Source organism: Enhygromyxa salina (assembly GCF_002994635.1).
Lineage (GTDB): Bacteria > Myxococcota_A > Polyangia > Nannocystales > Nannocystaceae > Plesiocystis > Plesiocystis salina_B.
The window spans coordinates 173015-230685 of sequence record NZ_PVNL01000135.1 but is presented as its reverse complement, the minus strand read 5'-3'; the positions used below and the strand labels follow the sequence as shown (position 1 = coordinate 230685).

Below are 57671 nucleotides of genomic sequence, written 5' to 3'. Positions count from 1 at the left end.
GGCTGGGCGAATGAGCGTCCCAACGAGCAGGTTGAGCAAGCCGCGCCCGCGCGAGATCCCGACGACGGCCTGCTGCGCGAGCGCTGGATCTCGTACGTTGCGATCGGCGTGACGGGTCTGCTCGGCCTCGGCCTCGAGGTCATCGGCGTGCGGGTGCTGGCGCAGGTGTTCTCGGGCACGATCTACAGCTTCGCGGATCTGCTGGCGGTGTGGCTGCTGGGCACGGGTCTGGGCGCAGGGTGTCACGCGCGGCTGTCTGCGCGCGCGCTCGGTCGGCGACCGGCGACGGTGTTGGTCGCGCTGGTGTGGGCGCTGGCGCTGAGCGTCGCGCTCACGGCGATGCTGGCCAAGGCCGCGCCGGAGCTGCTCGAGTGGCTGGCCCCGCCGTCGAGCGCGTGGGGTCGCCGACAGCTGGCCGAGCTGGCGACCGCGGGGATCGTGCTGGGTCCGACGACGATCCTGATGGGCGCCTGCTTTGCCCACTTGCTCGCGCTGATCGCCGCGCCCGATCCCAACGTCACCCCAGCTCGCCCGCGATCGATCGGCCTCGCGCTGGCGATCAACGGGCTGGCCGCCGCCGCCGCGCCGGTCGTGTTTGGCCTGTGGGCGATCGGCTCGCTCACCTACGCCGAGGTATGGGCCGCGATTGCGTGGGGCTACCTGCTGCTCGCGGTCGGAATTGCATGGCTGCGCCGGTTCCCGCCGCGCGTGATCGCGTTTGGATCGATCGTCGGTGGCCTCACCCTGCTGAGCGCGGGCGCGGGCGCGGGCTCACTGGTGCTGGTCGAGGACGAGGGCGACGCGTGGACGATCGTCGAGCGCCGCGAAGGCTCGCTCGGGGTCGTCGGGGTCAGCCGCACCACGCAGGCCCCAGGTAGCATTGAGCGGCCGCTGCTGCGCCTGCGTGTCGATCGGCACTTTCGCATGGGCGGCGCGCTGAGCATCGGGGAGCGCCGCATGGGCCACGTGTCGATGTTGCTCGCCGGCCCCGAAGCTCGCGCGGCGCTGTTTCTCGGGCTCGGCACCGGGGCGACCGCGGGCGCGGGGTTGAGCTACCCGCTCACGCAGCTGACCGGCGTCGAGCTGGTACCCGACGTGATCGAGATGCTGCCCCACTTCGAGGCCGTCAACGCAGGCCTGACCACAGATCCACGTGTACGGCTACTACCCGTCGACGCCCGCCGGTTCTTGCGGGCCGACAACGGCGCCCACGATCTGATCGTCGCCGATCTGTTTCACCCCGCCCGCGACGGGGCCGGCAGCCTCTACGCCCGCGAGCAATTCACCGCCGCGCGCGAGCGCCTGAGCCCAGGTGGGTTGTTCGTCCAGTGGCTCCCGCTCTACCAGCTCGACTGGCGCTCACTGCAGATGATCGCGCGGACCTTCGTGGACGTGTTCCCGCATGCTCACGCGATGCTGGCGCTGTACAACGTCGAGACCCCGGCGCTCGGCTTGATCGGCAGCGCGTCCGAGATCCAGATCAGCCTCGCGCAGCTCGAGCGGGCGCTCGCTGACCCCGAGCGCTCGGCCCTGTATCGCGAGCTCGCGCTCACCGATCCCCGCGACTTCTTGGCCGGCTACATGCTCGACCGAGCCGGCCTGATCGAGCTCGCTGGCGACGCGCCGATCAACGACGACCTGCACCCGCGCGTGGAGCTGTTGGCACCGCGGGCCGAGCTGGGACCGCTGACCGGCGCCGACAACCTCGAGCGCCTGCTCACCCAGCGCCGGGCCTGGCCAGACGGCTTCGTGACCGACCCAGATCCGGCGGCGCTCGCCCGCTATCGAGCCGCCACCGCGGGCTTCGCTGACGCGCTGGCGCACTATCTTCAAGGTGAGCTCGCGCTGCGTCGGCGGCTTGCGAGTGCGCCCTCGACCGCGCCCGTGTTCACCCGTGAGCTGCTCGCGCCCTACCTCGCCGCGTACCTGCGCGAGCCCGCGTTCTTGCCCGCGCGGCCGCGCTTGTTCGCCGCCGCCGAAGCCGATCCGATCCTCGCGGAGTGGTTGTTGCCCGCGATGCTCGAGCGCACCCCCAACCACCGCCGCGCTCACCAGGCGTGGCTGGCCCACCTGGCTCGCATCCATGATCAGCCCCGCCTCGACGTCGCGCTGGCGGCGTGGCGCGAGCTCGGTGGGGACTGAGACCCGATTGGGGTATGAAGCTGCGTGGCAATCAGCGCAGCTCCACCCCGCGAGCGTCTGCTCGACGCCCTCGAACAGCTCGCAGCCAGCCGCGCTCGGGAGGCGCGCCTGGTCCTTCAGGCTGGCCCGATCTACCTGGTCTGGATCGCCCGTGCTGGCGACGACCAGCTCGAGCAAGAGAGCGTCTCGAGCACGGTCTTACCGCCGGCTTACAAGCTCACCACCGAGCGCGGGATGCTGCTGCGCGAGCTCGGCTTCGCCAAGCCCAGCGGTCGCCGCAATTGGAAGCGACGGCACCCGCGGACCCGGGCCAGCCTGGAGGAGGTCGTCGACCAGACCCTGGACATCCTCGCGCGGGTGTACGCAGTCGACCAGCCGATCCTGCTCGCGCTCCACGAAGATCCCAGGGACCACCCGCAAAACCCGGGACTGATCGCGGCCATGCGCGAGGTCGCCAAGGGCTGGGACGAGGCCAAGCGCCGAGCCATGTACAGCAACATGCTCAACGCGACCTTCCTGGTGCCGATCAATCTCGAGCCCGACCCCGACGCCGAGGGCAGCGAGGCGTTCCACGTGTTCGAGACCCACCCGAGCGGTCGCCCGACCCTGGGCGTGTTCACCGACTGGGCCTCGCTGCGGCTGTGGGAGCCACGGGGTCACGACTACTGGTCGATCCACGCCAGCCGCCTGTTCGTGATGGCGCTCGAGCGTCACCCCGTGACCCTTCAGATCAACCCCAACGGTGACATTGGCGGCGAGCTGTATTGTCACGAGGTCGAGATGCTGGTTCGCGCCGTGAAGAGCGTGCAGTCGTAGTCACCGGTATTGGCGCGGGCGCACGCGGTGCGGCTGCGAGCACTGCACGCGGCAACGCTCGCGCTTGTGGGCCGACACCCGCAAGAGCGACACGAGTGTATGAACAGCGAGACGAGCACGGTTGGCGATCACATGACCTCGAACCCGGTCACGATCCCCGCGGATCTGAGCCTGGCCGACGCCGCCCAGCGCATGCACGACCACGGCATTCGCCATCTCCCGGTCATCGATCAGGGCCACGTCGTGGGCATCGTCAGCGAGCGAGACCTGGCGCTGGTCATGGGGATCCCAGGTGTCGACAAAGAGCGCGTCGAGGTGACCGAGGCCATGCGGGCGCATCCCTACATTGTGGAGCCGAGCACGCCGCTCGTGCAGGTGGTCACGCTGATGCACGAGCGCAAGCTGGGGACCGCGGTGGTGATGGAGAAGGGCGAGCTGCGGGGGATCTTCAGCGTGATCGATGCTCTCGAGGCGCTGTTGATCATGCTTCAAGGTCGGTGAGACTCGAGGCTGCTCGAGTTTTCAACGCGGTGAGCGGATCTCATGCGTCAGACCGGGCAAGTCAGAAGCTGCGGAAGGGACGTGGGCCCAGCGCAGGGCGTGGTCTCCCAGAATAGCGCGGGATACGGCGTCGCCGCGAGGGCATCCACGAACACCGCCGCGAGCTCGAGATCCGTGACCCAGCCGTGCGCGACCTCGGCCCAGCTCATCGGCGCGCCCGCGCGAGTCAGCGTGAGCTCGACCCCGCGCTCGGGCGCGACGTCGGCGAGGGGTGTAGGTTCGATACAATAGGGGCCGAGGCGCATACCTGATTCTACCCCTTCGACGTCGAGTTCGAGGGCCAGGGCGCCTGTCGGCTTGGGGACCCGTTATTTCACAATGACAAGAATACGGTCAAATAGCGTGAACCGCCGAGCTTCGGGCGAGATCGTGGCCCAGGACAAGACGGCCTACGGTCACGTGCGCCTCGCAGCGAGCACGAGTCGTGAACTTTACGCCAGGGACACGCCATGCCAACCTGCGCCGAATGCCTCGCACGAACTTACCGCTCATCCTCGGTCTTCCGCTCATGCTCTCGACCACGCTGGCGACCGGTTGCGGGTGGATCGACAAGGCCGCCGCCAAAGACACGAAGGTCGTCGTCTACTCGGCCGGGCCCGCCACGAGCGTGGCGATCGACGGCGGCGAGGCCGTCGAGCTCGGGGCCGGAAAGTTTCAGTCGTTCGCCGTGGGCCCTGGCACACACGAGCTCGTGTTCGACGGCAGCCGCAAGGTCTCGGTCACGCTCGAGGCGTTCGATCGCTGGGTCGTGCCCGCGGCCGCCGACCAGTGCTTCTTCTCGATCGACGTGTCGAGCAGCCACTACAGCGCGGACGGCAAGAACCGCTTGGGCGGGCCCGACATCACCAAGCGACAGCAGCAGTCCGAGCCGTTCAAGTTCCCGCCGCAGCACTACTTGACCGAGAAAGAGCTGCCCGCCGAGGTCTCCAGCGGCACGCTGCTCTACATGCTGCGCAGCTTGCCCTGCGACGAGCTCGATCGGCTCGAGGCAGGCCTCGATGGCAGCCCGACCTCCGAGCCCGCGCCGCCGGCCGATCCGACGCTCGCGCGCTTGGTCGAGTTCAGCGCCGCGATCGGTTGCGATGCGCCCGAGGGCGTGGCCAAGGCGTGGTGTGTGGCCGCGGGCGCGTGGACCCACGTCGACGACGCCAAGCTGCCGCTACCGGATACGGGCAAGAGCTACGTCGGTCTTCGGGTCGAGATCCCGGCCGACGGGGAGCTCGCGTCGGTGCTCGATGGGGCCAAGCTCTCGCTGCTCGCGATTCGGCCGGAAGCCGCCGCCGGCTTCGGTACGCTCAGCGGAGTCAACCCCGAGAACGACGACGAGCGCCAGGAGCTCGATGCCGCGATGGCCTCGGTCCGCGCCGTGTTCACCGGCGACGCCAAGGCGGTCGAGCTCCGCGACGGAATTGGGGCCTACGTCGATACGCTACCGGCGAGCGCCGCGACCTCGCTGACGGCGACCGAGCGTGGTTGGACGATCGGCGATGGCGAGGCCGAGCTGCGCGCGGCTGGGCCCTTGGTCGTCGCGCTCGAGCACGACGGCGCCGGCAACCTGGCGCTCTCGTTCCACCTGCCGCGCTGAACAACCGGAGCGGGCCAAGGTTCGTCCGCACTCGATCGACGACGACCCAAACGCAGCGTTGTTTGCTGACGACCTGTGGCTGCGGGCCGAGACACCGGCGCGTCGCTGAGTGAGCACTCGAGATGCAAACACTTGCGCGATACACGGCATGCATGGACAATCAATCTCGATGCCGAAAGAAAGCGTCAAACATCTGCCTGTGCTGGGACGACAGGGAGACCGGCTCAAGGCGAAGCTCGCGGCGCGCCAGAGCTCTGACCTCGTGTTCGCCGTGGTGGGATACCTGGGATCGGGCGCATCGCTTGTGGCTCGGTTGCTCTCCGAGCAAGCGAACGTGCTCGGTTTTACCCCTCTGAAAATCGAGCTGTCCCGCAAAATCGCCGAGCGAAGCGGAATTCCTCTTCACGAACCCGCTAGCATCGCTCGGACCAGGAGTTTGCAAGACGGGGGAGACGAGCTTCGTAAAAAATATGGTGCGAGCTTCGTCGCGGGACTCGGAATCAATCAAATCTATGAAATACGGCAGCAGGTCGACGAGGCCAGGCCTCGGCTCTTCATCATCGATTCACTCAAACACCAAGCCGAGGTCGAGATTCTGCGTGAAATATATGGCAGCAGCTTCTATCTCATCGCGGTCGTTTGTAACGAGTCCACGCGCAAAGGCCGTTTGAGGAAGAAATTCAAGCACGAACCTCCCGGGCAGGACTCCGAGGTCTTGAATGCCTTGATGAAGGACGATCGCAAGGGCGCAGAAGACTTTGGTCAACAGGTCCGCAAGACCTCACAACTCGCGGATTTTTTCATCGCCAACGAAGATCAGGACGAGGAGGGGCTGGCCACCCAACTGGATCGTTTCTTGCTCGCGGTAACTGGACGCGAAGTGGTACGCCCAACCCGTGACGAGCGCGGCATGCATGCAGCCTGGAGCGCTTCGTTGCGCTCTTCATGCATGTCCCGGCAGGTCGGTGCGGCCATCGTTGGTCCAAATGGCGAGCTGCTCGCAACCGGCACCAATGATCCTCCCGCACCTGGTGGTGGCGTCTACCAAGTAGGGAGCGAACCGGACCACCGGTGCTTCAAGTGGCCGGGCGATCAGCAGCGAAGTTATTGCCGCAACGACCGCGCGAAACAGGACATCTACAAAGAGGTCTATACAGTGATGAACGAGGCGGGTTTACTCAGCGCGACGAACCCCGAAGCGATCGCTAGGGCGCTGGGCTCGACGCGAATTGGTGCGCTCATCGAGTTTTCTCGTGCCATTCACGCCGAGATGGACGCGCTGCTGCAGATCGCCCGTCACGGTGGAGGAATTCCCAAGCAGACCAGTTTGTTTGGCCGAGTTTATCCCTGCCACAGCTGCGCACGCCACATCGTGGCGGCGGGCATTGCTGAAGTGGTGTACATCGAGCCGTACGACAAGAGCATGGCCATCGAGCTGCACGCGGACGCGATCCGTGAGGTCTCGGTTCCCAAGACCACCGCCGACGACGACACGCGCGTAATTTTCAGGCTCTTCAGCGGGGTCGCGCCCCGCCGCTACGCGGCCTTGTTCGAGAAGCGCCGAGATCTAAAGGATGCGCGGGGGGCGCTGATCCAGGTCGAGCAGGCTCCGGGGCACACGGATCCAGTGCTCACCGGGAGCTTCCTCGATCTCGAGAAAGAGCTGGCGGCGGACGTTCAGGCTGCGCTAGATTCCTGACCGTGGCCCTCGATGAGCAGCGACCGCGTCTGCGCGCGCTCGACGGCGGAGGCGAGCCTTCTCTCGCGAGGAGGGGCAGCATGCTGATCGCCGCAGGCAAACGAGCTCGGGGCGCCGGGACACAGCTCGCGCTGCCGAACACGGATCTCAACCCGAGGTCGGTGGTGATCGCTAGCGTGGCAGTGCTCGGACATCTCGGTCTGAGCTGGGCGCTGCGGACCCATGGCGTGCGGCATCTCGTCGACCTTCGACTCGGACCGCTCTACCGACCCTTTGGGCTCGACGGTGAGGGCTTTTTTGATCTCGTTGCTGAGCTTGGCGTCCGCTACGAGCACCGTAGGTCCCTGGCTGATCCCTACATTGGCGACGCTTGGCACGAGGAGCGCTATCGGCAGCTGCTGGAGGAGCACTACCGTGAACAGGCCCAGTCCGTGCGGGCGCTCAGGAGCCTGATCGACGAGGGCCCGGTGATGCTGCTCTTGCCGAGCTACACTGGCTTGGTGCAGCAGATCTTGCTGCGGGCACTCGGGGCTGTGGAATCTGGCTTCGAGTATTTTCAGCTCGAGCGGTGAGCTCGACCACAAGTCACGCTGCCGGCGAGAATTCGCCGTCGAACCCTGACGACCTCCAAGCGCGCGGCGGTTAGAATGCGCCATGCCTCGCGCCCTCAGCTTGCCGCTCGCCGTGATCCTCACCAGCAGCGTCGCGTGCTTCTCCGATCCGCTCGCCGATGACGGCCGGGTCAGCAGCTCGACCAGCTCGACCAGCGACAGCGGCTCGACGACCGACGATCCGACGACGAGTGACTCGGACACGAGTGACTCAACCACGAGCGACACGGACACGAGCGACACGGACACGAGCGACGACACCACCGACCCGGGCTGTCAGGATCCGGTCTGCTACGAGCCGGGGGTCGACTTCGGCGCGGGGTTTGGACCCGAGGCCGTGATCGTCGCGGACATCGACGGCGACGGCGTGAGCGACATCGTCACCGCCAACGCCGAGGGCGACAACATCGCGGTGCTGCGGGGGCTGGGCGGGGGTGACTTCGCGGCGCCGAGCTTCTACGCGGCCGGCGACGACCCCGTGACGCTCGCGGCCGTGAACCTCGATCCGCAGGCGCCGGGTGACGGTGGCATCGACATCGTCGTGGGCAATCGGGCTGGCCAGTCGATGAGCGTGCTGATCAACACGGGCAACAACGTCGCGTTTGGGCCGCCCGAGATCGAGCCGATCGGGGTCGGGCTCGTCGATCTCGACACCGGTAATTTCACCCTCGACAGCGACTTCGAGAGCGTCGTCGGGGCGATCGGTGATCAGGGCATGCTGATCACACATGGGACCGGGCTCGGCATCGCCGGCGATCTCGACGCCGCGCCCACGACCGAGCCATCGGTGGCCGTGACCGCCGGCTTCCTGACTCAGGACGCCTACTCCGACTTCATCTCGCTGTCCAACGTCGCCCCCGCCCTGACCGTCGTTCACTTCATCGCGGAGGAGCCCTACCTGGACATCTTCGATCTGTTGATCGCCGACGCCGGTGACGATCTGGCGCTCGCCAGCCTCAACGCGGATCCCAACTTGGATCTGGTCATTGCCTCGCGCGCGCTCGAGATCATCACGGTGTTCCCCGGTGACGGCAACGGCATGTTTGGCGCAGCGACGGCGATCTCGATCGACGCTGGGGCCGACTCGCTGGCGGTCGGCGACGTCGACGATGACGGCAAGGTCGACGTGGTGTTCAGCGCGTCGGCGGTCGACGAGGTCGGCCTGATGTTTGGCAACGGCGACACGAGCTTGGCCCTGCCGGTGTACTTCGACGTCGGCATGCGGCCGATGGCCGTGGCGCTCGCCGACTTCAACGCCGACGGCCAGCTCGACATCGTCACCGCCAACGCCGACGCCAACAACGTCACGGTGCTGCTGTCCGCTATCCCCTGATCTGTGTGATCCCAGGCTCGAGGTTCAGCTCTGGATGGCGACCCCGCGTCACCTCGTGCCACGATATTCGGGTTTGATCGGGAGGCGGACTCGGAGCAGTGAACGCCGTTCCTGGGTCGCTGGGGCCGGTTGTGAGCCGTATCGACTTCATCGATGGCAATCATGTGACCAGCCTATTTGTCCGAGCGCCGTCGTCACGAATACTGGCTTGCGTCCGTCGAGACAGCGGATGTCGCTCGACGTCGTGAGTGAACCACAATCATCGCATGGGAAAACTGCGATATCCCCTATCAGGAGCACCCGTGACCCGCTTTATCAGTCGCCTTCGCCATCACATCGTCAATTTCTACTGCCAGAACACTGCGGCGGCAGGTCTGCTGGCATCACGCGCAGCTGAGGCGCCGGTGCTGGACGAGGTGCTCGCGTTGTTCGCCGCCCCTGGCACGCGCAGTGCGCCCAATGTCTCGTCACCACGCCCGCGCTCGTTGACTCAACGCGGGGTCGAGGGCGAGCTGGCTCGACTGGAGCGGCACGCGGCCGTGCTCGATGGCTGGCTCGCGGGGCGCCCCGATGCCCTCCGCGGATACGCGCGCGATGCCGAGGCCGCCGAAGCGCGGTGGTCGGGGCTCGAGACGCTCGAGCGGCAAGCTGGCGAGGCGGGGCGACGCCTCATTCTCGACTCCGGGGGCTCCGAGCGCGTGCCCCTGTTGTGCCGGCTGATGATCGTCCATCTCGCGACGCAGGTCGAGATGACGCACGCCGTTCACGGGGCGCGGCGAGGCAGCTGGGCGGCCGCGGACGAGCGCCTCGCGGCCACGTTTCGCATGTACGCCGAGGCGCTCCGGGAGGCGGCGGACGCCGCCGTGACGGAGCGCCTGAGGTCGATCGCTCAGGACTGTGACGGTAATATCACCGACCCGTGGGCCGACGACGAGTACACCGCGGACTGGACGGCCTGGTACGAGAAGGTGCTTGTCAACGAGCCCAACGGATCGCAGCTGCAGCACTACCTCGCCCACGTGACCCGAGACGTCACCCTCGAGCTGCGGGACGGGATCGCGGGCGTGGTGCGCTGCTGCGCTACCGCGGTCGGGGTGCCGCCAGAGGGCTGGTACGCGGAATCTAGCCCGCTGCAGCTTGGCGACCGGGTCATGCTCTGTGGCGGCAGCGCCTGGCCGATCGGCAGCGGCGGCCTGCTCGGCGCGGCGGGGACCCTCCACGAGGACGAGGGGCCAGCGGTGTGGACGTTGCTGGGCGCGCACAACCAGCAGCCCGGCGACACGCTGTTGACTGAAGACGTGTTCCATCTTCAGTCGACAGCGGACCAGCGCTACCTCCACGACTGCACGTCCGAAGCGGGCCCGATCCTGGCAGACTGCCCGCAGCCGGGCGGCAGCTTCTTCGTGCGCGCCATGGAGATCCCGCGCGGGGAGCCGGCGACGACCCGCGCGACCTATTTCCTGGTCGGCGCGCACTCGGGCGCCTATCTCCAGATCGGCGACGACGGGGCGCTGGGTCTGCGACCCTGGACCAAGACGGATCATGCCGGCCCCGTGTTTCCGACGTGGTCCTTCGTCGAGGCCCCAACCCCGCCGCCTACGCTCAGGGCCGCGACGGCCCCCAGTGAGAAGGACCTGACCGTGGCCTTCCTCAACACCTTGGGGCACCTGTCGGGGATCCCGGGCTTCCAGATCGTGGGTACCGTGATCGGGCTGGTGTGGCCGAAGGAGCCGGTGCCGACGTGGGCACAGATCCGGGCCGAGTTTACCCGGATGATCGGCGAGGCGCTCGCGACCTTCGAGCTCGGTCAACTGTCGAATTACATCGATGGGATCGAGCGGAAAATGGAGACGTATCATCACAACGCCATCACGTTCGGGCCGAACGCCAATCCGCTCCAGCTAGACAACCTGGCTGACGAGTTGAAGGCGATCAACGGGGACCTGCTGCTGAATCTCAGCAATGTGCTCTACTCGGCGAACGCCGGCCTGCTTCAGACGTTGCCCTACTTCTGGAAAGTGGCGCGCTACAAGGCGGTCCTGATGAAGGAATTGGAGCTGTACGAGAACACCGCGTTCGATACCCAGTTCCAGATCAACGCGTTCGTGGATGAATCCCGGTCGCCGATGGTCGCCGTGCTGGACCAGCTGATGTCGAATCGCATGGGCGAGATCAGCTCGTCCCCCGAGCGCTACAATGAAGGGTTCGGCGCCTATCTCCTGCGCTACCGGGACAGGCGCACCGGGCAGGTGTTCAACGTCTCGAACAGCGCGTTCATGACGACGAGTAACTGTCACGCGTCCGTGGACTACCCGGGGTACAATAATTATGCGCGCAACCAGCTCAAAGCGTATCGTCGCAACATCCGCGACAGCTTTCTGCAAGACGTGATCGAGACGGAGGTCGTGCCCTTCAACGCGCTGGTGGAGCTCACCGAGGACCTGGCCGATCCCGACGCGCCAGGGCGATCTGCTCCGATCACCATGGTGGCCAGCGGGGACGACTCCTGGACAGTGTCGTGATCGCGCGCGCGCACCCGCTGGTCCGCGCGGACGGGGGCGTCGATCCGCTGCGGATCATGGTGGACCTCACCCGACGATGCAACCTGCGCTGTGGGTTCTGTGCATCGCGCTCCGATGACCCTCACCCGGAGCTGTCGGGGCCGGCGCTGCTCGACATCCTGCGCGCCGCCGACGAGCGCGGGGTGTTCGAGGTGACGCTCACGGGCGGCGAGCCGCTGCAATGGCCGGGGCTCGAGGAGGTGGCGGCGGCGGTGGGGCTCCGGGATCTTGCGAGGTTTCGGGACGCAGGGATCGGGGCTCGGAGGCGTGCTCTGGGTCGTGAGGGGTTGCATCACGGGCTCCTGGGATTCACTTCGCTGCAGATCGCCACCAACGCCACACTGATCGACGCGCGCGGCCTCGAGCTCGTCACGGCGCTCGCGCCTCGTCGCGTTCGTATCAGCCTGGATGGCCCCGCGGAGGTGCACGACCAGGTCAGGGGACCGGGAACGTTTGCGCGCGCCCTGGCGGGGCTCCGCCGGCTCCGCAGCCGCGTCGACCAGGTCGAGGTGGTCACCGTGGTGCACATGGGGAACCTCGGCCGCTGGCGGGAGCTGACGCAGATGCTGGTGGCCGAGGGCGTGGCCGCACACGATCTCTCGCCGCTGCATGCGACACCCGGCTGTGGAATGATGCCGTTGACACCCGCGGCGCTGCGCGAACTGGAGATGGAGATCGCAGACACGCGCGACGACCTGCCGGCGGCGTTTGATCTGCGCGTCTCCAGTATGGCAGCGGGCACGCGCTCGCTGTCGGCTCCGATCTCCGAGCTGACAGGGGTCCATCTGCGCGGCCTGTACGTCCTGGTCCAGCCCGATGGAACGCTGCTGCGAGGCGCGCCCGCGAAGCCGGGCTTTCCCAGTGGCCACGACCAGCTCGGTCGTCTTGGCGACACACTATTGGATCACTGTCTCGATCGCCATCCAATGCACTTCAGCGAGCCACCACCCGATGCGCTCGACCTCAGCTGGGCGCACCCCGCCGCGCTCTTCGGCCGAACGCCGCGGCCGCTGGACAGCGCGCTGTTGCAGCACATACAAGACAGCCCTGGTCGGTTTCGAATTCGACGTGACGAGCGCGCCGTGCTCTTGTTCGATACCGGGACATTTCGTGTCCATGTGGTGTCTCCAGACTTGCTCGATACAATACATTGCGGGTCATCGACTCCAGATCGACCGCCGCGTTTGTAACAGCGTGGGCGCCGAGCAAAACCGTCCTGGCGGTGCGGGCCGCCAGATCGTGTCATGGGCAAACTCGAGCTCGAGGCTGGTGATCTGGACCATCGACGCCTGCCCCAGATCTTCGCCACGCAGCACCGTTCCCCGGGGCCCGGCGACGCAGCCGAACTCGGCGAGGACCGGTCAACGGCCGCACCCAGACCCGGTGACGATCGGTGACGCCCGCTCCGCCTCACCCCCAAACCCCGCCAAACGACGTGCCGCGCGACCCAGACGCACGTTTGATTCGGAGACCATTGGTGACGCTGCGGTCCCTGACGGTTCGCCCCCGCCCCGCGCATGGTGCCGCGCGAGCCAAGCCGCCATGACCACGGATCCCGCCATCTCCCCGCGTCTCTCTCTTCGTCCCCCGCCGGCCGCCGAGGACCACCGCGTCGCACGGATCAACGAGGTGCTCGAGCTCCTCGTCGCCGGCCTGCGCGACGCGTTCGGCCTGTCCGAGCGGGAGCAGGCCGTCGCGCACGCGCTGCTGTTCGGCCGCAACAGCTACGCGATCGCGGGCCGGCTCGGGATCGACGAGCGCCGGGTGCTGCAGGCGATCCAGGATCTATTCGCCAAGACCAATACCGACTGCCGCGAGAGCCTCATGCGGCTCGCGCTGCGACTCGCGGGCGAGCGCGAGCTCGCTGACGCACCAATCGACCGCGCGCCCGCGCCGATGCACACCCACGCGAGCCCGGGCCCCGACGCACCCGCCTCGTGCGCGACGGCGTCCCAGTCCCGCTACGCGGGCGCGTGGCCAGCCGCAAAGAAGCGGACCTAGCTCTCGGACTTCCAGCGCAGCTGAAACTCCAGCTCTTCGCCGCCGCCCGCGGCCTCGTGCTCGATCGAGAGCTCGGCCTTGGCGGGGACGGTGAAGCGCTTGCCAGCGACTTGGATCCGAAACGACTCCCCAGCCTCGATCGCATCAGCGAGCCGACGGAGCGACTCGACAAAGGCCTGAGGTGTGCAGTCTCGCTCAACGTCTCGATCGGACATGGCGGGACTCTACTTCGAACCTTGGCCCCCACGCGAGCGCCCGACCAACCGTGACTGCCGGTTGATCACTCCGCCGCGTTGGTCTCGATCCAGCGCAGCAGCTCCCGCTTCAGCTGCTTGGCGTTGGGCCCCTCGGCGTCGGCGAGCAGCGCGACCCCGGCTCGCGCCAGCTCCAGCGCCTGACCCCGCTGACCGCTGGCGACCAGCACCCGCGCGAGATCCAGGCGGACCTGCGCGCGCTCGAACACCGCGGGCGCGGCCGCCTCTTCCATGGCCCGAAACCGATCGAGCAGCTGCTTGGCGGCCGCGAACTCGCGACTGGCGACCAGCGCGTGGGCGTACGCGGCCAAGCTGGTGGCGATGTCCCGATGATCCGGCGCGAGGATCCGCTCGCGGGTCGCCAACGACTTGCGCAGCAGCGCCTGGGCCGGTCGCAGCTGACCGATCCCGACCAGCGCGACGCCGAGATCATGCTCGAGCTCGGCGATCGTGGGGTGATCATCGCCCAGCACGCGCCGCTGGGTCTCGAGCACGATCTCGAAGCTGGCCAGACCCTGGTCGCGCTCGCCCAGATCGATCTGCGTGAGCGCGAGCCCGGCGAGCGAGGTCATGGTGTCGCTGTGCTCGGGCCCCAGCGCCTTGGTCCGGCGCTCATAGGCGCGCGCGTAGTAGTCGGCCGCGCCCTCGAAGTCGTGCAGCTGTCGCAGCACCCGCCCGAGGTTGCTCCACGAGTTGGCGAGCTCCGGGTGCTCGGGCCCGAGCGTGCGCTCGTGGATGCCCAGCACGCGCATGTGTGTGTCGCGGGCCTGCTCGAGCTTGCCGCGCTTGGTGTAGACGACCGCGAGGTTGTTGAGCGTGTTGGCGAGGCTGGGGTGATCGATGATCTCGGTCCCGTCCGCCGCCACGGTCTTGTAGCTGAGCTCGTAGACCCCGATCGTACGCAGGAATTCCTGCTCGGCGAGGTCGAGCTTGCCCTGGCTGAAGTGCGCGCTCGCGAGGTTGTTGAGGGCCGAGCCGACCTCGGGGTGGCCCGGGCCGAGCTCGTGCACGAGGGTGTCGACGACCAGCTGAAATTGCTCGGCCGCCTCGTCGTGCTTGCCGAGGGCCCACAGCGTCGAGCCCAAGCCCTTGTGGACCCGCGCCTCGAGCAGCCACTCATCGTCGCCCAGCGCCAACGCCAGCTCCAGCGCGGCCTGGAGCTCGGTCCGCGAGCGCTCGAGCTCGCCCTGCCGCCAATGCACGACCCCAACCAGGTACTGCAGCTCGACGCGCGCGCGGGAGCGCTGATCGTCGTGGCGATCCAGGATCGCGTCGGCGATCCCCGCCCAGTTGTGCGCGGCCACGAAGTCTTGGCGGCGATCCCCGGTGACCTGGACCAGGGCGGTGGCCGCGTCGGCCGAGGCCTCGTCGTCGCCGACCGAGAGCGCCCGATAGAAGCCCTCGCGGAGGGTGGCCTCGGCCTCTTCGTAGCTGCCAGCGTCGATCAAGCACTTGCCGACCTCGATCCGCGCGGCCGCCTGGATCGGCGTGTACTCGGTCAGCGCGGCGCCCGACTGGGCCTCGCGGGCGATTGTGAGGGCGCGCTCGTGATCGCCTGCGTCACGCCGAGCCCGCGCGCGCGAGAGCTCGCGCCCGATGTGCTCGACGCGCTCGACCGCGGCCGGGCCCTGCGGCGGCGGGACCCGGGCACGCAGCACCTCGTGGTCGGCGCAGATCTCGAGCGGGCGCAGCTTCGTGACCGCGATGTAGCTGTTCTCGATCACGGTCGCGTCGGGCTCGAGCAGGACCTCGACGAGCGCGTCGAGGCCAAGCTTGCGATCCTCGAGGCAGGCCATGCGAAGGTCGAGCAGGGCCGCCGACTGCTCGCCGCGGACGTGGGTCGCCTGACACGCGTCGGTGTACATCGCCTGCCACTGCGCCGCGTAGTCGTCGAGGCTGGTGAGCACGGCGGGCAGGGCCTGGCCCGCGAGCGGGACCCCGGAGCTGGTGAACGCCTGCTCGAGCGCCGCGCGCCGCGACGGGTCCCACGCGCCGGCCAGGCGCTGCTCGGCGCCCGCGCAGACCGGCTCGGCCGCTGGCTCTGGCTTGTCGACGAACCCCCACACGGCCAGGCTCAGCGCGCCAACGGTGAGCGCCGCGAGGGCGATGCGATTGCGGATCGCCGCCGGGTCGCGCTCGAGGATCGCCAGCAAGCCCCGCATGTCGGCGAAGCGGTGCTCGGGCTCGACCGACAGACCCCGGTTGAGCGCGCGCTGAATGCCGCCGGGGATCCGCGTGGTCGAGGGCGCGCGCAGGCCCGCGTTGCGCATCGACTGCCACAGCGCCAGCGGCGACTCACCCGAGAACGGACGCTGGCCGTGGATCGCCTGCCACAGCGCCACACAAAACGAGAACTGATCGCTGCGCTCGTCGGTGGCGCGGCCCTCGAGCTGCTCGGGCGCCATGTAGGCCGGGGTCCCGATCAACGCGCCGACCCGCGTGACCTCGGCGTCGAGCGCCCGCGTGATCCCACCGCCACCTTTCGTGCGGGCCGAATTGTCACCGGCGCTGCTGAGCTGGCTGTCGAGGCCGCCGAAGCCGTCGAGCGACGAGCCGTCCCTGGACAGCCCGTCTTTCGTGAGCGAGGCCAGGCTGAACGCCGCCGAGTGCTCAGCGACGCGGCTGCGGATCATCGGATCTCGATCTTCGTCGCGCTCGACCCGGGCGACCGCGTGGGCGATGCCAAAGTCGACGACGACCACCCGACCGTCACGGGCCACGAGCACGTTGTCGGGCTTGAAGTCGCGGTGGACCAGGCCCTTGTCGTGGGCGGCCGCGAGCCCGTGCCCGGCCTTGACGAAGGTCGAGACGATGGTCTCGAGCGAGCGCTTCTCGACGCTCAGCCAGTCGCCCAGCGAGACGCCGTCGACGAACTCCATGGCGATGTAGACGCGCTCCTCGAAGGTGCCGACGTCGTAGACCTGGATGACGTTGGGGTGGGAGACCCGCGCGAGCGCCTGGGCCTCGCGCAGCAGCCGAATCGTGCGATCGCCCGAGTGCTCGTCGTCGTGGAGCAGCTTGAGCGCGAGCTTGCGATCCAGGTCGGGATCGTAGGCGGCATACACGACGCCCATCGCCCCGGCGCCAAGCTCATGGAGCACCAGGTAACGACCAATCCGCTCGGGGATCTCATCGTCGGGGTGCTCACCGTCGAAGCTCGCGCCGTCCGAGGTGGCCGCGATCGTCTCGTCGTCGAGCGAGAGCAGCGACAAGTTGGCGTGCGGCGCTCGCTCGCTCCCGTCGCTCGTGCCCGCCCCGCCAGTGCCCGCCACAGGGTCTGGCTACACCCATCCCACGGTTTAGACAAGCGCGAGCCGCTGGGTGTGGCGAAACTCCGCGGCGCGCGAGTCAGCTCAGCCGAGTAGGTGTGCGAGCGTACCGAGCAATTGCCGACGGTAGTCAATGGGTATCTCGTGCTCCGCCATCCCGATTCGATAGTGCTCAATGTAGTCAGCGCGCGGCTCGAGGGCCTCAACGATGTTCAGCGCGACGAAGCTCGAGGCGCTGACCGACATCCCAGACGCAGCGAGCTCGACGACGAGGACCGTGTGTCGATATCCGGACTCGAACTCGGTCAGGCGCGCGAACTGATCGTCGTCGAGCTCATAGGCGACGCCCCACACCGACGCGTCGGCGTGCGGCTCGATGTTGCCCTTGCCGCTGCCGTCGTTGCCGAGCTTCGAGAAGCGGTGACGGTGTTCGCTCAGGCGAGCGCGGCCGAGCGACTGCACGACGCCCACGCGGTGCTCGAGCCGCACCCGCGACATGTTGGACCCGTAGGCGAAGTAGGTCGGCACGCCCGGAGTCTACGGGAGCGCAGGCGCTCCGTACGTGCGGGTCGATTTCGCGCTTCGCGCGTGCGCCAGGCACGGATCAGGGCCGAGAACAGGCAAATAGGGCCGATCCAAGCGCGGTCCGTAAATTTTGTTGTCACACATCGGAGTACATCCCTATCCTGGGCGCATGGCGTCGGTGCAGATCAAACACCTCATGCTCTTGTTGATCGCGCCGCTGTCGATCGCCGCGGTGACGGGTCTCGCGGCTGGGCCCAGGAGCATCGACGTCCATGTCGATGCGAGCGAGCCGCACGACGACCACGCCCGCCCCGATCCATACAACCTACCGACGCTGCCCGAGGCGCTCACGCCGATCCCTTCGGAGGGGCCGGCCGAGTATCCGCTGGCTGTGGCGTTCATCCCAGCCGATCCGTCGAACTACACGGCGGGCGGGATCGTGTCCTACGACTACATCGTCGTGCACACCATGCAGGGCTACTACCCCGGGTCGATCAGCTGGTTCCAGAATCCCGCCGCCAACGTCTCGGCGCACTTTTGCATGCAGAGCGACGACGGCGAGATCACGCAGATGGTGAACCTCTCGGATCGCGCCTGGCACGTGGGCAACTCGAACAGCGTCTCAATTGGCATCGAGCACGAGGGCTTCATCGACGACCCCGCCTGGTACACGTGGGAGACCTATCGCAGCTCCGCGCAGCTCGCCCGGTGGATCGCCGACGAGTATCAGATCCCGCTGACCCGCGAGCACATCGTCGCTCACTCGGAGCTGCCCAGCCAGACGCACACCGACCCCGGCGACAACTGGGACTGGGATCTGTACATGGCGCTGATCACCGACCTGGTCAGCGAGGGCGAACTCGAGGGTTGGGTCGTCGATCGCAGCCAGACCTGCACCCTGACCGCGACCGGCGACACCTGGATCAAGAAGACCCTCGAGCCCTCGGGCGAGCTCAGCGACACCGACAAGTGCTTCGTCGCCGCGGGCACGCAGTTCGAGTACCTGCACGCCTCGGGTGAGCTGGTCGGGCACCGACGCCTCGACTATGACCCGAGCGATGGTCCGTGCGCGGGGTTCATCGATCTCGACGTTCAGGGCTACATGTTCGCCGAGCACTTCAGCGCGACCTGTGAGGACGCGAGCATGGGCGCGGCTGGGGTCACCGTCGTGCTCGATGGCGGCGCGCAGGTCGTGACCGACGCGACCGGCTACTTCAGCTTCGCGGAGGTCGGGCCGGGGGCGCACAGCGTCGATGTGCTGGGTGGGGCGAGCTACTTCGACACCCTCGAGCCCGTCGACGTCGACGTGCACCCGGGGGCGCGCGTGGTAATCGGCGTGGATCCGCAGGCGGGTCCCGGCGATGGTGATGGTGATGGTGATGCCGATGGCGGAGAGTGCTGGGTCGGCGGTGAGAATTGCCCGTGCACCGACGGTGGTGGGTGCGACCCGGGGCTGGTCTGCGACCCGACCCATACCTGCGTGCCCGAAGGTGAAGGCGACGCGGGAGGCGAGACCAACGGGGGCGCGGGTGGTGGTGATGACAGCGTGGATTATCTCGAGGCCGACAGCTGCTCGGTAACTGGTGAGGGTGGGGTTGGCGGTGTGCTCGGGCTGTTGGTGTTTGGACTGGGCGGTCTGGCGCTGCGCCGCAAAATTGCTTGAACCCCCGACTTTGTAGTCATACGATGATCGCCGACAGGCGTTCAGAGTATGCTGAGTAGTCGCCGTTGTGCATGTCTGCGGCATATTCCCGCTAGGCGAGGCATGCATGAAACACGCAGGACATTTTGGACCCATCGTTCTATTGGCAGTGCTCACGCTCATGGCCTGTTCCCAAGACGAGGTCATTCCGCCGTTGGGGGAGTCTGGCGGCACCGATGGTGGGGACTCGGGCCCGCCGCTGCCGGGTGGCGACGACTGTGACGAGAACTGGTACGCGATTGACGGCGCCCCTGTCCCGCAGGAGCTGAATGGACCCGAGGCGTTCGGCGGCTCGTTGGCCAACCATCAAAGTCGGATCGAGTTTACGGGTCCAGCCAGGCAGCCCGACCCCGTCGTGCCTACACCGATCAACGCAGCGTTCGGTCAGATGACCTTCGAAGAGTTCGCCGCGAGGTACGCCGAACGCGTCGGCAACTACTGGTTTGTCGAAGGCGACCAGGCCATGACAGACGCCGACCTGCACGCGCTCTACGACAGACTGCACGAGCAGGCGAGCAAAGGCGCCCAACCGCCCGTCCCAACCGCGGCCGCCTACGATGAAGGGGGCTTCGACGCCGCGTGGAGCTCGGGCCGCAAGCTCACGCTCACGTGGTGCGTCGGCTGGGTTCTGCCGTCATTGTCCGCCAACGAAGAGCTTCACGCCGAACACGTCGCGCTGCTGATCGAGACGATGGAGTGGGCCACGCGGGCGTGGGAGCGGGCCGGCGACGTCAACTTCGTTCACCTGGCGCAGTATGACAGCCCGGAGGCGCAGGCTTCCGGTCAATGTCAGCCCGGCGAGAATGGCATACACTTTCGTGTGCGCACCGGACCAGAGTGTACGGGGGCTTGCGGGGGTCGGGTCTTAATCGAGGCGCTCCCTCAGTACGAGTTTGAAGATCCGGCCAACATCGACGGGGACGCCGAGATCGTGTTTGGACTGCAGCGCTTCTTCGACAACGAGAACGAGGCCCGCATCAACGCGCTGCACGAGCTGGGCCACGTGCTGGGCTTCACCCACGAGCACCTGCGCTGGCCTGAGGAGCAGGACCCCGACAGCGGCTGCAACGGCCTCGGCGAGATCCCCTGGCGGGGCCTGACCCCACCCGACAGGAGCTCGGTGATGGCCAACGACTTCTGTGCGGGGGTCAACCCCAACGTGCCGTGGCTCTCGGCTTGGGATCGACTGGGCGCGTACTATCAATACACGTGGGGTCGGCGGCGTGCGTCGATGATGGGCCTGGTGAGTCAGGTCGATGACTATGCGTATGATGGGCTCGGGCAGACGGGGATCCTGTGGCAGACCAGCCGCAGCGCCCGGATGCAGCGCTGGTCGTCGACCGGGGCGCCAGGGCAGCCGATCCAGTTCGCGGTGGAGGAGCTGTGTGCGGACGGGAGCGCGCCTCCGTGCATGGGGGCGTTCGACAGTGAGGGTAGGGTGCGGCCGAGCCCAGCGCTGCTGAGCGGCGGGGTGTTCGATCTCGACATACTGTTTCACGGGCCGGGGTCAGTGCTGGCGGACTCGTTGCTGCTCAACGACGGCGCGGGGGTCGACGCGGTGAACCTGGATCTGGATTGGTTCTCGGTGCCGGTCGTCGGCAGCTTTGAGAGTGGGAACGCAGATCAGATCCTGTTGTACCGACCTGGGCCCGAGGAGGACGCACTGCTCGTGCTCGAGGATGGCGACGTGGTCACGTACCCGATGAACTTTGGCGGGTATGCGTACCCGCTCGCGGGGCGGTTCCGCGGGTTTGCGGGCGGGCGGAACGACATCATTTGGTATGATCCGCAGAAGAACCAGATCTCGGCCTGGCAGTGGGACAGTCAGCAGGTCTACACTTTTGTTGCAAATAGCCCGTTCGACGCTGGAACTCTGGGTCTCGACGACGGCGCTGAGTACACACCGCTGGTTGGTGACTTCAACGGAGATGCGAGGTCTGATATATTCTGGTATTCGGCTGGTGCAGGGGCGGACATCATGTGGTGGTCGCAGAGCGACGAGGGCACAATATCGTTCGCCGCAGCGAGTGCACAGGTCGTTCATGACTACCGCCCATTTGTCGGTGATTTTGACGGCAACGGGATCGACGATCTCCTCTGGTTTGCTCCCTTCGCGGAGATGGTGCACGTGACATCAAAACTCTGGTACTTTGCCGAGAACGAGACCTACACGTCCCGTGTCCTGTCCACCAATCGAGATTACAGCCCCTACATCGCCGACTTCGACGACGACGGCTGCTCCGACATTCTGTGGTACAAGCCGGATGATCCCAGCCTCCACAGTCCGCTGTGGCGATGTCTGCCCAACGACGTCGACTTCGCTTGCGAGCCATCGGTCACCATACCGGCTGGCGCCTACCCGGTGGGTTTCGGAGGATCGTACTGATGCGACCTCGAGTGCTGTTCGTGCTGACGCTGCTCGCCGGGTGCGGCTCACGGCCTCTCGACTCTAACTGCGACGGCATGTGTCAGCCCGCCGGCGCAAACTATCCTGGCGTCGGCGAATGCAACGCCGGCGTTTGCACCCCAACCTATCTCGAATGCGCGGTGCAGAGTGAAGTCTCGACCTGCGACGAGGCATGTGCTGCGCAAGGGAGCGTGTGTGTTGCCGGCGGATGCGGCGGCAATACCTATGCGCTCTTTGCGTCTTTGTCGTGGTGTCAGAATCCCGAGATCAAGGGGCCTGAGCGCGAACGCGAATGCAACGAGCCAATCGAGTGGCAGTTCAGCAGCGCGGTCAAGTGCTGCTGCGAGCAGGAGTAGCGCGTTCAAAGTGATCCGCGCACCGCGAGACGCCGAGAGCCCCGGCAGCTTCCGCTGTCGGGGCCCGTCGTTCTCAGCTCGAGCCCAGCTCGAGCCCGAGTCAAACCACCCTAGGGCAGCTTATCGCCAACGTCGCACATGATGCGATCGCTGTTATACCCGTCGCCAGAGATGTCGTTGTGCCACTGAATGGTGCCATCCTGGTTGAACGCGTAGTACATTGATCCGGTCACCGAGTTGTCGCCGTTGGGCTCGGTGATGTCGTCGCGCTCGTGGACCCACCAGGCCTCGCCGTCGCTGGCGCTCCAGCCACAGTTTTGGTTGTTGGAGTTCATCGGCTGCTGCGAACACGTCGCGCCCTGCTGGTTCGGGTAGATGCCCAGGATCCGCATGAAGTTCGCGTTGGCTTCGCCGATCATGCCGTCGTTGCTGATCGACCAGCCCGACAGCAGGTGCTGCTCGCTGCGGGGGATCCACAGCTGCATGCCGAGGCCAGCGCAGTGGGCCTCGGCCGCGACGGCGAACACGGGGCCGCCTGGATCGACCTTCAAGAAGGTGTAGCCGCCGCCGTCGGTCACCATGTCGCAGTGGACGTCGAACGCGTCGCCGTCGTAGCCGTCGGGCGCGATCATGTAGGTGCCGTCGACGAGCTGATCGTCGTAGTTGTAGATGTCGAGGCAGCTGTTGGGGATGATGCAGCTGGCCAGGCAGCCGTCGGCGGAGTCGTCGTTGAGGTCGTCACACGTCTCGGGGCCGTTGATCTCGCCGTCGCCACAGTTGGGGCCGAGCGCGAGGCAGTCGTTGGTGCAGCCGTCGTAGGAGCCGTCGTTGATGCCGTCATCGCAGACCTCGTCGCCGGTCACCATGCCGTCGCCGCACACGTCGCCGTCGCCGTCGCCGTCACCGTCGCCATCACCGTCGCCATCACCATCGCCATCGCCATCGCCGTCGCCGTCGCCGTCGCCGTCGCCGTCACCATCGCCGTCACCCGGGTCGCCATCGCCGTCGCCGGGGTCGCCATCGCCATCGCCATCGCCATCCCCGTCGCCATCGCCGGTGTTGGAGTCGCTGGTCTCGTTGGTGTCGCCGTCGCCGTCGCCGTCGCCGGTCTCAGTCTCCGTCTCGGCAGCCGTCGCACCGTCGGCCTGGGGGTCATCGCTGCACGCCAAGGTGAGACAGGCGCTCAAGCCCAAGGCGAGCGCGGAAGACAGTGGAATTTTGTTCGTCATGCTCACGATGATTTCTGTTCCCCACGCCGCTGTCTATGTGCACTTTCGTGAGTCATGAGTGGATACCCGGGCGTTGGGTATGGCCATTGCGCCGTGGTTGGTCACGGGTGACAATCTTCGGCACTGGGTCGTCTGGCCTCAAAGTTCGGTGAATTCGATCGCATCGTCGTTCGCGGACAGATCACGCCAGAGCGAATGTGCGCATACGATCGCGGCTCCACGAATCGTTAGGTATGCATCCCAACCTGGGGCAACTCGAACATGGAGTAACTCGTGAGGATTGATCCACCGGATCGTCGTCGCCGTCGGTCAATGCTCCCGGCGGAGCCCTCCGGTTTCGGTTGGGAAACAAGCCGGGTCAGCGACCGAGGTTGATGACCCTCGGGCGCAACACCAGCTCGGCCGGCTCGCTGAGCCTGCGACGCGCCAGGCCGTCAGGCTCGATCGTGAAGGTCCAGCCGCCGAGCTCGAGCTGGCGGGCGGCGGGGGTCGGCGCGATCGCGTGATTGGGGTCGAGCGGCGCCCAGCGCTGGCCACCGTCGATGCTGCGCACGCGTAGCGCACCCTCTACCGTGTTCACGAGCGCGTCGAGCTCGAGCAGCTCGGGCCCGACGCGCAGCGCCTCGACCGGGCCGTAGAAGTGCGGGTCACCTGGCGGCGAGCCGTTCACGCCGGGCGAGACCCGAGCCCAGCTGGCGCCACCATCCTCGCTCCGCAGCAGCTTGCCGCCCGAGCAAAAGTCGGCGGCCTCGACGTAGCAGCACTCCGAGCGCAGCAGCAACCGTTCGGGCGCGCTCGCGGCCGCCCACACGGCGTCGACCCCAGCACCATCGAGCTCCGGGATCTCGACGAGATCCCAGCGCGCGCCGTCGTCGGTCGAGCGCCACACCCCAGCCGCGCCCCGCGACTTCATGGTCTGTGCCTTCGTGCACAGGCCACCGCTGGACACCCACAGTCGCCCGCTGGGATCGGCGGCGATGCTGCTGACGTGCACGGCCGGGCGGCGCTGGGCGGCTCCAGCTGCGCCCGCGCTCGGTAGCTCGATGACCTCGGCCCCGCCCAGCCACTCGGCCTCGAACCCACACGGGCCACCGGTCACCACCGCGAGCTGACCGACGCCGGCCCAACCAGTGATGTAGTCGTCAGCGGTGACTGGGGCCTCGGCCATCCAGCACTCGGAGATCTGCGCGGGCTCGACGACGGGGCCCCAGGTGTTGGTGGCGTAGTCGAAAAATTGCACGCTCCCGGGGCTGTAGCTGAAGTACAGCCCGCGCCCGTCGGGGGTCGGCGCGGCCCACGAAAACTCGGCCCCATCGACGTGCAGCGCGACCACCTTCGCGCTCGGGTTGTCACAGGGGATTTGCCACAGCGTGTGTTGCTCGTCAGAGTGAATCCAATTGCGCCACGGATGCGCCCGCCCGACCGCGAGCAAAATTTGATCGTCGCTCCACGGGTAGCTGCGCAGGCGGACCTCGTCGTCGAACTCGGCGATCAGCCCGGTCGACCTGCCGGCGACGAGCACCTCGCGTCCTGGGCCCACGCTGGCTTCACATGCGGGGGCCCCGGTCCGGGCCACGACCGCCGGGCGCTCGGGCACGGCGCCCGGCTGGGGCTGCGCCGGGGTGACATGCACATTGCTGGAGGTCTCCCGGCACCCAGTGAGACAGGCGATCGTCGCCGTCACACCCAGTAGAATCAGCGCGCGGCGGCGATCAGTCACGCCTCATACTACTCGAAGCCCGACGGCCGACCACTGCAGGAAGCGCGGCCGCGAAGGTTCGAAAGATGCGCAGGCTGTCAAAATCGACGTCGAGACGGACCAGGATCATGGCCACCGCAGGCGACACCCCCGACAGCACGCACTCACAGCCCAACAGCCTGACCGCGCGGACGAGCTTGCCGAGGTGATAGGCCGTGGTCGAGTCGATGTCCTCGACACCAGTGAGGTCGAGGATCGCGGCGTGTGCATGATCATTGCCGACCCGGGCCAGCAGGGCCTCGGTCATTTTTGTCGCCCGCGTGTCATTGAGCAGCCCGACGAGCGTGACCGCGAGCACCCCGTCCCAGACCTGCAAAATCGGCGCGCCCAAGTTGTCGATTAGCTCGAGCTGATGCTTGATGAGCTCATCAGTCGCGACCCGCTGGGTGATATCCATGATGTAGCCATAAAAGTGGGTCGCCGCGCCCTCGTCATCGCGGAGCACGACTGTGTAGTCGTAGACCCACAAGATCTCTCCATCGGCGCGGCGGATCCGATAGGGAAGGTGCTCGAACCAATCGGCGCTGACGCTGTTGTCGGCGACCTCCTGGCCGACCCGCCCGACGTCTTGCGCGAGGATGAGGCTGGCGTAGGGCAACCGCCCGCTCGCAAATTCCACTGCCGGATGGCCAGTCAGCGCCTCGACGTTGGCCGACACGAACTCGACCGGCCAGCCCGCCTCATTGCGCCAGCGAAACACCACGACTGGACCACGCGAGAACAACGCGGTGTCCGCCGGACCGCCATACCGGGGCGCGTGGGTCGAGCGGGACTGGGCGATCCGGTTGAGGTCGGCGGCGATCTTGGCGAGGTCATCATCGCCAGTGAGTGCCAGTGCTTCGCCCTGTCGGCCCTCGGCGAGCTCGCCGATGAAAGCCGCTATCTGCGCTAACCTGTCGTCGCTCATCTTTCGAGCGACAGCGTATCTCATTGCGACCTGCGTGAATCCCGGGTGCTCCGACAGCTCAAAGCCGCCATGACGGGCGTCCCTGGCTCCCGTCGAGAACGCTGTATTGCTGATTGCCATGCCCACTTCGGCCAGCTGCGCGCTTGTCGGCCGCGCGCTTGCGTCGATTCGCGCGCATGTGCTTGGGCAAGAAATCATGGGCAAAGCCAACGTTGAAATAGAAGGTTCGCGGCCGCCCGACCAGGATCCCAGCGTTGCGATCGTCGGTGCGCGAGAAGTAGCGGGCGTCGCCGATATTCTTGATCCCCGTGGTGAATTCCAGCTGCCAGCTGGTCGCCAGGGGCGTCTGCATGCTCGCCCACACGTTGATCGTTGCATAATCCGGGATCGGACCGTAGGCGGCGGTGTCTTGGTCCTCTTGCTCACGATTCTCATAGTCGGTGTATTGCTTGCCGTAGTAGCTGAGGTCGGCACCAAACTTGAGGCCAAAGTCGAACCCGTAGCTGGCCCCGGCCCACAGCTCGTGCTCGGGGTACCACGGCATCTTGTTGCCAGTGTAGGTCAATCCCAGCACGTAGCTGTCAGTCCAGCCGTACCCAACATAATACTCGATGTCGTCGAGGCTGTCCCAAACCTCGCCGGGATACCAAGAAAGCTCGCTCTCGATCCCCCAGATGTGGATCTTGCGGATATTGTCAAAGCTCTCTTCGCCGACGTCGATGAAATTGGTGAATTCCTTGTACCACCCGGTCACTTCGCCATACACGCCGCCGAGCTCGAGCGCCTTGACACCCAGCTCCACGCTGTTGGAGGTCTCGGGCACCAGCTGATCGTCGACACCCACGACGATCACCTGAAGATACTGCGGTGGCCCGAACGAGCGCCCGTACGCGGCAAACAGCGCAAACTCGTCGATCGGCGCGTACCACACCGAGGCGGCCGGGAGCGGCGCCCAATACCTGCGATCGACGACAAACTCCTCGAGGTTGGCGCGCCGTGAGAGCCTGATGAATTCCAGGCGCACGCCGACGTCGATCGCCAGATCGCCACCCAGGAAGATCAGCTTCTCATTCACATAGCCTGCGTACGCGCCCGTGCGCGCGTCGTCGTCGCTCGTGCACTTGTCGCCAGCGGCGAGCTGCCCGTCGGCGTTCAAGCGGCACGTGTCGTTGTCGTCGACCAGCAGCGAGTCGTCGGGCCTGGCCGTGAAGGTCTGCATCGAGGCGATCTCGTAGGCTGCGCGGGCGCCAATCGAGAGCTGATGGGAGAAGTCGTGCTTGTCCGCGTCGAACCGCATGGTCCAGCGCGGCTCGATGCCCATCACATCATAGGTGCGCGGGCGAATCACGATCTCTTCAATGAGCGAGCGGGTGTCGCCGGGCGTGTTGGCGATCGTGGTGCTGCGGTAGCTGCGGTTGTACCAGGTCGAGATCTTGAGGTCCTGTCGCTCGCCGAGCTGCGCGCTCAGCTTGAGCGCGGTCCCAAACCGCATGCCCCGGAATTCGTCGAAGGGTCGGCGGCTCTGAAACGGGTCTTCGTTGTAGGCCGCGCGCGACAGCCCGCCGGGGAGCTCGCTGTCTTCGAAGTAGCCGTGGCTGATCGACTCGAGCCGGACCTTGGGGTTGAACTGCCAGGCAAACTTGGCGAGCCCGCCGTGGACGAGCTTGTCGCTGTGCTCGCGCCAGCTCCGACCGACCCGGGGCGCGTACTCGAGGTACATGCCAAACCGGCCGTGCGTGGCCCCGTACGCGCCGCCCAGCGAGAAGTCGCGGTTCGAGTCACCCTGCGTGAACACGGCGATGCGCGGGTGCTCGGGGATCGGGTTGGAGATCAGGTTGAACACGCCGCCCGAGGTCTGCGGCCCGTAGCGAGCCGTGGCGCCGCCGCGGACCACGTCGATATCGGCGATCGAGAACAGCGAGATCGGGAACAGGCTCAGCTGCGGCTGACCGTAGGGCGCCGGGGCGATCGGGATCTCGTCGAGCAGCACGGTCGCGCGCGCGCTCAGGCGCGGGTTGACCCCGCGCACCGCCACCTGCAGCTTGGTGTCCTGGCTGCCGAGGCCCGAGTTGCCCTCGACCGTGCGTACGCCCGGCTTGCGGTCCAGCGCCTCACCGACGTTGGTCGCGCCACGCTCGACCATCTCTTGCTTGTCGACGACGACGCGACCGCCAGCGTGGTTGAACACGTCGAGCGCGTTGGCGTTCCCGAGCGCGCTGGCGTCGACGATGATCTCGCGCACGTCCTCGTCACTCTCGAGGTCCTCCTCGAGATCCTCGTCGAGCGGGATGTCGTCGTCGACCGGGACCTGCTCGAGCGGTGGCTCGGGCTCGGGCTCGGGCTCGGGCTTGGGCTCGGGTTCGGGCTCGGGCTCGCGCTCGCGCTCGGGCGGCGCGGTGATCTCGACGGGCGCGAACTCGCCTCGCTCGCGCTCGGTCTGCACGTCATCGTCTGGGGTTGGTGGCTCAGCCGGTGGCCCGGCCAACCCCAACCAGAGGATCGAGACCAACATCGGGCGCTATCGGGTCGACGGGACCACGATCTCGGTCGCGCCGCGAAGCCGCAGGCCGTCGTCGGGGAACAGGCCCTCGAGATCGTCGATCAGCTCGACCACGCGCGTGACCTCGTCGATCGCGTAGACCTTGCCGTAGACGGACAGCCCGTAGAGCTTGCCGCCGACGCGCGCGAGGCCGTCGATCTCGTCGCCGCGTACGACGTCGTCGATGAACACGTTGTCGGACACGGCGGTCGCGACCTCGCCGGGTGTGGGCGCGACGCACGAGCTGAGCTCGTTGTGGCCGAGCGCCATCACGGCCTCGTCTTCGCTGCGCAGCCACGCCGAAGCGCCGACGCCCTGCAGGTCCTCGATCACATCGCCAGCGACGCCCAGCTTCTGGCCAAAGCTGCACCACTGCTCACAGACCACGTCGCAGGCGTAGTAGAGCGGATCTTGGCTGACGTCGCTGGGGTGCACGCAGTGGCCCTGCTCGAGCACCTCGAGGTCTACGCGCAGCAGCGAGCCGTCGGTGACCAAGCCCTTGCTGCCAGCGCCACGGACTCCGAGCAGCAGCTCGTCGCCCGCGAAGCCGAGCCCGCTGACAGCCTCGAACCAGTAGCAGGGATCCGTGCTCGGGCTCTCGGCCGGGCCGGGCGGGATCACCCAGCGCTCGAGCCCGATCAGGTTGTCGGTGCGGCTCCAGTCATCGACCGTGAGCTCGGTGATCGACCACTCGTCGTTGAGCGAGTCAAAGCTGGCGGCCCACAGGCCCTGGTCGGGGTGCCACGCGAGATCGTTGGCGACGAATTTGCGCAGGCTCTTGTCCGCGACCGAGATCTCCCCCAGCTGTTCGTCGAGGCGCAGGTGGCCGACCTTGCTCAACCGGCACGAATTGCCGCCGTCCTCACACTCGCGGGTTGGATCGTAGAGGTACAGCGCGTTGCCGATGTACGTGCCCTCCGCGTCGAGCGGCAGGTGACTCTGATAGGCGTCGCCCGACAGCCGGGCGTTGACGAACAAGATCAGCTCGCCGGACAGGTCGTGGGTCGGGTCGCAGGCCTCGTCGTCTGGCTCGCATCCGGACTCGCCGCTCTCGCCCGTCTCGTCTTGACCGGGCGGCGGCAACTCGAGGGCGACGCAAGCCGGCGCGATCGTCAGACCCGCCGCGATCACAAATAGCTCGCAAATGAAAGTCGCTTTCATTTGATCGAAGCTTGAAAGCCAACCGGGGTAGTCGTCAAGGCCAAAAAATTCAAGCTTTCTCGCGATGAGCGGACACTCACCTCTGTCATTCTTGCAATTGAAAACTGTTTTCATTAGCTTGCTCCGCGGCCCGCCGAGGGCACCTCAGGGACAGATCTTCGAACATGACTCGCTCCACAACTTGCCGCCAACTCCGCACTTCCCTCTTGCTCGCCGTGCCGCTCACGCTGTTTGGGTGCACCGACGATCCCATGCAGGACGTCGGTGATGACGCATCTGACACCGGTACGCCGGGCGACGGCGATGGCGACCCCGGCGATGGCGACGGTGATCCCGGCGATGGCGACGGCGATCCTGGTGATGGCGACGGTGATTCCGGCGACGGCGACGGCGACACCGAGAAGCCCGGACTTGGCGACACGCCCAACACCTTGTGCGAGGCGGCGACCGTCAACCTCGCGACGATCGTGGCCGAAAACCAGAGCGGGAGTCCTGACCCGCTGGAGATCGAGGCCGCCTACGTCGGCACGGGGCTGCAAGAGTTCGTGCAGCTCGCAGGCGCGGTCACCGGGCGCGTCGACGCCGGCACCCTGATCGACGACGCGATGATCCTGACCGCGCTGCAGGGCACCGAGCTCGACCTGTTGGATATCGAGTGGCGGATCTATCTGGTCATGCAGCAGTACATCCGCCACGAGATCAGCGACGTGGCCGCGACGCTGCCCGACCCCAGCAACGATCCCGCGGTGCTCTACGCCCGCTGGGACGCGGCTTGGTGCTACTGGGACGGCAACCTGCGCCCGCTCGCGCAGCTGGCTGACGGCATCGGCCTGGCTGGCGACACGATCGAGGCCGACATCGATCAGGGCTTCGAGTGGGGCCACAGCGGGATCGAGGGCGCCGAGTCGTGGGCGATCGATGACTGGGTCGTGCCGCCCGCCAAGCAGGTGGTCGAGAAGACCACCTACGCGCTGGCGCACCGCTTGACCATGCAGTGGTCGGCCGACGCCGCGAGCGAGGGCGACGCCGCGACCGCGGCCTGGTACGCGCACCAAGCCTACGGCGCGTTTCAGATCATCGAAGATCGCATGGCCACCAAGAACACGCCCGGCATTGCGATCATCGAAGACGCGCTGCTCGGTGACCCGGCCGAGATCGATGCCGACGACGTGCTCCGCCAGATGAACATCGCGTTCGTCAAGCGCACCCGCAAGTACACCGACCTCGCGCTGCCGAGCGTCGACAGCCTCATGGCCACCCCCGAGGGGCACACCGGGGCCAACGAAGGCTCGACCTACAGCAAGCTCGTCGAGCCGTTCATGGTCGATCTCGACGGGTTCGATGCTGCCGACTACCGGGACAACTGGACGGCGTGGATCACCGCGGTCAAGGACGATGACGTCCCCGCTGGCGAGGCCGCCAGCGCGGTCTTGACCGACTACAACTGCGCGCTGCAGGCCCAGCTGGGGATCGCCGAGTGCACGTCGTCGACCGACGAACAGTAGTCCCCGGTCGCTGAGTTCGTGCGATGCTGGGCGCCGTGCGCCCAGCGTTGATCGCGTTTGTCCTGTTGCCCACGCTCGTGTGCGGCAGCGCCTGCCAGACTGAGCCGGAGCCCGCGGCCGAGCCCAAGCCGGCCGCGGAGGCGAAGCCCACACCCGCCCCCATGGCCGAGCCGGAGCCGGAGCCCGAACCGGTCGCCAGCGAGGCCGCCGCCGCGATCGCCGACGAGGTCGACGCGGCTCGCTACGCCGCTGATCTGCAGCTGATCGCGGCCCCGCGCCCGCCTGGATCGCCGCACTGGCAGGTCGTTCAAGATCGCTGCCTCGAGGTGTTTGAAGCGGCAGGGTTCGCGGCCACTCGGTTCGAGGTCGACGGCGCAGGTGTCAGCGTGGTCGGCCGCAAGGGCGGCAAAGATTCCTCGCTGCCCGAGCTGGTGATCGGCGCCCACTACGATCACATCGAAGACTGCCCGGGCGCCGACGACAACGCCTCGGGCACCGCCGCGGTGCTCGAGCTCGCGCGGGTGCTCGGGGCTCACGAGTGGGAGCGCTCGATCACCGTCGCGTGCTGGGACCAGGAAGAGACCGGGCTGCATGGCTCGCGCGCCTGGGTCGACGCGGCGATCGCCGACAGCCGCGAGATCGCGCTGTATTTCAACCTTGACGCGATCGCGTACGCCGACAGCACCCCGAACAGTCAGCGGCTCCCGCCCGGCGTCGACGTGATGTTCGCCAAGCAGATCGCCTCGGTCGCGGCGCGAGAATTTCGTGCCGACTTCATCGCGATCCTGGCCGACGACGGCGCCCACGATGCGGTCGGGCTGCTCCACGCCCACGCGACCCGCCTGCAGCTGCACGACCTGGTCGTCGAGATCCCGGCCGCGCTCACCAACGAGCCGATGCTCGCGGATCTACGGCGCTCGGATCACGCGAACTTCTGGCGCCACAATGTGCCCTGCGTGTTCTTCTCGGACACCGCGGACTTCCGCGCGGACACGTATCACTGCGAAGGCCGGCCCGACAGCTTCGAGACCATCAACCTCGAGTTTGCGACCAAGGTCGTGCGCGCCGCTGCCGGGGCCGCGGCCGAGCTCCTGTAGCTCCGCATCAATTTTGTCGCTGGCCCAGGTTCGCGTTGAGCAGCGCCCCGTTGAGCGCAGGCGAGCGCGTGGCGAACTCGACGATCTCCGCGATCTCCTCCGGCTCGATCAGCCGCCCATACGAGACCATGTCCAGCACCTCGCGCTCGAACATCGGGTCGAGATCCAACACGGGCCGCAGCATCCCGGTGTCGACGAAGCCCGGCGCCACACACAGCGTGTTGATCCCCCGGCCCCACAGATCCTGGACCGTCGCGCGCATCAGGCCGAGCATCGCGTGCTTGCCGGTCACATAGCTGAGCCGCCTCGGCACCCCCTTCTCCGACAGCGTCGAGCCCACGAAGATGATCGACGAGCCGGGCGCCATGACCGGGATGATCGCCGCGTTGAGCAGCGCTGGCGTGACCACGTTGAGCCGCAAGGTCCGCTCGAGCACGGGCCCCTCGACCTCGAGCGCGTCGTCATGCGGCAACGCGGCCGCGTTGTGGATCACGTGGATCACCCCGGCGTTGGGGGGCAACAGCGGGAGCAGCTTGGGGAGCAGCTCCGGCACCACGTCGGTGCCGGCCAGGTCGATCAGCAGGCTCTCGACGATGTCGATCGGGCAGCGACGCCGGGCCAAGCTGATGACCCGATGACCGCGCGAGGCGAAGCGCTCGGCGATCGCCAAGCCAATGCCCGCGCTCGCGCCAGTCACGATCACGGTGGGTTCGCTCATGCGGCGCAGGATAGCCGGATGAGCGAGCGGCGCTCGGCCAACTCTGCGCCGCGCCAGCGGGGCCCGAGGTCGGCGGGCCGAGGCTTGCGATCTACGCAAGTCAGCCCACACGAACAGGGCCACGCAATCCGCTCGAGGTCGCAAACTGCGGCTGACACGCTGCCTCGGCGCCATCTCTGCGTCCCCGCACATGTGCTTGCGACCCTGTACACGCGCTCGCGCCAGCGGATTTACCGCCGCGCCCGACCTTTGCTAAGGTTCGCCCGCCGCCCCGACGGCCCCCGCCGACATGCAGACGCCCAAATTCACGTCGATCCTGCTCATCGCTCTCATGGCCACCGCCGGCCTCAGCCTGACCGCCTGTAAAAAAGACGGCGGCGGCAGCAAGAAGAAATCCGAGCGCGCGCGTTGGCTCAACAAGCCGACCACCGGAACCACCGAGAAGGACGGGAAGATCATCAAGATCCCCGGGATCGAGATCACCTTCTACACACCGGACGTCCTGTACGTCTACAAAGACTGCGTCGAGGCATCGCACGCGCCTGAGGGGCCCGACGCCAAGTGGATCCCGCTGGTTCGCTGCAGCAGCCCGTTCGAAGAGAGCAGCTCCGACAGCGACTGGGACTCCGACGACGAGGACGAGGACGAGGGCGGCAGCCGGGTCCTGACGATCTTCGTCACCGACAAGTCCGACATGATCATCAACGAGCGCTCGACCGCCAGCTACAAGCTGCAGTACGAGCAGGCCGGTTTCCAGGTCGACAGCCTCAACTACTTCGACGAGTACCTGTCCAAGCCAGGCCGCCGCGGCATCGAGGTCGTCGCCCACACCGTCGACAGCGACACTGGGTATCCGGATCAGGAGATCCGCCGGTTCATGTTCCCGAAGGACGACGTGGTGTTCATCGCCCATGTCGACTATCCGTACGGGCAGGATCGCAGCGGGATCAACAGCGACTGGGAGCGGATCCTCTGGAACTTGCAGTTCAACGAGGACGGGCCGCTGTTCGAGTAGCGGGGTCACTCGTCGAGCGAACCGCTCAGGAGCGCCGCCAAGACGCGGAGCACGCTTGGCGCACGGGTGCGGCGTCACCAGGCGCGCGGAACGGGTCCAGCTGACACCCGCGCCCGTTGGTTCGGCGAACGTCGCTCGTCCCACTGGAGCCGCGCAAACGAGCTGCGCGGCCTGTCCCTCCGGTTCAAGAGCCGCATGGGCAAGTTGGACAACACGAAGGGTGCGGAGAGCGAAGAAGCGATCATGCGGGTCTTGAAGCTGCCCACGTGACGTCGACATCCGGTCAGCTCACGGGCCGCCGAGGTGGCCCGCCCACGGGACGCTGGCCCGCTGGCGGGCCACTCTCGCGACCGCCGATCCCCGTAACTATGCAAGATCAATCAACCTTCGATCTGGCTCAGTCTTCGCTTTTACGGGTTCGTCATGGCACGAAACAAGCCACCGAACACAAGCTCCTCTCTCACCTCCAAACAAGACGACGAGTCGCCGCTGCGCCAGACCGTGCGCAACACCGTGGCGTCGATCTGCGAGCGCTTTGGCAAGGGCGCGATCATGGCGTTGGGCGGCGATCCTGGTGATCAGCCGCGTTACGACGCGGTCCCCACGGGCTCGCTCAACCTCGACGCTGCGCTGGGCATCGGCGGGCTCCCGCTCGGGCGCATCGTCGAGATCTACGGGCCCGAGTCGTCGGGCAAGACCACGCTCACGCTGCACCTGATCGCCGAGGCCCAGCGGCGCGGGCTCGTGTGTGCGTTCATCGACGCCGAGCATGCGCTCGACATCCATTACGCGAAGGCGCTGGGGGTGGATCCCAGCGAGCTGCTCGTCAGTCAGCCCGACCACGGCGAGCAGGCGCTCGAGATCGCCGACTCGCTGGCGCGCACGGGCGCGGTGGGGCTGATCGTGGTCGACTCGGTCGCGGCGCTGATCCCCAAGGCCGAGCTCGAGGGCGAGATGGGCGACCATCACCTTGGCTTGCAGGCCCGGCTCATGAGCCAGGCCATGCGCAAGCTGTCGGGCGTGGCGGCGCAGACCAACACGCTGATGGTGTTCATCAACCAGCTGCGCCACAAGATCGGGGTGACCTTCGGCAGCCCGGAGGTCACGACCGGCGGCAACGCGCTCAAGTACTACGCGAGCGTGCGGCTGGACATCCGCCGGATCGCCACGCTCAAGGACGGCGACACGCCGATCGGCTCGCGCACCCGCGTGAAGGTGGTCAAGAACAAGTGCGCGCCGCCGTTCGCCCGGGCGGAGTTCGAGATCGCGTTTGGTCGGGGTATCGACCGCGAGGCCGAGGTCCTGGATCGCGGCCTGGAGGCCGGCGTGATCAGCAAGGCCGGCAGTTGGTTCTCGTGGGGTGATCGGCGGCTCGGGCAGGGGCGCAACAATGTGGTCACCTGGCTGCGCGAGAACCCGTCCGAGCGCGAGCAACTGGTCGCGGCACTGAGCGCCTCCAAGCCGGAGGTGTCAGCCGCGGGCCAGGACAAAGACAAAGAGAAGGCTGCCGCCTGACCTGGCGTGGGCTGAGCGGGAGCGGCGGTGATCCCAGCCGCCGCTCCCGGTCCGCTCTGCTCACGACAGCTGTGTTAGACCCGTAGCATGAGCCTCGGCGCATTCTCGGTCTCGCTCGCGGTCAAAGACATAGACGTCTCGATCGCGTTCTACGAACAACTGGGCTTCACCAACTTCGGTGGGGAACCCAAGCAGGGCTGGGCGATCATGCGCTGCGGTTCCGCGACCATCGGCCTGTTCGCCGGCATGTTCGAGGACAACATCCTCACCTTCAACCCCGGGTGGAGCGACGAAGCCAAGCCGCTCGACACCTTCGAGGACGTCCGCGACATCCAGGCCCGGCTGCAGGCCGCAGGCGTGAAGATCGCCACGACCGCCGAGCCCGGCGATGGCGTGGCGCACATCGTGTTCGAGGATCCAGACGGCAACAAGATCATGCTGGATCAGCACGTGCCCCGCAGCGGGGGGTGACGAGCCAGCGGGGGTGACGAGCCAGCGACGCCCGTGGCAGTCTCCCGCCATGCTCGAGCTCATCTGCAAGCGCACCTGAAGCACCTGTCGCAAGGCGGTCGCCTTGCTCAACGACCGCGGCGTGGACTACCGCTACCGCGAGTACACAAAGACGCCGCTCGACGAGGCCGAGCTGCGCCGGATCCTGAAGCTGCTGAAGCTCGAACCAGCCGATCTCCTGCGCACGCGGGATGCCGCCAACAAAGCGCTGGGCCTCGACGGCAGCGAGCCTGCGGCGACCCTGATCCGCCACATGGTCGAGCACCCCACGCTGATCCAGCGACCGATCGCGGTGCACGGAGACGCGGCGGTCGTGGGTCGGCCGGTCGAGGCGATCTTGACGCTGCTGTAGTCAACGCCGACCGCCAGCCTGGTGCGGCGCAGCCAAGCTTGGAGCTGGGCGGCCGCGTCTGTGTGAGCGCCGAAAATATCGGCGGCTCGTGCCTGCCAAATGTCCGCGATCGACAGTCGGCAGCTGCTAAGCTGGGCCATGTCCAACTACCGTTGGCTATCGTTGCTGCGGCTGTTCTCGATCGGCGTGGTGTTGGCGCTGCCGCTCGCGTGCATGCAGGTCACCGCCAACACCAACCGGGTCGCGGTCGCGCCGGTTGCCGAGTGCTCGGTTGGGTCGCAGGGGTGTTCGTGCACGGCCGGCGGTGGGTGTGATCCGGGGCTGTACTGCGACAGCGGGATCTGTGTGGGCGACAGCGACGACGACGAGGACTATAGGTTCGAGGACGACATGCTGTCGCCTAGTCCCGCGCCAGTGATGGCCGAGTCCGCGACCTCAAGTCGCGACGCCCCGCGCGGAGGCGGCCGCGAGCGCCGGGTCGAGGCCAAGGGCAAGGCCAGTCGCAAGCTCGGCAAGCGCGTCACCAGTTCGGCCGAGATGGCGCCAACGGGCGGTATCGCTGCCCCGGCGCCCGCCGAGGCTCCAGAGCTCACCGCGACCGAGCAAGATCCCGCGGACCACGGCGACGTCACGCGCCAGGTCATCTACACGGCGCTGCTGCACGTCGCGGTGTTTGATCTCGACGCCGCCGCCGAGCTGACCGAGAGCCTGCCGCAGCGCTACGGCGGCTGGATCGAGTCGCGCTACGACTACCAGATCACCATTCGGATCCGGGCCAACCGGTTGTTCGACGCCATGAAGGAGCTGATGGCGCTGGGCGTCGTGCTCGATCGGACCTTGCTCGCGGAGGACGTCACCGCCGAGTACATCGATCTCGACTCGCGGATCCTCGTGCTCGAGGAGATCGTCGCGCAGCTCGAGGCGCTGCTGGCTCGGGCCACGAGCGTCGAGCAGGCGCTGAAGATCCGCGTCGAGCTCGACCGGATCCGCATCGAGCTCGAGGCCGCGCGCGTGCGCATGCGCCAGCTGGCGGAGATGATCGACTTCTCGACGTTGACCGTGATCCTGAGCCCGCGCACGGACGTTGGCCAACTGCCCACGAGCAACGATCCGTTTCCGTGGGTGGACGATCTCGGCGTCGAGATCACGGCTTATCGCTGACCGGGCTTGAGTCGCTCGCGTCCGCGCCGTATGTCTCGGCCGTGCCCGCGAAGACTCGCGAAGTCGCCCCCGGCCCCGGCCCTCGGCAAGTCCGCACCGAGGCCGGCGAGCTGCTCGAGGTCCCCCAGGACTGGACCCTGCTGCCCCCCGGTGACGCGGCGCTGACCCGTCGCGTCAAGAAGGCCGGCCCGACCTGGACGGTCAAGCAACGCCGCGGCCGCAAGAGCTTCTCGCTCGGGCTGTGGGCGCCGTCCAAGCACATCGCGGCGCTCCGCAGCGAGCTCGAGCTCGAGCGGGCCAAGCCCGAGTACGCGCGCAAGCTCGAGGCCGGCCGCCAGCGCCGAGCGGTCGCGCAGGCCGACTACGCCGACGAGTTCGAGCTCGAGATCCTGAGCTTCCTGAACTTCGCGCCCCGCCACGCGGGTCTGGCCAGGCGGCTGGCCGCGGCGATCTCCGCCCACGCGGTGCCGGTTGGCAGCGGCACGGTCGCGCGGACCAAGCGGATCCCGATCGAGCGCCGAGCCGAGGCCGCCACGATCGCGTGGCTGCGCCACCAGACCACCGGCTACGACTCGCTGACGATCCCCCGCGTCAAGGGCATGCGCCGGGAGGTCCGCCGGTTGCTCGCCCAGCGCTCGCGCGAGCTGCTCGAGCGCTACCGTCGCGGGCAGGTCGTCGACCCGCGAAGCTGCCCGCTCGAGCGCGGGCTGGCTGCGGTCGCGGCCGAGTCGGAGCCCGACGATCTCCTGTAGCGACTTGTCGCGACTAAGACTGCTCGAGCCCGTGGGCGTCCGCGATCGCGGCGTTCTTCTCGTTCGATCGGATCCGCGCCGGCCGCTGGTTCAGCCGCTCCACATAGGCGACGAACGCCGGCCGGGCCTCGAGCATCTTGAATTGCAGCATAAACGCGACCGTGCCGCCCAGGATCACGTCAGCCATGGTGAAGCGATCTCCCAGCAGCCACGGGCCCTCGCCGATGCCGTCTTCCAAAGTCGCGAGCATGTTCTCCCAAGTGCCCCAACCGACCGAGCCCGGCTTGAAGTCCCAGTTCGAGCTGTGCGCCGCGCAGCCGGGCTCGAGCACCGAGGGGGCGAAGAAGCACCAGCGCAGGTAGGGCCCACGCGCGGGGTCGTCGAGCGCGGGGGCGAGCTGGCCAAGGCTGTAGCGATCCGCCAGGTACACGCCGATCGCAGCGGTCTCGCTGACCACCGTGTCACCGTCGAGCAGCGACGGGAGCTTGGACATGCGATTGCGCTGGCGGAACGCCTCGGTCGACTGCTCGCCCGCGAGGATGTCGACGTAGCGCAGCTCGTAGGCTTGCTCGAGCTCTTCGAGCATCCACACGACGTTGGCGGCGCGCGACCAGGGATGGTGGTAGAGGACGATGGACATCGCCGCGGATGATACGCAATCTCAGCGAGCGGCGACGGCCTTGCGCCGGGGCCATCGCAGATCCAGGTAGCCCCGCGTGAACAGCCACAGCCCCGCCGCCAGGACCAGGATCGAGAACCCGCCGCAGGCCAGACCCCACATCCAAAACGGCCCGCCGACCATCTTGGACATGATCGCCACGTCAGACGGTGACACGCCCTCGCCGGTGGTCGCCTCGCGCATGAACAGGTAGTCCCCGCGCGAGAACACGCTGAGCGCGAGCTGGATCGAGAGGAACACGGTGGCGATCTGCGCTGGCTCGGCGCTGCGCCGCGCGACGATCCACGTGAGCACCGCCACGATCGAGAGCATGAACACCCACGCGAACGCGTTGCCAGCGACCGCGATCGTGAGCACCAGCAGCGCGAGCGCGACCACCCCCAGGCCAACCTGCGAGGCCCGCTCGCGCCGGGCGACCACGAACCCGATCGCGGCGATCAGCGCGGGCCCGACCAGTCCACCCGCGCAGGTCAGCGCGTGCCCCCACTCATGCTGGCCGTTGCAGTGGGCCACGCCGGACCCGTCGGTGAACATCACGAAGTGGTCGAAGCTGCCGCCGACCAGCCACGCCGTGATCCCGTGGCCGAGCTCGTGGACGAGCGTCGACAGCCACACGAGCGGCCGACCGACCACGTGCCCGTACGGGATCACGTAGAGCAACAGCGGGATCGCGACGCCGCCCCAGATGACGGCCCGGCGGCGTCGAGCGACGCGCTCCGCTGGGCTCGAGTCGTCGCTCATGCCTCTACCATCCCGTATCCGGGCCCAGCCGTCCAGAGGTCGAAAATCTCACCACCACCCATCGAGATCGCGCTCGATTACGTTACCTTGCTTCCAGCGATGACGCCTCGGCCCAACAAGACCTCCGTCAGCGCACTGGAAGCACTCGAGCGTGCCCAGTGGATTGCGTTCGCGCCCTTCGTGTTTCAGGCCGCGTGTGTGCTGCGAGATCGCGGCGTGTTCGCGGCGATCGAGCGCAGCCCCGACGGCCTGACCCTCGAACAGATCGCCGAGCAGGTCTCGCTGCCGCACTACGGCGTCCGCGTGTTGCTCGAGGCTGGGCTCGGGATCGGCCTGTTCAGCGAGGACGAGCAGCGCCGCTACCAGCTGACCAACACCGCGCACTACCTCCAGCACGACGGCATGACCCGGGCGAACATGGACTTCACGCGTGACGTGAACTACCGCGGCCTCGCCCACCTCGACGAGGCGATCGCGTCGGGCAAGCCCGCCGGGCTGCAGGTGTTCGGTGAGTGGCCCACGATCTACGCGGGCCTGGCCCAGCTGCCCGGTCAAGTTCAGCAGTCGTGGTTTGGGTTCGACCACCACTACTCCGACAGCGCGTTCCCGGTCGCGCTGCCGTTGGTGCTGAAGTCGAAGCCGCGCCGGTTGCTGGACATCGGCGGCAACACGGGCAAGTGGGCGATCGCCTGCATGCGCCACGACCCCGAGATCGAGATCACGATCATGGATCTCCCCGGCCAGCTCGACGTCGCCCGGCGCAACATCGCCGCCGAGGGGCTGCTCGATCGGGCCCGGTTCCTCGCCGTCGACTTGCTCGACGAGCGCTGCGAGGTTCCGCGCGGGTTCGACGTGATCTGGATGAGCCAGTTCCTGGATTGTTTCTCGGAGGCGGAGATCGTGGCGATCTTGCGTCGCTGCGGGGCGGCGCTCGAGGGCGACGCGCGGATCTTCATCCTCGAGACCTTCTGGGATCGCCAGCGCTTCGCGGCGGCGAAATTTTGCCTGCAGATGACGTCGCTGTATTTCACGGCGCTCGCCAACGGCAACAGCCAGCTGTACCGCGCGGATGTGTTCCTGGATTGTGTGCGCCAGGCCGAGCTCGAGGTCGACGCCGAGCACGATGGGATCGGGCTGGCCCACACGCTGCTCAGCTGCCGCCGCTGAGCGTCGACCGAACGGGCCTCGCTCCGGCGGGCTCGCGAGAAGCAAGAGGTCGGGGTGTTCGGTCTGCGCGTCAATCGGGCCGCCACGCGGTTCGCTGAATGGATACGACGAAGATGGGTCCGGGGTCGCGGCTCTCGCGTACTGCCGAGCTGCCTCGAGCCTCTGATCGTCGGATGTTCCCCCCGCAGACTCTCAGCCCGGGTCTCCGCGCACTCCTGTCAGGGCTACGTTGGAACGACAGTGAACCGCTCAATATGAGATAGCAGACTATCTTCAGAGAAGGGGGCCCATGCTGTCTGTTCTGTAGGATCGAGACTATACTCGAGTTCGATGCCAAGGTTCGGCTCGAGGTGTAGCATGAGCGCAATGCAAGGGCCCAGGCCCTCGTTGACCGTTGTCCACAGCCCTCGGTGACCTCGCCAGGCTTCGAGTTCGTAGACCTCCCCTGGGCGCCATTGATTTTGGGCTGCACTCTCGAGGGTGGCCGTGAGTTCGATAAGTCGAGCGGCGACCATCCCTCCCGCTATGAAGCCCTGGTTGAACCTCTCCAGGTATGCTGGCTCTCGCCAAAGAAAGAGAAAATCCGGCCTATGTCCGACCACGAGTGGTCCGCGCAGTGAGAGTTCGACTGCCTTGTTGTTTGGGCCCATTAGAATTGCGATCATGGCTACCTTACCGTCAGGTTTCCGCTATCCCAGACCTTCGAGACAACGATTTTGAGATCATCGTTCCAAACCCCATATTCTTTGCTGCTGAATGGGGGTCGTATGTGTTCGTGTCGGAGTGTAGAACTCAATTGCTTGACGCGTAGGCCTGAGTTGATCTGGCTTGGGAAGGGGCAGCGTGGGCGCTCAGCGATAGACCGACTTGAACGCCTCGCCGCACTGGCATGAGAACAGGTTGGTCTCGTGGTGGGCACCGCCGGCGAAGTAGGTCAGGTTGAGGCCAACTCCCACGCCGTCGGCGCGGGCCCACCACAGCACTTCTTGTACGCCATCGCCGTCGAGATCGGTCGCGCCGACAGCTTGGTAGTGGTACCAGGACAGCGGCGGAGTACCGAACACCCCGACGACCTCCTGGTCTGCGAGCGCCACGAGAACCTGGGAGCCCACCCAGTCGGCCGAGCTGTCCTCCACCTCATATACAACGAGGGTGTCAGCCTTCCCGCCGAAGCTGCCGACGCTCCCAATGATCTCGAACATGGCTGTCATCGGTAGCTCGCTGGCATCGTGCACTTCGTGCTCGATCGCTGCGACCGCCTTCGCCACCGCCGCCGTGGCCGCCTTCGCCCGGTCCGAGGGACTCGACACGCTCACTGGCAAAATCCGAGCATCTGCCGCCGGTGGCGGCTCGGGCATCACGAGCACGGGCATCGACCGCTGCGGTAGACTCGTGCCGTTTGGTATCAACCGCGGAGCGCCGCTTTGCTTGCCCATGGCCCCATGCTGGACAGTCCACGCCGCCACGCCGTTGGGATCTACCACGTGGACGGTCTCTTGCGTGACCGTGCAGGAGAACATCTCCTCGTCCTCGGCGTGCATCCAGTCTGCCGAGGACTCGCAGAGTAGTTCCATGACGGGATCGGGCCGCGACGCGTCGTACCAGCCGACTGCCAGGCGATCGACGGCTCGCACCGTGGGACTTGTCGGCTCCTGAGGCTCGGAAGCAGGTGCGGCTTCATTCGTCTTGGGCTCTTCCTCGGCCAATGGCTTCTGCGCCGAGTCGGCGCTCGGCCCGTCTTGCAGCCGAGCAGAGTGCGGCGGACTCCCGGGCGAGCACGTGAATCCGAGCAGCGAAATGACAAACAGGGACGAGCGAATCCACATGCCGCCGTCAGACTAACCCAGCGACCATGCCCCGCTCAACTGCGGACGTTGGCCGTGTCTGCACTTCACAGTCGTCGACGTTGGCCCGGGCCAATGGCACGAGGATCTTGGTAGCGACTTGCACGCTTACCTTTCCCACCCGCACTGACTCCTGCGCGGCCTCGGGCAGCGCCTCGACCAGCGCCAGCCGACGGCTCACCCAGCTCGGCGCGCGATCGAGTCGTCGCCCGAGCTCGGCCTTGGCGACCCCCACAGTCCTCATCTGAGGACACCGAAAAATTCACGCGGCTGAGCGTCCTCGGCCGGGCATGGCCCTTGCTTCGTCTCGAGGCAAGGAGCAAGTCATGCAACACACAATCACACGTCTGGCGATCCTCGCCGCAATCGCCAGTCTCAGCGCCTGCGTCTACTCCCCGGTCACCGGGGACCACCTCGATCCCGACGTCCCGCTCGGCTTCCACGGCTACGCATCCGCAGCAGGTGCAACCGTCAACATCGAAGCCTTCAACCAAAGCAGCGAGACCTGGGAGCAGATCGGCTCGACCATGGCATCGAGTACCGCCGTGGAGCTCGGTGGCAAGAGCCTGTATGGCTGGTCGACCAGCGTGAGCGTCAACGAGCTCGCCGACTGGGAGTGCTACGTCGACAGCGACTGCTCGATCGACGCCGAGGGCACCTATGAAATGCGGGTTCGGTTCGAGGAGGAGGGCGGCTCGCTAAAGCGCATGTTCACGTTTGACCACGAGTCGCTGGCCTGCACGCTCGAGGCGTTGAATTCACAGGGCAAGCCGCTGGTCGAGTCGGCCTGGGACTGCCGAACCGCGGCCTACGACCAGATCACCCTGTCCTACGCGGTCGTGTGGTAGGCGACCACCGCGGCGAGCGGGGGCGTGGCGCGTGGTGTAGACCGGACGGGCCGGCCCAGTCGACGGCGGGCGCCGGTGGTTCGATCTGACAATTACCCCGCGCAGTGTGTCGGTTTAGAGCGGCTGGAAGTGCACGATCACCTCGGCGCCAGCTTGCACCGGTCCCGGCGGCACGCTCTGCCCAACCGCCAACCCCGAGCCGCTCGCCTGCAGCTCCACGTGGGCCTTCTCGGCCTCCGCCAGCGCCTGCGCGAGCGTCAGCCCGGTAAAGTCCGGCAGCCCCGTCGTGAACTCCACGGCCCGGCGCCCCGGCAACGCCGGCTGCACGTCGAGGTCCGGGATGAACCCCTCGACCAGCGCGGGCGCGTCCTCGGCCAGGGCGATCGCATCGGGGACCGGCAGCGTGCCGTCTTTACCGGGGACCCCCATGTACGCCAGGACCCGGGCCCCGAGCCGCGCGAAGGTTGGCGCCGCGACCTCGTTCCCGTAGTGGCCACCCTCGGGGTTATCGACCGACACCAAGATCACCAGCTTGGGCCCGTTGGCTGGCACCGCGCCGACGAAGCTCGCGTAGTACTGGTCCTCGAAATACCCGCCCTGGGGGTTGGCCTTTTGCGCGGTCGAGGTCTTGCCGGCGACTTCGTATCCCTCGATCTTGGCCTTCTTCCCGGTGCCCTCGCGGGTCTCGACCACGGCCGTCAGCATCTCGAGCACGGTGTCGGCGGTCGCTTTACGGACGATCCGCTCGCCCTCGACTCCGTCGATTTCGTGATCCCAGACGACCTCGCTGTCGGCGTCGAGCACCTGCGCGACGAGGGTTGGCGTCCGGTACACGCCGCCGTTGGCCAGCGCCGCAAACGCGGCGGCGACCTGCAGCGGGCTCGCGCTCATGCCCTGGCCAAAGCTGACGTTGGCGGCCTGGATGTCGGACCACTTGCGCCAATCGGCGACCATGCCGGGGCTCACGGCGGGCAGCTGGATCTCGGGTCGGTCGCCAAAGTGAAACCGACGAATCCAGCGATACAGCGACTCTTTGCCCAAAGTCTCGTAGATCTTGGTCGTGCAGATATTCGAGGAGACCGCGAGGATGTCCGTGACGTCGAGCCAGCCCTTGTTCTTGGTGTCCCGGATCGCGTGACGCGGCGTGTACTGCCAGCGCCCCTCTTCGCAAAAGAAGGTCTGATCCGCCCGGATCGTGCCCTGCTCGAGCGCGGCCGCGACGGTGATCGCCTTGAGCGTCGAGCCCGGCTCGTAGGCGTGCTGGACCGCGAGGTTGACCGTCTGCGAGGTGCTCGCAACCGGGTGGTTCGGGTCGAAGGTCGGCCGATTGGCGAGGGCCAGGATCTGGCCCGAGCTGGGATCCAGCACGATCACGCTGGCGCCGACCGGGTGCCAGTTGCGGACCAGGGTGTCGATCTCTTGCTCGGCCATGGCCTGGATCGCCGAGTCGATCGTCAGCACGACCGTGTGCCCGCGCGAGATCCCATGGTCGGGGTGGCCGTCGACGAGCAGCTTGTGGCCGACCCCGCCAAACGCCGCGTAATAGGCTGGAGAGCTGGCCGCGCGCCCGGCCAGATCATCGTTGAGACCAAGCTCGACGCCGAGGTTGCCCTGGCCCTGCGCGTTGACGCGGCCGAGCACGTGGGCCGCCAGCGACCCGCGAGGGTAGACACGATGAGGATCCTGCTCGAGCCGGATCCCCGGCAGCTTGGCCGCGCGCACGGCCGCGACCTTGTCCTCGTCGAGCGGCAGCTTGAGCTTGCGGTAAGCCTTGTCCCGCTCGAGCTCGCTGACGATGTAGTCGGCGTGCTCCGGCCCGAACATGGTCAGCAAGAACTCGAGCACTTTGTCTTGCTTGTCGTAAGCCCGGATCAACCGCGGGTTCATGACAATCCGCTCGAGCCGATCATTGACCGCCAGCGAGATGTGATTGCGATCGACCACGTTGCCGCGGCTGGCTGCTAGCGTGTAGGTGCGCAGCTGCTGGCGGTTGCCCTGCGCGGCGTACTCGGCGTGGTGCTCGACGGCGATGTTCCAGCTGCGCCAGCCCATGCCCAGCAAGCCGGCGATCACCAGGCCGCCGACGATCGCCGAGCGGCGACGGATCGAGCGAATGTCGCTGGCCATCTCCGGGAGCTGGGGGAGCTGGGGGAGCTGGGGCAGCTCGGAGAGATCCGGCAACCGCGGCCGCCGTGCGCGGGGTGGCTTGGGCATGACTGGCTGGCTCGGCTGGCTCGGCGCGGTCGGATCGGGGTCCGTGGGGTCAGCCGACGCCGTCAGCTTGGCCTTGCGGAGCAAGCCCAGCCCGTGCTTGGCGATCAGATCGATATTGCGGCGGACCTTGGTCTTCACGGATTTGGCCTCTCGGATTCAACATCAGCTTCGGGCTCGGGCAGCGCGGCGGGCAGCAGCTCGATCCGCTGAATTCGCTCGGGGGGCGCCGGCTCCATGCCCAGCCGCTCGGTCGCCTGATCGCTGACCCGCGCCGGTCGCCGCAGGTACGCGCGCTCGGTCTCGAGTCGACGCTTGCGATCCAGCAAGCGCTGCTGATCCCCGCTGAGCTCGGTGATCTCGTTGGCGACGTCGAGGATCTCGATCCGCGACTCGACCCGCGCCAGGCCGACTCCGGTCAGCACCGCGAGCACGGTGAACAACAGCAGCGGCGTGCCATTGGCCCGGCGGCGAGCCAGAAAGCTAAATTTCTCGCGGGACTCGGCATCGGGATCTTCGGCCCGGCCCCACCCGTGCGGTCGGCCATCTTGGACCTCGACCTTGGCCTGCTTGCGGCGCAGTCGCTCGGCCGCGACATTGCCCGCGGGTCCGCGTCGGCGTGAGCGAGGCAGGACCACGACCGAGGTGGTGGGCTCGGCCACAGCTGGCTCAGGGGGGCGGCGGCGACGTAGCAGGCTCATGGCATCACGCGTTCAATCACCCGCAGTCGCGCGCTGCGGGATCGAGGGTTGGAGTCGAGCTCGGCCTGATCCGCCTGCGCGCCCCGACGGGGGAACCCAGCCGGGATCGCAAACCGGGCGCGAGGCAGCTCGGCGGCGGTCATCGGCAGCCCACGCGGGAGCTCGGGGGCGCGGGTCAGCTCGGTGAAGCGACGCTTGACCCGGCGATCCTCGAGGGAGTGGAAGCTGATCACCGCCATGCGCCCGCCGACGCACAGGCGCTGTGGCCCGTGCTCGAGCAGCGCGTCGAGCTCGTCGAGCTCGCGGTTGACGAAGATCCGCAGCGCCTGAAAGGTCCGGGTCGCTGGGTGGATCCGCTTGCCGAGCAGGCGGCGCGCGCGGCCTGACATCGCGTTCTCGACCACCGACGCGAGCGCGCCCGTGGTCGTGGGTCGAGCCGCCACGATCGCCGCCGCCACCCGCCGGGCCTCCGGCTCTTCACCGTAGCGACGCAGCAGATCGGCGAGCTCCCCGACCTCGATGTTCTCGAGCACCTGCGCCGCCGTGGGCCCCGCAGTTGGGTCCATGCGCATGTCGAGCGGCGCGTCCTCGCGGAACGAAAACCCGCGCCCGCCGGTGTCGAGCTGGTGTGAGGATACTCCGATGTCTGCGATCAGAGCGGCGATCTGCGGGATGTTCAGGTCATCCAAAACGGCGCCGAGGGTCGAGAAGCGAGCGTGGCGAAACTCGAGTGGGCACGGCGCGCCGGCCAGTCGCGCCTTCGCGTGCGCGAGCGCGGCCGGATCCTGGTCCAGCAGGATCACCCGGGCAGGGCGGCTCCGCTGCAGGATCGCGTGGGTGTGCCCACCCGCGCCGCAGGTCGCGTCGACGACGACCCCGTCCGGATGTGCGTCGATCGCGGGCGCGACCGCATCGCACAGTTGCTGCGCGAGCACGCTGACGTGGAACTCCGGCACTGTCCTCCCTCGTGCCAGCAGGGCGGCCCAGGGTCAAAATTTTCGCTGGAATGACGAAGACTTAGGTCCCAGAGAGTTGACCCCACCAAAACCGGCGAGTAGGTTCCGCCACCCCCGGTATGGGGCTTGAGTACGAAGAAAGCCCGATGGCGCCGCGAACCAGGAATTTTCGCCAGTTGCACGAGGCTTCGGAGCTGCTGCTCGAGAAGCTTGGCATGCTCGGTCCCCGACAGCGCGCCGCGTTCGACGAGCGGTTTCGGATGTCGTGGATCTTCCACGACTTCGCGCTCGAGGGCACCGTCCTCTCCGTCGCCGAGATCAAGGCCGCGATCGACCCGGAGATCATCAGTACCCCGGCGCTGATCCCCGGCTACAACCACATCTCGTCGCTCTACGAGGGCATCGACTACATCCTGCAGTCACGCGGCAAGCGGCTGAGCCTCAACCTCGACTGGCTCAAGCGGCTCCACCAGATCTTGCTGCCGGCCGACAAGAAGGATCAGGTTCAGTACCGCAAGGACAACCCGATCCACCGCATGTATTTTCACGAGCTCGCGCAGGCTGACAAGATCAGCTACCGCATGCGCAAGCTGACCGACTGGTTTCGCACGGAGGAGTGCAAGCGCGCCCACCCGATCGAGCTCGCGTGCGAAGTGCACCGTGAGGTCATCCGCATCCTCCCGTGGCCAGAGATCAGCGGGCGAGTCGCGCGGCTGGCCATGAACCACATCCTCATCAACGAGAGCTACTGGCCCGCCATCATCCACCACGTGGACCGGCACCGCTACTACGACACGTTGCAGCGGGACCAGGATGAGCTACTGGAGTTGGTAGTCAGCTCGATCAGCGAGGGAATGGTTGCCAGCAACAGGCTCTACCAGGGCATTGTCGACTCGAGCCGGGACTTCTGAGGTGCTCTCGAGCACACCGGTCGTTCGGGTCTACGCCCGCGCAAGCTTGCCGTCCCGCCACGGCGAGCTCGAGGTCGTCTCCTTCACAGACGTGGAGGGCCGCCGGCTCGACGACGTCGCCATCGTCTGCGGCAACATCGCCGGCGCCGCCGAAGTCCCCACGCGCGTCCACTCCGAGTGCCTCACGGGCGACGTGTTCGGCTCGCTCCGCTGCGACTGCCGCGACCAGCTCGAGCTCGCGCTCGACCGGATCGGCGCCGATCACTTCGGGCTGATCATCTACATGCGCCAAGAGGGCCGCGGGATCGGCATTGCTGAGAAAGTTCGTGCCTACGAGCTGCAGGACAACGGGTACGACACCCTGGAGGCCAACCTGCACCTTGGGTTCGACGGTGACATGCGTCGCTACGATCTGGCCGCGGCCATGATCCACGCGCTCGAGGTCGAGTCGATCGTGCTGCACACGAATAACCCGCTCAAGGTCGAAGGGCTGCGCAGCAATGGTGTGCAGATCGCCTCTCGTGAGGCGATTGTCAGTGAGCCGCGGGATGAGAATGTGCAGTACCTGCGGACCAAGAAGGCCAAGATGGGCCACGTGCTCTAAGGTCGCGGTCCGTCGTCGCTCGTCATCGTCGCCGCCTCAACTGACTCAGACTCGACCCGCGTTTTCGCGGTCGATACCGAAGCTGCCCGTGACGCGACCTTCGAGGACCTGCGCTCGCGGACACGTCCGACCCGACGCTGAGTCTCGACCTGCGCTGGCAAGATGACGACAAGGACGACAGCCTGGGGCTCGAGTTGAAGCCCACGACGGCGCCTGCGATGGCGCCAGCGTCGGGCCTTGCTGGGCCGCGTCCGCGCAGACTTTGGCCAGAGCCTGGCCGACCGCGACGCCCTCAAAGATCGGGTCGCCGCGATCCAACGCGAGATCGAGCATGAGCCCGCGGATCTGCGCGCCCTCTACGAGATCCAGCTGTGCCGGATCGAGCCGGTCGGCCTGGTCTACCTGTGGCCGGCAGTATCGGGGTAAGGGGATGAGCCGCAGCAACGAGTCCTACTTGGGACGCCAATCGTCAACGACCGGTCGCAGCGCTTCATACTCGGGCTTGCCGTAGCTGTCCTTGCTGAAATCGTAGGCCCTTAGCCCCCGCGCAAGAGCGGATGGTGGCCAGAACAAATCCCGGGGACTCCAAGCACGCACGTGCCCCCGTTCCTGCTGGGATCGCAGTAAGCGGCCTCATCGGCCTCCGCAGGACGCTCGCAGGTGTTCAGGTCCTGGGGCTCGCACGCACCCCCTTGACTGATTACCGGCTCACATACTCCCGTCGATCCCGAACCCACCCCTTTGCAGTACGCCCCAAATACGCAGGCATACGCATCATCACATGGCTGTCCAATCTCGAGCGACGGTTGGCACGTCGATTCGCCGGCGCAATAGAGTTCGAACATGTGGCACGAGTTCGGAGCCGGCCAATGGCACGCGGAGCCGACCGTCCCGTACTTGCCGGGGTCATTTGACGGCACGCACCGGCCATCAAGACACTTCAAGCCTTCCCGGCACGGCCGCACGCGCAGTGGATGGAGGCCCCAGTCATTTACACAGGATTCTCCGGTGTCAAGGCTTCCAGACAGAGCCACGCATCCCCCATCCTCGTTCTCTGTCCATGGATACTTGGCACAACCAAGCAAGGCGGGTCCTTTTAGCGCTTCGTCAATGCAGCCTTCGTCGACGACGAGCCCGGAGGACACTGCTTTGTCGAACCGCGCGTTGAGCACGGTCTCGCAGCCTCCGTCTCCGGTCAGCGGAACATAGCAATCGCACGCTGTGAGAGCTGTGCGGGATTATCTCTCAGATCGTTTAGCCAGGACTGATCCATTGAGTAGATTCCGGAGGTGGGATTGTAGCTGATTTCCCCGGCTATCACCTAACCGCTCGCTCGCGCGGATAGATGCCATGGTGCAGGCCTGATCAGCGTGAGGCACGCAACGTGGTCCTCACGTTCGAGCCGGGCTGACCGCGGGGATCTGCCAGCGGTCGGCCGCGAGGACAAACTAGGGACGAAGCGCCGCTGCCTTTCGCAGCCTCGAAGCGAACGGAGGAACACGTGAACTACCTGGGCATCGATGTGCACCCAGCCGCAAGACCCGGATGATCGAGTGTGGGCCGGTCTGCCAGCGCTGACATCCAGCAGCGGATCGAGGGCCCGAACGTGGTGCTGCCCGAGCCGTCCGCGCTGGGCAGCGACTTCAACGAGTACTACGTCGAGGACGGGGCGAACTGTAGCATCGGCTGGGCCTCACTCGGGTCGCGCGTAGTTGCGATCCCAACAGCAGCGCGTGTCGGACCGGCTGCGGGCTCTTGAACGCACGGATCCAGCGCTCTAGCGAGTGCATCGTAGGCGACGATCCAATCCCGATCGATCGGTGCGTCGTCGCCGAGGACTACCTCACCGAGCGCTCGCTCGGCGTGCTCGACTACAACGTTGGCTTCGGCTGGGGCTCACCGACGATCAGCTTTCCGCCAATGTGTGCGGTGGTCTCGTGCGACACCGGCTCGGCCGTCGCGGTGGCGATGGCGGCGGCGGCACCCCACCGGCCTACCCCAACTTCTCACCGGACCCAGGCCCGCACCCCGGCGGCCCCGACGGCCGTCACGGTGGGATCGCCCGGCGGACCAGGCGGCGTCTCGTTCCCGCCGCTTCCACCGATCATGTTCCCGTGATCGTGCAGAGCTGGGCGTCGCAGCTGCGACGCCCAGCGGCTCAACCACCGACTGGAACCCGATGCGGGGTGGTCGGCTGACAATTTAGGCCCACAGTGTGGTCATGCCCAAGCCTGGCAAGCGGGTGCTGCTGACCGGCGCGACCGGATTCGTCGGCAGCCACCTGCACCCAGTCTTGGTCCGGGCCGGCTACGAGGTCTGCGGTGCCACCCGCAATCCCGCCAAGGCCAGGCGCCGCAAACCCCAGTTCGAGTTTTGTCAGCTCGAGATGTCCGACCCCAAGTCGATCGCCGCGGCGCTCGCCGGCCGAGACGCCGCCATCTACCTGGTCCACGGGATGGCCGAGTCCGAGAGCGAGCAGGACTACGAGGCAGCCGAGCAGCGGATGGCCGCAAATTTTTTGGCGGCGGCCGAGCAGGCCGGCGTCACACGCATTGTCTACTTGGGTGGCGTTCGACCAGCGGGCCGCCCGTCCAAGCACCTGCGTAGCCGCCTGGCCACTGGCGAGACCCTGCGCAGCGGCTCGGTGTCCACGATCGAGCTCCAGGCCGGGATGATCATCGGTCGCGGCAGCCAGAGCTGGCGGATCGTCCGCGACCTGTCGATGCGCCTGCCGGTCATGGTGCTCCCGCGCTGGCTCCGGCATCGCTCCCAGCCGATTGCGATCGAAGACGTGAGCGCCGCGCTGCGCCTGGCTGTGGATCTCGATCTCAGCGGCAGCGCTGTCTACCCGCTGCCCGGCCCCGAGACGCTCTCGGCCCGGGAGATCCTCGAGCGGGTCGCTCGGCTTCGAAACATCTGCCCGCGGGTGGTCGAGGTCCCCGTGGTCACGCCGCGGCTGTCGAGCTATTGGATCGCGCTAGTCACCCGGGCGGATCGACACCTCGCCGCTGAATTGGTCGAGGGGTTGACCTCGGACTTGGTCGCGAAGGACGAGGGGTTTTGGGCCCTGGCACCGGAGCACGAGCTGGTGCCGTTCGACGTCGCGGCTGAGCGAGCGCTGGCCGCGGAGAATCGTGAGCTGTCGATTGTGGCGCGAGCTTCGGAGCGGATCATTCAGGTCCTCGCTCGGCCGAGTCGCCATTGATGACGATCTCGGCCCGAACCCGACCGACCGGAGCTCACCCGGGCGGGTTCACGACCAAGTTCAACCCCTGCCCAGTCATGTCCGAGTAGGTATAGGGATTGACGAGGCCATTCACGGTCCCGACCACAATGTGGAAGTTGGGATCGACCTTCCAGGCCACGCTGGCGCCGCGATCCACGACCCACACATAGCCATCGCGATCCACGCTCACGCCGACCGGATCCACGCACCCCGGCAGCTCGATCGCGTCGTTGATCACCGTCTCTTGCACCGCATCAAACAGCGCCAGGCGGCAGGGGGAGTTTCCGGCCACCCAGGCCCGGCCCTCGCGGTCGATGTTCATGCCCCGGTAGCGCCCGCTGGTCCCGCCCGCCGAGGTGAAGGTCTGCAGATCAGGATCGAAGCGATACACGAAGTCGCCAACCCCAACACTGTGGGTGGCGATCCATGGGTGCCCGTTCTGGTCCACGCCCATGCCGTAGGCCGCGCTGCCGGGGACCGGAAACACCGAGACCTCGAGGGTCTCGGCGTCGACCCTGGACAGCGTGCGACCCGAGCGATCCGAGACCCAGAAGTCGCCGTCGGCGTTGACCGCCCCGCCGTAGACGAAGCCGCTCGAAGCCACCTGCACGTGATCGAGCACCGCGCCCGTCTCACCGTCGAGCCGGTAGACCTGGAGGGGGTTTTGGCCATAGCCAACCCACAGGCGCGGGTTGGGGATGGTGTTCTCGCAGGTGTCCGGGTCGATGCTGCCGCCCTCCCAGGCGACCGCGCGGGTGCCGTTGCCCTGGTTGGGAAGATCGATCGACCACAGCGTGCACTCGTCCTCGAGGAAGGGGCGGACATCGCCGGCGCCGCTGGACGTGTCGATCATGCCGTTGTTGTTCTTGTCGATGCAGTTCTCGACCCGGGCGGCGACCTTGGTCACGCGCGGGGCGAAGCGGTGACCGATCGCGACGTCTCCGTACTGGTTGACCGAGGTCCGCGACGACTGCATGTTGAGATCGTTGGTGACCGCGTAGCGGCCTTCTTCGATCGTGCTCACGGTCTCGATCTTGGAGACCGTGCCCTGCGTGGAGTTGGCGATCCAGATGTAGCTGAAGTCGCCCATGCCGCCGCCTTCGCCGCTGCCACAGTCCGTCGCGCCGTCAGGCAGGGGCCCGAGGTCGAACTTCGGCTCGCCGTCCGTGGTCGTGGATGTGGTCGAGGCCGTGGTCGTCGCCGGATCCGTGTCGGAGTCCGTGTCGCTGCTCTCACCGGTCTCCGCGTTGACGGTGGTCAGGCCGCTGGTCTCGCCGTCTCCATCGCCGGGCCGCGCGTTTGGATCGCCACAACCGACGGTGCTCACCGCCGCGACCAGGACCAACGAAAGCTGTAGATCACGCATCGGGTGACTATACGCCGGTCTCCAGAACAACGACACCACATCCGTGTAAATTCTGGCACGCAGTTGCGACACGCGATGATCATCGAGTGCCAGGGGTCACACTGATCTTGCGGACACCTCATGACGAGTCCGTGACACACCCGGTGAGGTTGGTTGCAGGATATGCTCGGGCGTCATGGTGGGTCGTCGGTTCGATGCGGGCTTCTACGAGCGCTTCTACGCCGATCCTGACACGCAGGTGGCCGACGAGGCGTCGGTCGAGCGCCTGGTCCGCTTTGTCTGCGCGTACCTCGACTATCTTCAGATCGAGGTTCGCGAGGTCCTGGACTTTGGCTGCGGCATCGGCTTGTGGCGTGCGCCGCTCGAGCGGGCGATTCCAGGACTGCGCCACTACCACGGGGTCGAGTTCAGCGAGTACCTGTGCGGTGTGCACGGTTGGGCGCACGGCTCCGCGGTCGACCATGATCACGGCCGCCCGGCCGATCTGGTCGTGTGCCAGAGCGTCCTTCAGTACCTGCCCGCCAACCAGGCGCGCGCTGCGATCCGCAACCTCGCCCGCCACACCGGTCAAGCGATGTACCTCGAGGCCGTGACCAAGGGCGACTGGGTGCACAGCTGCGATCAATCGCGAACCGACGGCGATGTGTACTTGAGGACAGTGGATTGGTACCGACGCGCGCTCGCCCCTCACTTTGTCAGCTGTGGGGGCGGGCTGTTCTTGCCCAAAGATACGCAGGTGGTGCTCTACGAGCTCGAGCAAGCCTGAGCTGTGATTCGCTCGCGATCGGCGACGCCAGGCACAACGCAAATTTCACACCGTCACCACCCCGGAGCCGGAACAACCCGCGGGCACCAGGTTGCGTGACTCTCGGTCGCAGGGGTTCCAAGCTGTGTAATGGGCGCAAGCGCTTGGAGACCGATGCGTTCGAATGCACGTGACACGCTCCCCGATCTTGGTATCTCGCCAGGATCGCTGTTCGAGCGGCTGTCGCGAACGACCCTGGACAGCATGCCCCGGGTCCTGCGGCTCCGTGCGCGACATCTGGCCGCGTCGACCGAAGTCTGTGTCGAGCGCGCAAAGCTGATCACCCAATTCATGACGGAGCTGGCCGACCCCAATGAACCGTCGCAGCTCGTGGCCGCGAGGCGGGTCCGCCACTATCTCGCCCAGCGCGAGGCGGCGATCTTGGACGACAACTTGTTGGCCGGCTCGACGACCTCCAAGCCGATCGGCGCGCCGGTTTACCCCGAGCTCACGGGGCTGACGATCTGGCCGGAGCTCGAGGTCATCAGCACGCGCAAGGTCAACCCCCAGCTGCTGAGCCCGGCGGACGCGGAGATCCTCGACCTGTTCGTGTTCCCCTACTGGATCGACAAGTCCATGCTCGAGCGCCTGCGGGCCAGCCTGGGCAGCCCGCCGCCGATCAGCCTGCGCCTGCTCGAGCGCCTGACCTCGTTCAGCTGCGGCAAGGTCGACGGGATCTCGCGCTGCGTACCGGCCTACGAGCGGGTGCTGCACGAGGGCATGGAAGACATCATCGCCGAGGCTCGCGGCCGCGAGCGGGTGCTCGATCGGAGCAGGGGCCCGAGGACGCGCGAGCGGATCGAGTTCTATCAATCGGTTCAGATCGCGCTGCGTGGGGCGATCGAGCACGCCACGAATTTGGCTGGCGCGGCGCGGGCCCAGGCGCAGCTGACCACGGACACAACGCGGCTCGCCGAGCTCGAGGCGCTCGCGCTGATCTGTGAGCGGGTTCCGGCCAAGCCGGCCCGGACCTTTCGCGAGGCCGTGAACTCGCTGTGGCTGTGTCAGGTCGCCCTGCACGCCGAGAACGTCAACCTCGCGCTGAGCCCCGGCCGCCTCGACCAGATCTTGTGGCCCTTCTACCGCCGCGACATCGAGGACGGCGTGCTGACCCCCGAGCGGGCGGTCGAGCTGTGTTGCTGCCTGTGGCTCAAGCTCGGCGACAACACCAGCTTGGTGCCCGAGCTGTCCGAGCGGCTGTGGGGCGGGGCCGGCTCGGCGCCCGCGGTCACGCTGGGCGGCGTCGACGAGCGAGGGCGCGACGCGGTCAATGATCTGACCTACGTGTTGTTGCGAACCACCGAGGTGATGGCGCTGCGCGATCCCAGCGTCACCGCTCGGTTTCACGGCGACGTCAATGATCGAGCGTATCGCCAGCGCGTGGTCCAGGTCATCGTCAACACGGGCGCGATCCCGGCGATCCACAACGACGTCACCAGCATCATGACCCTGGTCAACCAGGGGCAGCGCTTGGGCCACGCGCGCGACTTTGCGGTGGTCAACGGCTCGCCGCTGAGCGGTGGTCGTGACCATGGGGCGGGCGCGTCGATCGTGCTCAACCTGGCCCGGGCTCTCGAGCTGACGCTGTGGCAGGGCAAGACGGCGGTCACCCAGGACCAGCAGATCGGGCCAGTGACGGCGGATCCGCGCACGTTCACCAGCTTCGAACAGCTGTGGGAGGCGTTCGCGGTCCAGCTGCGCGGGCTGATTCAGCAGGCGATCGGGCTCGACGAGGCGCTCGGGCAGCTCCACGCCGAGCGAATGCCCACGCCGCTGCTCTCGGCCCTGTTCCAGGGCCCGCTCGAGCTTGGCAAGGACTCGAGCCGCGGCGGGGCGACCTACAATTCATCGGGCGCGAACCACGTGGGATTCGCCGATGTCTGCGACTCGCTCAACGCGATCGAGGTGGCTGTGTTTCGCGACGCCCGGGTGACCATGGCTGAGCTCATTGAGGCGCTGCGCGTCGACTTTGGCCCGGTCCACGCGCGGCTGCGCAATTACCTGCGCTACAAGCCGCCCAAGTTTGGCAGCGAGGACCCGGTCGCGCTCCGCAACGCGGCGCGGCTGATGGAGCTGCTCTACGCGGTCTACCAGTCCCATACCAACGAGCGGGGTGGTCGCTACCGCCCCGTGTACGTGACGATGACGAGCCACGCGGGCCACGGCAAGCTGTGCGGCGCCCTGCCCAGCGGCCGTCGGGCTCACAAGGTGTTCAGCGGCGGGCTCACGCCGACGTCGGGGGTACCTCGCGAGCTCGGCTCGACGCTCGATGCGGTCGCGGCGGTGGGGAGTCGCTCGATCCCGGGCGGAGCGGCCCTCACGATCAAGCTGGCGCCGCGTCGCCCTGAAGAGCCCCTGTCCGCGTACCTCGAGTGCCTCGGTGATCTCATCGAGGCACACTTTCGCAAGGGCGGCATGCAGCTTCAATTCAACATTCACACGTATGAGGAGTTGATCGACGCGATGGAGCACCCCCACAAATATCAAAACCTCATTGTTCCGGTCTCGGGCCACTCGGCCTATTTCAACGAGCTGAGCGTGCCCATGAAGGAAGAGCTGATCTCACAGACTCAGTATCACCTCGAGACCGGCGCGGCCGCGGCGGCGCCGGCCTGGTGGCGCGAGGGCGGACGGTTCGCGGACTGGGGGCCGTCGTGAGCGCCCTGATCGAGCGTCTATGGGCGCTGTGGGCCGAATTTCGGCTCGAGCGCGTCGCCCCGCGGTTCATCGCGTGCCTCGAGTCCGACGCGCGCGAGGGGCTGCTCGAGCGCTTGTTTCGGGTCATGAGCCTGACGCTGCTGGCTGATCGTCGCTGCCGCCAGAGCATCGCGGCGTACGACGTGTCATACGTGTTTCAGCGCGAGGACGGATCGGCGCAATTGGCGGTCATCTTTGCGGGTGGGCGCATGCGGATCTTGGCAGACGTGATCGCCGAGCCCGACGTCACCGTGACCTTCAAGGATAACGAGGCGCTGGCGAGATTCCTGTTCAACGACAGGCTCGACCTGATCGGCTCGATCGTCAACAACGAGATCTCGTATGTCGGGAACCTCAACTATCTGCGCAAGCTCGCGTACATGGCCAAGCACCTGCAGCTGAGGTTTGCGTCCGCGGTCAAGCCAGCGGAGCGCGACCCCGGGGTGTGGTCGATTCACACGTTGTCGAGGTCGAACCCCAGCGACATGCGCAGCGCCTGCCACTGTGGATCCATCAGGAGGAAGTACTCGTAGAGCTGATACCCGTAGCAGGCCGGGGCCGTGTTGGGGCTCCAGGGCTCCAGGGCCTTGGTCGCGTAGTAGACCTGCCCGAGGTACAGCCCCTCGGCGATCTGAACCAGCTCGTCGATCCGCAGTGACTCGGGCGGCGGGTTGTGCAGGCCCTTCCAGCGATAGTTGCACTGATACACAGGCGCCCCGTGCTTGTCGGCGCAGATGCTCGACGCCTGCCTGCCGATGCTGAAGGCGCTCTGCGCGTCGTAGCCGAACTCGCGGTGGTCCCCGGCTGAAGCACGCTCGAGGTTCGAGCACATGAGCTTCAACGCGCCGCCGGCGATCCGCTGGCGGCGGGTCC

Annotated in this window: 50 protein-coding genes and 1 pseudogene (2 of these 51 running past the window's edge); 32 read left to right on the top strand and 19 right to left on the bottom strand. The window is 66.9% G+C overall.

All coding sequences use genetic code 11. The annotated features are described in order from the left end of the window. The 3 genes from ENSA7_RS35190 to ENSA7_RS35180 form a co-directional block, all read left to right on the top strand. On the top strand, positions 1-2142 hold the 3' portion of the coding sequence (locus tag ENSA7_RS35190; RefSeq protein WP_106093796.1) for a spermine/spermidine synthase domain-containing protein. 627 nt of this gene lie to the left of the window's left edge; the window shows 2142 of its 2769 coding nt (coding positions 628-2769); its start codon lies beyond the left edge, outside the window; the stop codon is at positions 2140-2142. 24 nt (positions 2143-2166) lie between these two features. Next, positions 2167-2958, top strand: coding sequence for an SseB family protein (locus ENSA7_RS35185; protein ID WP_106093795.1), 792 nt, complete (start codon positions 2167-2169; stop codon positions 2956-2958). 99 nt (positions 2959-3057) lie between these two features. Continuing rightward, positions 3058-3459 carry a CBS domain-containing protein gene (locus tag ENSA7_RS35180; protein ID WP_106093794.1) on the top strand — a complete coding sequence of 134 codons (402 nt, stop codon included), beginning with the start codon at positions 3058-3060 and terminating at the stop codon, positions 3457-3459. Between the two features lie 47 nt (positions 3460-3506). On the opposite strand, the gene ENSA7_RS35175 is transcribed toward ENSA7_RS35180, so the two are convergent. Continuing rightward, positions 3507-3764 (bottom strand): hypothetical protein, encoded by a 258-nt coding sequence (locus ENSA7_RS35175; RefSeq protein WP_106093793.1) that lies wholly within the window; start codon positions 3762-3764, stop codon positions 3507-3509. A 263-nt stretch (positions 3765-4027) separates the two neighbouring features. On the opposite strand from ENSA7_RS35175, the gene ENSA7_RS35170 reads away from it, so the two are divergent. The 7 genes from ENSA7_RS35170 (at position 4028) to ENSA7_RS35140 (ending at position 13309) form a co-directional block, all read left to right on the top strand. After that, entirely contained in the window at positions 4028-5104 is a 1077-nt protein-coding gene (locus ENSA7_RS35170; RefSeq protein ID WP_106093792.1) for a hypothetical protein, read from the top strand. A gap of 169 nt (positions 5105-5273) precedes the next feature. Beyond that, the gene (locus tag ENSA7_RS35165; RefSeq protein WP_181234416.1) at positions 5274-6803 is read left to right on the top strand and encodes an anti-phage dCTP deaminase; all 1530 of its coding nucleotides are present in this window, start codon (positions 5274-5276) and stop codon (positions 6801-6803) included. 80 nt (positions 6804-6883) lie between these two features. Next, positions 6884-7375 (top strand): DUF488 family protein, encoded by a 492-nt coding sequence (locus ENSA7_RS35160; protein ID WP_106093790.1) that lies wholly within the window; start codon positions 6884-6886, stop codon positions 7373-7375. An 82-nt stretch (positions 7376-7457) separates the two neighbouring features. Next, complete coding sequence (locus ENSA7_RS35155; RefSeq protein ID WP_106093789.1) at positions 7458-8747, top strand: FG-GAP repeat domain-containing protein; 1290 nt, start codon at positions 7458-7460, stop codon at positions 8745-8747. 248 nt (positions 8748-8995) lie between these two features. Then, positions 8996-11269, top strand: coding sequence for a hypothetical protein (locus ENSA7_RS35150; RefSeq protein WP_146158503.1), 2274 nt, complete (start codon positions 8996-8998; stop codon positions 11267-11269). Positions 11270-11325: 56 nt separating this feature from the next. Next, positions 11326-12498, top strand: coding sequence for a radical SAM protein (locus tag ENSA7_RS35145; RefSeq protein ID WP_244924030.1), 1173 nt, complete (start codon positions 11326-11328; stop codon positions 12496-12498). Between the two features lie 352 nt (positions 12499-12850). Then, positions 12851-13309: a helix-turn-helix transcriptional regulator gene (locus ENSA7_RS35140; RefSeq protein WP_106093786.1), complete on the top strand. Its 459-nt coding sequence runs from the start codon at positions 12851-12853 to the stop codon at positions 13307-13309. Here ENSA7_RS35140 and ENSA7_RS35135 read toward each other — a convergent pair. The 3 genes from ENSA7_RS35135 to ENSA7_RS35125 all read right to left on the bottom strand — a co-directional run bounded on the left by ENSA7_RS35135 (position 13306) and on the right by ENSA7_RS35125 (position 17360). Then, positions 13306-13524 (bottom strand): amphi-Trp domain-containing protein, encoded by a 219-nt coding sequence (locus ENSA7_RS35135; protein ID WP_106093785.1) that lies wholly within the window; start codon positions 13522-13524, stop codon positions 13306-13308. The two genes, ENSA7_RS35140 and ENSA7_RS35135, sit on opposite strands and share 4 nt — an antisense overlap. Before the next feature lie 65 nt (positions 13525-13589). After that, complete coding sequence (locus tag ENSA7_RS35130; protein WP_106093784.1) at positions 13590-16835, bottom strand: serine/threonine-protein kinase; 3246 nt, start codon at positions 16833-16835, stop codon at positions 13590-13592. A gap of 81 nt (positions 16836-16916) precedes the next feature. Further along, positions 16917-17360 carry a gamma-glutamylcyclotransferase family protein gene (locus ENSA7_RS35125; protein WP_106093783.1) on the bottom strand — a complete coding sequence of 148 codons (444 nt, stop codon included), beginning with the start codon at positions 17358-17360 and terminating at the stop codon, positions 16917-16919. A gap of 166 nt (positions 17361-17526) precedes the next feature. Here ENSA7_RS35125 and ENSA7_RS35120 point away from each other — a divergent pair, with 166 nt between their 5' ends. From ENSA7_RS35120 to ENSA7_RS35110, 3 genes are all read left to right on the top strand, one after another. Then, positions 17527-19020, top strand: a complete 1494-nt coding sequence (locus ENSA7_RS35120) for an N-acetylmuramoyl-L-alanine amidase (protein WP_106093782.1) — start codon at positions 17527-17529, stop codon at positions 19018-19020. A 160-nt stretch (positions 19021-19180) separates the two neighbouring features. After that, positions 19181-21445: a hypothetical protein gene (locus tag ENSA7_RS35115; protein WP_106093781.1), complete on the top strand. Its 2265-nt coding sequence runs from the start codon at positions 19181-19183 to the stop codon at positions 21443-21445. Positions 21446-21456: 11 nt separating this feature from the next. Further along, complete coding sequence (locus ENSA7_RS35110) at positions 21457-21822, top strand: hypothetical protein (RefSeq protein WP_106093780.1); 366 nt, start codon at positions 21457-21459, stop codon at positions 21820-21822. Positions 21823-21932: 110 nt separating this feature from the next. Here the strand turns inward: ENSA7_RS35110 and ENSA7_RS35105 are convergent, their stop codons facing one another. The 5 genes from ENSA7_RS35105 to ENSA7_RS35085 form a co-directional block, all read right to left on the bottom strand. Next, a complete protein-coding gene (locus ENSA7_RS35105; RefSeq protein ID WP_244924013.1) occupies positions 21933-23009 on the bottom strand; it encodes a fibrinogen-like YCDxxxxGGGW domain-containing protein in 1077 nt (358 codons plus the stop codon). Positions 23010-23409: 400 nt separating this feature from the next. Beyond that, on the bottom strand, positions 23410-24771 hold the full coding sequence (locus ENSA7_RS35100) for a WD40/YVTN/BNR-like repeat-containing protein (RefSeq protein ID WP_146158502.1): 1362 nt from the start codon (positions 24769-24771) through the stop codon (positions 23410-23412). Further along, on the bottom strand, positions 24764-25717 hold the full coding sequence (locus ENSA7_RS35095; RefSeq protein ID WP_181234415.1) for an STAS domain-containing protein: 954 nt from the start codon (positions 25715-25717) through the stop codon (positions 24764-24766). Before ENSA7_RS35095 ends, ENSA7_RS35100 begins: the two co-directional genes overlap by 8 nt. Positions 25718-25775: 58 nt before the next feature. Beyond that, positions 25776-28229, bottom strand: coding sequence for a TonB-dependent receptor family protein (locus ENSA7_RS35090; protein ID WP_106093776.1), 2454 nt, complete (start codon positions 28227-28229; stop codon positions 25776-25778). 6 nt (positions 28230-28235) lie between these two features. Then, a complete protein-coding gene (locus tag ENSA7_RS35085) occupies positions 28236-29417 on the bottom strand; it encodes a hypothetical protein (RefSeq protein ID WP_106093775.1) in 1182 nt (393 codons plus the stop codon). Between the two features lie 215 nt (positions 29418-29632). On the opposite strand from ENSA7_RS35085, the gene ENSA7_RS35075 reads away from it, so the two are divergent. Further along, positions 29633-30922 (top strand): hypothetical protein, encoded by a 1290-nt coding sequence (locus ENSA7_RS35075; protein WP_181234414.1) that lies wholly within the window; start codon positions 29633-29635, stop codon positions 30920-30922. Between the two features lie 35 nt (positions 30923-30957). Continuing rightward, complete coding sequence (locus tag ENSA7_RS35070) at positions 30958-32019, top strand: M28 family metallopeptidase (protein ID WP_146158499.1); 1062 nt, start codon at positions 30958-30960, stop codon at positions 32017-32019. Between the two features lie 7 nt (positions 32020-32026). Here the strand turns inward: ENSA7_RS35070 and ENSA7_RS35065 are convergent, their stop codons facing one another. Continuing rightward, the gene (locus ENSA7_RS35065) at positions 32027-32737 is read right to left on the bottom strand and encodes an SDR family NAD(P)-dependent oxidoreductase (RefSeq protein ID WP_106093771.1); all 711 of its coding nucleotides are present in this window, start codon (positions 32735-32737) and stop codon (positions 32027-32029) included. A gap of 331 nt (positions 32738-33068) precedes the next feature. Between ENSA7_RS35065 and ENSA7_RS35060 the strand changes: the two genes are divergently transcribed. The 6 genes and pseudogenes from ENSA7_RS35060 (at position 33069) to ENSA7_RS35030 (ending at position 38042) form a co-directional block, all read left to right on the top strand. Then, on the top strand, positions 33069-33752 hold the full coding sequence (locus ENSA7_RS35060; protein ID WP_146158498.1) for a hypothetical protein: 684 nt from the start codon (positions 33069-33071) through the stop codon (positions 33750-33752). A 423-nt stretch (positions 33753-34175) separates the two neighbouring features. Further along, positions 34176-35267 carry a recombinase RecA gene (recA, locus tag ENSA7_RS35050; protein WP_106093768.1) on the top strand — a complete coding sequence of 364 codons (1092 nt, stop codon included), beginning with the start codon at positions 34176-34178 and terminating at the stop codon, positions 35265-35267. An 87-nt stretch (positions 35268-35354) separates the two neighbouring features. Continuing rightward, complete coding sequence (locus ENSA7_RS35045) at positions 35355-35738, top strand: VOC family protein (protein ID WP_106093767.1); 384 nt, start codon at positions 35355-35357, stop codon at positions 35736-35738. 91 nt (positions 35739-35829) lie between these two features. After that, a pseudogene (locus ENSA7_RS35040) lies at positions 35830-36129 on the top strand (ArsC/Spx/MgsR family protein); the annotation flags it as partial. Positions 36130-36267: 138 nt separating this feature from the next. Beyond that, positions 36268-37290: a DUF4349 domain-containing protein gene (locus ENSA7_RS45160; RefSeq protein ID WP_219908113.1), complete on the top strand. Its 1023-nt coding sequence runs from the start codon at positions 36268-36270 to the stop codon at positions 37288-37290. Between the two features lie 41 nt (positions 37291-37331). Next, positions 37332-38042, top strand: coding sequence for a DUF2293 domain-containing protein (locus ENSA7_RS35030; RefSeq protein WP_106093764.1), 711 nt, complete (start codon positions 37332-37334; stop codon positions 38040-38042). A 13-nt stretch (positions 38043-38055) separates the two neighbouring features. Here the strand turns inward: ENSA7_RS35030 and ENSA7_RS35025 are convergent, their stop codons facing one another. Both ENSA7_RS35025 and ENSA7_RS35020 read right to left on the bottom strand, forming a co-directional pair. Further along, positions 38056-38682 (bottom strand): glutathione S-transferase family protein, encoded by a 627-nt coding sequence (locus tag ENSA7_RS35025; protein WP_106093763.1) that lies wholly within the window; start codon positions 38680-38682, stop codon positions 38056-38058. A gap of 21 nt (positions 38683-38703) precedes the next feature. Then, entirely contained in the window at positions 38704-39462 is a 759-nt protein-coding gene (locus ENSA7_RS35020) for a M50 family metallopeptidase (RefSeq protein WP_106093762.1), read from the bottom strand. A 99-nt stretch (positions 39463-39561) separates the two neighbouring features. Between ENSA7_RS35020 and ENSA7_RS35015 the strand changes: the two genes are divergently transcribed. Further along, entirely contained in the window at positions 39562-40629 is a 1068-nt protein-coding gene (locus ENSA7_RS35015; RefSeq protein ID WP_106093761.1) for a methyltransferase, read from the top strand. An 851-nt stretch (positions 40630-41480) separates the two neighbouring features. Here the strand turns inward: ENSA7_RS35015 and ENSA7_RS35010 are convergent. Then, positions 41481-42263 carry a hypothetical protein gene (locus ENSA7_RS35010; protein ID WP_146158497.1) on the bottom strand — a complete coding sequence of 261 codons (783 nt, stop codon included), beginning with the start codon at positions 42261-42263 and terminating at the stop codon, positions 41481-41483. 199 nt (positions 42264-42462) lie between these two features. Continuing rightward, entirely contained in the window at positions 42463-42717 is a 255-nt protein-coding gene (locus ENSA7_RS44540) for a hypothetical protein (protein ID WP_106093759.1), read from the bottom strand. 82 nt (positions 42718-42799) lie between these two features. Between ENSA7_RS44540 and ENSA7_RS35000 the strand changes: the two genes are divergently transcribed. Further along, positions 42800-43321 (top strand): hypothetical protein, encoded by a 522-nt coding sequence (locus tag ENSA7_RS35000; RefSeq protein ID WP_106093758.1) that lies wholly within the window; start codon positions 42800-42802, stop codon positions 43319-43321. 114 nt (positions 43322-43435) lie between these two features. Here ENSA7_RS35000 and ENSA7_RS34995 read toward each other — a convergent pair whose 3' ends face one another. Genes ENSA7_RS34995 through rsmH form a run of 3 tightly spaced genes read right to left on the bottom strand, consistent with a single transcriptional unit; the run spans position 43436 to position 47189 of the window. After that, positions 43436-45673, bottom strand: coding sequence for a PASTA domain-containing penicillin-binding protein (locus ENSA7_RS34995; protein WP_106093757.1), 2238 nt, complete (start codon positions 45671-45673; stop codon positions 43436-43438). After that, positions 45670-46194: an FtsB/FtsL family cell division protein gene (locus ENSA7_RS34990; RefSeq protein ID WP_106093756.1), complete on the bottom strand. Its 525-nt coding sequence runs from the start codon at positions 46192-46194 to the stop codon at positions 45670-45672. The genes ENSA7_RS34995 and ENSA7_RS34990 overlap by 4 nt, the downstream gene beginning before the upstream one ends. 35 nt (positions 46195-46229) lie before the next feature. Further along, entirely contained in the window at positions 46230-47189 is a 960-nt protein-coding gene (gene rsmH, locus ENSA7_RS34985; protein ID WP_106093755.1) for a 16S rRNA (cytosine(1402)-N(4))-methyltransferase RsmH, read from the bottom strand. A gap of 146 nt (positions 47190-47335) precedes the next feature. Here rsmH and ENSA7_RS34980 point away from each other — a divergent pair, with 146 nt between their 5' ends. The 6 genes from ENSA7_RS34980 to ENSA7_RS34955 all read left to right on the top strand — a co-directional run bounded on the left by ENSA7_RS34980 (position 47336) and on the right by ENSA7_RS34955 (position 51909). Further along, the gene (locus tag ENSA7_RS34980) at positions 47336-48100 is read left to right on the top strand and encodes a Fic family protein (protein ID WP_052548741.1); all 765 of its coding nucleotides are present in this window, start codon (positions 47336-47338) and stop codon (positions 48098-48100) included. Between the two features lies 1 nt (position 48101). Next, entirely contained in the window at positions 48102-48704 is a 603-nt protein-coding gene (gene ribA / locus ENSA7_RS34975; RefSeq protein WP_106093753.1) for a GTP cyclohydrolase II, read from the top strand. Positions 48705-48941: 237 nt separating this feature from the next. Next, positions 48942-49130 carry a hypothetical protein gene (locus tag ENSA7_RS34970; RefSeq protein ID WP_106093752.1) on the top strand — a complete coding sequence of 63 codons (189 nt, stop codon included), beginning with the start codon at positions 48942-48944 and terminating at the stop codon, positions 49128-49130. A 1129-nt stretch (positions 49131-50259) separates the two neighbouring features. Next, entirely contained in the window at positions 50260-50463 is a 204-nt protein-coding gene (locus ENSA7_RS34965) for a hypothetical protein (RefSeq protein WP_106093751.1), read from the top strand. After that, on the top strand, positions 50460-50822 hold the full coding sequence (locus tag ENSA7_RS34960; RefSeq protein ID WP_106093750.1) for a hypothetical protein: 363 nt from the start codon (positions 50460-50462) through the stop codon (positions 50820-50822). Before ENSA7_RS34965 ends, ENSA7_RS34960 begins: the two co-directional genes overlap by 4 nt. Before the next feature lie 103 nt (positions 50823-50925). Then, positions 50926-51909 (top strand): NAD(P)H-binding protein, encoded by a 984-nt coding sequence (locus tag ENSA7_RS34955; RefSeq protein WP_146158496.1) that lies wholly within the window; start codon positions 50926-50928, stop codon positions 51907-51909. A gap of 34 nt (positions 51910-51943) precedes the next feature. Here the strand turns inward: ENSA7_RS34955 and ENSA7_RS34950 are convergent, their stop codons facing one another. After that, the gene (locus ENSA7_RS34950; protein ID WP_106093748.1) at positions 51944-53296 is read right to left on the bottom strand and encodes a Vgb family protein; all 1353 of its coding nucleotides are present in this window, start codon (positions 53294-53296) and stop codon (positions 51944-51946) included. A gap of 175 nt (positions 53297-53471) precedes the next feature. Here ENSA7_RS34950 and ENSA7_RS34945 point away from each other — a divergent pair, with 175 nt between their 5' ends. From ENSA7_RS34945 to ENSA7_RS34935, 3 genes are all read left to right on the top strand, one after another. Continuing rightward, positions 53472-54062, top strand: coding sequence for a class I SAM-dependent methyltransferase (locus ENSA7_RS34945; RefSeq protein WP_106093747.1), 591 nt, complete (start codon positions 53472-53474; stop codon positions 54060-54062). A gap of 243 nt (positions 54063-54305) precedes the next feature. Then, positions 54306-56759, top strand: coding sequence for a pyruvate formate lyase family protein (locus tag ENSA7_RS34940; protein ID WP_181234413.1), 2454 nt, complete (start codon positions 54306-54308; stop codon positions 56757-56759). Beyond that, complete coding sequence (locus tag ENSA7_RS34935; RefSeq protein ID WP_146158495.1) at positions 56756-57331, top strand: SCP2 sterol-binding domain-containing protein; 576 nt, start codon at positions 56756-56758, stop codon at positions 57329-57331. Before ENSA7_RS34940 ends, ENSA7_RS34935 begins: the two co-directional genes overlap by 4 nt. On the opposite strand, the gene ENSA7_RS34930 is transcribed toward ENSA7_RS34935, so the two are convergent. Then, positions 57253-57671, bottom strand: partial view of a hypothetical protein gene (locus ENSA7_RS34930; protein WP_146158494.1) — the final stretch only. 1723 nt of this gene lie beyond the right edge of the window; 419 of the gene's 2142 nt are visible here — the last part of the coding sequence; its start codon lies off the right edge, out of view; the stop codon is at positions 57253-57255. The two genes, ENSA7_RS34935 and ENSA7_RS34930, sit on opposite strands and share 79 nt — an antisense overlap.

Excerpts from the sequence above, each read along its gene's own strand:
- recA (WP_106093768.1), top strand. The coding sequence starts at position 34,176 with ATGGCACGAAACAAGCCACCGAACACAAGCTCCTCTCTCACCTCCAAA.
- ENSA7_RS35155 (WP_106093789.1), top strand. The coding sequence starts at position 7,458 with ATGCCTCGCGCCCTCAGCTTGCCGCTCGCCGTGATCCTCACCAGCAGC.
- ENSA7_RS35175 (WP_106093793.1), bottom strand. The coding sequence starts at position 3,764 with ATGCGCCTCGGCCCCTATTGTATCGAACCTACACCCCTCGCCGACGTC.
- ENSA7_RS34980 (WP_052548741.1), top strand. The coding sequence starts at position 47,336 with ATGGCGCCGCGAACCAGGAATTTTCGCCAGTTGCACGAGGCTTCGGAG.
- ENSA7_RS34955 (WP_146158496.1), top strand. The coding sequence starts at position 50,926 with ATGCCCAAGCCTGGCAAGCGGGTGCTGCTGACCGGCGCGACCGGATTC.
- ENSA7_RS35045 (WP_106093767.1), top strand. The coding sequence starts at position 35,355 with ATGAGCCTCGGCGCATTCTCGGTCTCGCTCGCGGTCAAAGACATAGAC.
- ENSA7_RS35025 (WP_106093763.1), bottom strand. The coding sequence starts at position 38,682 with ATGTCCATCGTCCTCTACCACCATCCCTGGTCGCGCGCCGCCAACGTC.
- ENSA7_RS35145 (WP_244924030.1), top strand. The coding sequence starts at position 11,326 with ATGGTGGACCTCACCCGACGATGCAACCTGCGCTGTGGGTTCTGTGCA.
- ENSA7_RS34950 (WP_106093748.1), bottom strand. The coding sequence starts at position 53,296 with ATGCGTGATCTACAGCTTTCGTTGGTCCTGGTCGCGGCGGTGAGCACC.
- ENSA7_RS35095 (WP_181234415.1), bottom strand. The coding sequence starts at position 25,717 with ATGAGCGACGACAGGTTAGCGCAGATAGCGGCTTTCATCGGCGAGCTC.
- ENSA7_RS35165 (WP_181234416.1), top strand. The coding sequence starts at position 5,274 with ATGCCGAAAGAAAGCGTCAAACATCTGCCTGTGCTGGGACGACAGGGA.
- ENSA7_RS35135 (WP_106093785.1), bottom strand. The coding sequence starts at position 13,524 with ATGTCCGATCGAGACGTTGAGCGAGACTGCACACCTCAGGCCTTTGTC.
- ENSA7_RS35160 (WP_106093790.1), top strand. The coding sequence starts at position 6,884 with ATGCTGATCGCCGCAGGCAAACGAGCTCGGGGCGCCGGGACACAGCTC.
- ENSA7_RS35120 (WP_106093782.1), top strand. The coding sequence starts at position 17,527 with ATGGCGTCGGTGCAGATCAAACACCTCATGCTCTTGTTGATCGCGCCG.
- ENSA7_RS35000 (WP_106093758.1), top strand. The coding sequence starts at position 42,800 with ATGCAACACACAATCACACGTCTGGCGATCCTCGCCGCAATCGCCAGT.
- ENSA7_RS35015 (WP_106093761.1), top strand. The coding sequence starts at position 39,562 with ATGACGCCTCGGCCCAACAAGACCTCCGTCAGCGCACTGGAAGCACTC.
- ENSA7_RS35065 (WP_106093771.1), bottom strand. The coding sequence starts at position 32,737 with ATGAGCGAACCCACCGTGATCGTGACTGGCGCGAGCGCGGGCATTGGC.
- ENSA7_RS44540 (WP_106093759.1), bottom strand. The coding sequence starts at position 42,717 with ATGAGGACTGTGGGGGTCGCCAAGGCCGAGCTCGGGCGACGACTCGAT.
- ENSA7_RS35180 (WP_106093794.1), top strand. The coding sequence starts at position 3,058 with ATGAACAGCGAGACGAGCACGGTTGGCGATCACATGACCTCGAACCCG.
- ENSA7_RS35170 (WP_106093792.1), top strand. The coding sequence starts at position 4,028 with ATGCTCTCGACCACGCTGGCGACCGGTTGCGGGTGGATCGACAAGGCC.
- ENSA7_RS35140 (WP_106093786.1), top strand. The coding sequence starts at position 12,851 with ATGACCACGGATCCCGCCATCTCCCCGCGTCTCTCTCTTCGTCCCCCG.
- ENSA7_RS35060 (WP_146158498.1), top strand. The coding sequence starts at position 33,069 with ATGGCCACCGCCGGCCTCAGCCTGACCGCCTGTAAAAAAGACGGCGGC.
- ENSA7_RS35115 (WP_106093781.1), top strand. The coding sequence starts at position 19,181 with ATGGCCTGTTCCCAAGACGAGGTCATTCCGCCGTTGGGGGAGTCTGGC.
- ENSA7_RS34945 (WP_106093747.1), top strand. The coding sequence starts at position 53,472 with ATGGTGGGTCGTCGGTTCGATGCGGGCTTCTACGAGCGCTTCTACGCC.
- ENSA7_RS35020 (WP_106093762.1), bottom strand. The coding sequence starts at position 39,462 with ATGAGCGACGACTCGAGCCCAGCGGAGCGCGTCGCTCGACGCCGCCGG.
- ENSA7_RS35085 (WP_106093775.1), bottom strand. The coding sequence starts at position 29,417 with ATGAAAGCGACTTTCATTTGCGAGCTATTTGTGATCGCGGCGGGTCTG.
- ENSA7_RS35090 (WP_106093776.1), bottom strand. The coding sequence starts at position 28,229 with ATGTTGGTCTCGATCCTCTGGTTGGGGTTGGCCGGGCCACCGGCTGAG.
- ENSA7_RS34940 (WP_181234413.1), top strand. The coding sequence starts at position 54,306 with ATGCCCCGGGTCCTGCGGCTCCGTGCGCGACATCTGGCCGCGTCGACC.
- ENSA7_RS45160 (WP_219908113.1), top strand. The coding sequence starts at position 36,268 with ATGTCCAACTACCGTTGGCTATCGTTGCTGCGGCTGTTCTCGATCGGC.